The 57,531-nt window shown below is 37.4% G+C and carries 60 protein-coding genes, 1 tRNA gene and 1 pseudogene (1 of these 62 running past the window's edge); 45 read left to right on the top strand and 17 right to left on the bottom strand.

Going from position 1 to position 57,531, the window contains the following annotated elements; all coding sequences use genetic code 11:
- Window positions 1–53: 53 nt before the first annotated feature.
- Window positions 54–668, bottom strand: a complete 615-nt coding sequence (gene lexA, locus UN64_RS15990; RefSeq protein WP_066289770.1) for a transcriptional repressor LexA — start codon at window positions 666–668, stop codon at window positions 54–56.
- 160 nt (window positions 669–828) lie between these two features.
- On the opposite strand from lexA, the gene yneA reads away from it, so the two are divergent.
- The 14 genes from yneA (at window position 829) to UN64_RS15920 (ending at window position 13,423) form a co-directional block, all read left to right on the top strand.
- A complete protein-coding gene (yneA, locus tag UN64_RS15985) occupies window positions 829–1,095 on the top strand; it encodes a cell division suppressor protein YneA (protein WP_171978941.1) in 267 nt (88 codons plus the stop codon).
- Window positions 1,096–1,112: 17 nt separating this feature from the next.
- A complete protein-coding gene (locus tag UN64_RS15980; RefSeq protein ID WP_077364555.1) occupies window positions 1,113–1,757 on the top strand; it encodes a YneB family resolvase-like protein in 645 nt (214 codons plus the stop codon).
- Window positions 1,758–1,817: 60 nt separating this feature from the next.
- Window positions 1,818–2,057, top strand: coding sequence for a DUF896 domain-containing protein (locus UN64_RS15975; protein WP_077364553.1), 240 nt, complete (start codon window positions 1,818–1,820; stop codon window positions 2,055–2,057).
- 105 nt (window positions 2,058–2,162) lie between these two features.
- Window positions 2,163–2,447 (top strand): HesB/YadR/YfhF family protein, encoded by a 285-nt coding sequence (locus UN64_RS15970; RefSeq protein WP_171978940.1) that lies wholly within the window; start codon window positions 2,163–2,165, stop codon window positions 2,445–2,447.
- A 174-nt stretch (window positions 2,448–2,621) separates the two neighbouring features.
- Window positions 2,622–4,625 carry a transketolase gene (tkt, locus tag UN64_RS15965; protein ID WP_077364549.1) on the top strand — a complete coding sequence of 668 codons (2,004 nt, stop codon included), beginning with the start codon at window positions 2,622–2,624 and terminating at the stop codon, window positions 4,623–4,625.
- A gap of 153 nt (window positions 4,626–4,778) precedes the next feature.
- Window positions 4,779–5,219, top strand: coding sequence for a sporulation inhibitor of replication protein SirA (sirA, locus tag UN64_RS15960; protein ID WP_077364547.1), 441 nt, complete (start codon window positions 4,779–4,781; stop codon window positions 5,217–5,219).
- 78 nt (window positions 5,220–5,297) lie between these two features.
- Window positions 5,298–5,516: a YneF family protein gene (locus UN64_RS15955; protein ID WP_077364545.1), complete on the top strand. Its 219-nt coding sequence runs from the start codon at window positions 5,298–5,300 to the stop codon at window positions 5,514–5,516.
- Between the two features lie 78 nt (window positions 5,517–5,594).
- Entirely contained in the window at window positions 5,595–6,638 is a 1,044-nt protein-coding gene (gene mnmH / locus UN64_RS15950) for a tRNA 2-selenouridine(34) synthase MnmH (protein WP_171978939.1), read from the top strand.
- Between the two features lie 115 nt (window positions 6,639–6,753).
- A complete protein-coding gene (locus UN64_RS15945) occupies window positions 6,754–8,505 on the top strand; it encodes an ABC transporter transmembrane domain-containing protein (protein ID WP_077364541.1) in 1,752 nt (583 codons plus the stop codon).
- Window positions 8,502–10,313 (top strand): ABC transporter ATP-binding protein, encoded by a 1,812-nt coding sequence (locus UN64_RS15940; RefSeq protein ID WP_425590121.1) that lies wholly within the window; start codon window positions 8,502–8,504, stop codon window positions 10,311–10,313. Before UN64_RS15945 ends, UN64_RS15940 begins: the two co-directional genes overlap by 4 nt.
- 484 nt (window positions 10,314–10,797) lie before the next feature.
- Window positions 10,798–11,658: a M15 family metallopeptidase gene (locus tag UN64_RS15935; protein ID WP_245802053.1), complete on the top strand. Its 861-nt coding sequence runs from the start codon at window positions 10,798–10,800 to the stop codon at window positions 11,656–11,658.
- A gap of 104 nt (window positions 11,659–11,762) precedes the next feature.
- On the top strand, window positions 11,763–12,473 hold the full coding sequence (locus UN64_RS15930) for a cytochrome c biogenesis CcdA family protein (RefSeq protein ID WP_077364537.1): 711 nt from the start codon (window positions 11,763–11,765) through the stop codon (window positions 12,471–12,473).
- 27 nt (window positions 12,474–12,500) lie between these two features.
- Window positions 12,501–12,956 (top strand): Na(+)/H(+) antiporter subunit B, encoded by a 456-nt coding sequence (locus UN64_RS15925; protein ID WP_077364535.1) that lies wholly within the window; start codon window positions 12,501–12,503, stop codon window positions 12,954–12,956.
- A gap of 2 nt (window positions 12,957–12,958) precedes the next feature.
- Complete coding sequence (locus UN64_RS15920; protein ID WP_077364533.1) at window positions 12,959–13,423, top strand: CcdC family protein; 465 nt, start codon at window positions 12,959–12,961, stop codon at window positions 13,421–13,423.
- 35 nt (window positions 13,424–13,458) lie between these two features.
- On the opposite strand, the gene UN64_RS15915 is transcribed toward UN64_RS15920, so the two are convergent.
- A complete protein-coding gene (locus UN64_RS15915; RefSeq protein WP_077364531.1) occupies window positions 13,459–13,884 on the bottom strand; it encodes a DUF2621 domain-containing protein in 426 nt (141 codons plus the stop codon).
- A gap of 557 nt (window positions 13,885–14,441) precedes the next feature.
- Between UN64_RS15915 and UN64_RS15905 the strand changes: the two genes are divergently transcribed.
- Window positions 14,442–14,684, top strand: a complete 243-nt coding sequence (locus UN64_RS15905) for a hypothetical protein (RefSeq protein ID WP_077364527.1) — start codon at window positions 14,442–14,444, stop codon at window positions 14,682–14,684.
- A gap of 1,006 nt (window positions 14,685–15,690) precedes the next feature.
- On the opposite strand, the gene UN64_RS15900 is transcribed toward UN64_RS15905, so the two are convergent.
- Entirely contained in the window at window positions 15,691–16,341 is a 651-nt protein-coding gene (locus UN64_RS15900; protein WP_077364525.1) for a hypothetical protein, read from the bottom strand.
- 83 nt (window positions 16,342–16,424) lie between these two features.
- Here UN64_RS15900 and UN64_RS15895 point away from each other — a divergent pair, with 83 nt between their 5' ends.
- The 4 genes from UN64_RS15895 to UN64_RS15880 all read left to right on the top strand — a co-directional run bounded on the left by UN64_RS15895 (window position 16,425) and on the right by UN64_RS15880 (window position 18,799).
- On the top strand, window positions 16,425–16,952 hold the full coding sequence (locus tag UN64_RS15895; protein ID WP_077364523.1) for a hypothetical protein: 528 nt from the start codon (window positions 16,425–16,427) through the stop codon (window positions 16,950–16,952).
- A 378-nt stretch (window positions 16,953–17,330) separates the two neighbouring features.
- Window positions 17,331–17,609 carry a helix-turn-helix domain-containing protein gene (locus UN64_RS15890; RefSeq protein WP_077364521.1) on the top strand — a complete coding sequence of 93 codons (279 nt, stop codon included), beginning with the start codon at window positions 17,331–17,333 and terminating at the stop codon, window positions 17,607–17,609.
- Window positions 17,602–18,000 (top strand): hypothetical protein, encoded by a 399-nt coding sequence (locus UN64_RS15885; protein WP_077364519.1) that lies wholly within the window; start codon window positions 17,602–17,604, stop codon window positions 17,998–18,000. The genes UN64_RS15890 and UN64_RS15885 overlap by 8 nt, the downstream gene beginning before the upstream one ends.
- Before the next feature lie 22 nt (window positions 18,001–18,022).
- Window positions 18,023–18,799 carry a hypothetical protein gene (locus UN64_RS15880; RefSeq protein ID WP_077364517.1) on the top strand — a complete coding sequence of 259 codons (777 nt, stop codon included), beginning with the start codon at window positions 18,023–18,025 and terminating at the stop codon, window positions 18,797–18,799.
- A gap of 186 nt (window positions 18,800–18,985) precedes the next feature.
- Here UN64_RS15880 and UN64_RS15875 read toward each other — a convergent pair whose 3' ends face one another.
- The 3 genes from UN64_RS15875 to UN64_RS20980 all read right to left on the bottom strand — a co-directional run bounded on the left by UN64_RS15875 (window position 18,986) and on the right by UN64_RS20980 (window position 20,577).
- Window positions 18,986–19,225 (bottom strand): hypothetical protein, encoded by a 240-nt coding sequence (locus tag UN64_RS15875; protein WP_077364515.1) that lies wholly within the window; start codon window positions 19,223–19,225, stop codon window positions 18,986–18,988.
- Between the two features lie 100 nt (window positions 19,226–19,325).
- A complete protein-coding gene (locus UN64_RS15870; protein ID WP_077364513.1) occupies window positions 19,326–20,294 on the bottom strand; it encodes a tyrosine-type recombinase/integrase in 969 nt (322 codons plus the stop codon).
- A 186-nt stretch (window positions 20,295–20,480) separates the two neighbouring features.
- Window positions 20,481–20,577 (bottom strand) — tRNA-Sec (locus UN64_RS20980).
- An 872-nt stretch (window positions 20,578–21,449) separates the two neighbouring features.
- Here UN64_RS20980 and selB point away from each other — a divergent pair.
- Genes selB through phnC form a run of 5 tightly spaced genes read left to right on the top strand, consistent with a single transcriptional unit; the run spans window position 21,450 to window position 26,775 of the window.
- Window positions 21,450–23,339 carry a selenocysteine-specific translation elongation factor gene (gene selB, locus UN64_RS15865; RefSeq protein WP_077364511.1) on the top strand — a complete coding sequence of 630 codons (1,890 nt, stop codon included), beginning with the start codon at window positions 21,450–21,452 and terminating at the stop codon, window positions 23,337–23,339.
- Between the two features lie 3 nt (window positions 23,340–23,342).
- The gene (locus UN64_RS15860; protein WP_077364509.1) at window positions 23,343–24,371 is read left to right on the top strand and encodes a glycosyltransferase family 4 protein; all 1,029 of its coding nucleotides are present in this window, start codon (window positions 23,343–23,345) and stop codon (window positions 24,369–24,371) included.
- Window positions 24,368–25,261, top strand: a complete 894-nt coding sequence (gene phnD, locus UN64_RS15855; RefSeq protein WP_077364507.1) for a phosphate/phosphite/phosphonate ABC transporter substrate-binding protein — start codon at window positions 24,368–24,370, stop codon at window positions 25,259–25,261. The genes UN64_RS15860 and phnD overlap by 4 nt, the downstream gene beginning before the upstream one ends.
- Before the next feature lie 9 nt (window positions 25,262–25,270).
- On the top strand, window positions 25,271–26,029 hold the full coding sequence (gene phnE, locus UN64_RS15850) for a phosphonate ABC transporter, permease protein PhnE (protein ID WP_077364505.1): 759 nt from the start codon (window positions 25,271–25,273) through the stop codon (window positions 26,027–26,029).
- Between the two features lie 8 nt (window positions 26,030–26,037).
- Entirely contained in the window at window positions 26,038–26,775 is a 738-nt protein-coding gene (gene phnC, locus UN64_RS15845) for a phosphonate ABC transporter ATP-binding protein (RefSeq protein WP_077364503.1), read from the top strand.
- Between the two features lie 26 nt (window positions 26,776–26,801).
- Here phnC and selD read toward each other — a convergent pair whose 3' ends face one another.
- Window positions 26,802–27,857 (bottom strand): selenide, water dikinase SelD, encoded by a 1,056-nt coding sequence (gene selD, locus UN64_RS15840; RefSeq protein WP_077364501.1) that lies wholly within the window; start codon window positions 27,855–27,857, stop codon window positions 26,802–26,804.
- A gap of 139 nt (window positions 27,858–27,996) precedes the next feature.
- Here selD and UN64_RS21420 point away from each other — a divergent pair.
- Window positions 27,997–28,185, top strand: a pseudogene (locus UN64_RS21420) (Rdx family protein); the annotation flags it as partial.
- Between the two features lie 56 nt (window positions 28,186–28,241).
- The gene (gene selA, locus UN64_RS15830; protein WP_245802052.1) at window positions 28,242–29,624 is read left to right on the top strand and encodes an L-seryl-tRNA(Sec) selenium transferase; all 1,383 of its coding nucleotides are present in this window, start codon (window positions 28,242–28,244) and stop codon (window positions 29,622–29,624) included.
- A gap of 128 nt (window positions 29,625–29,752) precedes the next feature.
- Here the strand turns inward: selA and UN64_RS15825 are convergent, their stop codons facing one another.
- Window positions 29,753–29,893: a small acid-soluble spore protein P gene (locus tag UN64_RS15825; RefSeq protein ID WP_066289807.1), complete on the bottom strand. Its 141-nt coding sequence runs from the start codon at window positions 29,891–29,893 to the stop codon at window positions 29,753–29,755.
- A 78-nt stretch (window positions 29,894–29,971) separates the two neighbouring features.
- Between UN64_RS15825 and UN64_RS15820 the strand changes: the two genes are divergently transcribed.
- Window positions 29,972–30,229 carry a hypothetical protein gene (locus UN64_RS15820; RefSeq protein ID WP_077364497.1) on the top strand — a complete coding sequence of 86 codons (258 nt, stop codon included), beginning with the start codon at window positions 29,972–29,974 and terminating at the stop codon, window positions 30,227–30,229.
- On the opposite strand, the gene sspO is transcribed toward UN64_RS15820, so the two are convergent.
- Together sspO and UN64_RS15810 are read right to left on the bottom strand one after the other, a co-directional pair.
- Complete coding sequence (gene sspO / locus UN64_RS15815; RefSeq protein WP_077364495.1) at window positions 30,226–30,396, bottom strand: small acid-soluble spore protein SspO; 171 nt, start codon at window positions 30,394–30,396, stop codon at window positions 30,226–30,228. The two genes, UN64_RS15820 and sspO, sit on opposite strands and share 4 nt — an antisense overlap.
- 81 nt (window positions 30,397–30,477) lie before the next feature.
- The gene (locus UN64_RS15810) at window positions 30,478–30,666 is read right to left on the bottom strand and encodes a DUF378 domain-containing protein (RefSeq protein WP_139343149.1); all 189 of its coding nucleotides are present in this window, start codon (window positions 30,664–30,666) and stop codon (window positions 30,478–30,480) included.
- A gap of 285 nt (window positions 30,667–30,951) precedes the next feature.
- On the opposite strand from UN64_RS15810, the gene acnA reads away from it, so the two are divergent.
- Entirely contained in the window at window positions 30,952–33,678 is a 2,727-nt protein-coding gene (acnA, locus tag UN64_RS15805) for an aconitate hydratase AcnA (RefSeq protein ID WP_077364493.1), read from the top strand.
- Between the two features lie 41 nt (window positions 33,679–33,719).
- On the opposite strand, the gene UN64_RS15800 is transcribed toward acnA, so the two are convergent.
- Window positions 33,720–33,848, bottom strand: coding sequence for an FbpB family small basic protein (locus UN64_RS15800; RefSeq protein WP_077364491.1), 129 nt, complete (start codon window positions 33,846–33,848; stop codon window positions 33,720–33,722).
- A gap of 288 nt (window positions 33,849–34,136) precedes the next feature.
- Between UN64_RS15800 and UN64_RS15795 the strand changes: the two genes are divergently transcribed.
- The 5 genes from UN64_RS15795 to UN64_RS15775 all read left to right on the top strand — a co-directional run bounded on the left by UN64_RS15795 (window position 34,137) and on the right by UN64_RS15775 (window position 36,002).
- Window positions 34,137–34,280, top strand: a complete 144-nt coding sequence (locus tag UN64_RS15795) for an acid-soluble spore protein N (RefSeq protein WP_066241162.1) — start codon at window positions 34,137–34,139, stop codon at window positions 34,278–34,280.
- 105 nt (window positions 34,281–34,385) lie between these two features.
- Window positions 34,386–34,895, top strand: coding sequence for a hypothetical protein (locus tag UN64_RS15790; RefSeq protein WP_077364489.1), 510 nt, complete (start codon window positions 34,386–34,388; stop codon window positions 34,893–34,895).
- Window positions 34,896–34,963: 68 nt separating this feature from the next.
- Entirely contained in the window at window positions 34,964–35,200 is a 237-nt protein-coding gene (tlp, locus tag UN64_RS15785) for a small acid-soluble spore protein Tlp (RefSeq protein ID WP_077364487.1), read from the top strand.
- A gap of 83 nt (window positions 35,201–35,283) precedes the next feature.
- The gene (locus UN64_RS15780) at window positions 35,284–35,706 is read left to right on the top strand and encodes an acyl-CoA thioesterase (RefSeq protein ID WP_077364485.1); all 423 of its coding nucleotides are present in this window, start codon (window positions 35,284–35,286) and stop codon (window positions 35,704–35,706) included.
- Window positions 35,706–36,002: a hypothetical protein gene (locus UN64_RS15775; RefSeq protein WP_077364483.1), complete on the top strand. Its 297-nt coding sequence runs from the start codon at window positions 35,706–35,708 to the stop codon at window positions 36,000–36,002. The genes UN64_RS15780 and UN64_RS15775 overlap by 1 nt, the downstream gene beginning before the upstream one ends.
- A gap of 3 nt (window positions 36,003–36,005) precedes the next feature.
- On the opposite strand, the gene UN64_RS15770 is transcribed toward UN64_RS15775, so the two are convergent.
- Window positions 36,006–36,290 (bottom strand): HesB/YadR/YfhF family protein, encoded by a 285-nt coding sequence (locus UN64_RS15770; protein WP_077364481.1) that lies wholly within the window; start codon window positions 36,288–36,290, stop codon window positions 36,006–36,008.
- Between the two features lie 156 nt (window positions 36,291–36,446).
- Between UN64_RS15770 and asd the strand changes: the two genes are divergently transcribed.
- Both asd and UN64_RS15760 read left to right on the top strand, forming a co-directional pair.
- Window positions 36,447–37,304 carry an archaetidylserine decarboxylase gene (asd, locus tag UN64_RS15765; RefSeq protein WP_077364479.1) on the top strand — a complete coding sequence of 286 codons (858 nt, stop codon included), beginning with the start codon at window positions 36,447–36,449 and terminating at the stop codon, window positions 37,302–37,304.
- Between the two features lie 85 nt (window positions 37,305–37,389).
- Window positions 37,390–38,016, top strand: coding sequence for a uracil-DNA glycosylase family protein (locus tag UN64_RS15760; RefSeq protein ID WP_077364477.1), 627 nt, complete (start codon window positions 37,390–37,392; stop codon window positions 38,014–38,016).
- Window positions 38,017–38,026: 10 nt separating this feature from the next.
- Here UN64_RS15760 and UN64_RS15755 read toward each other — a convergent pair whose 3' ends face one another.
- A complete protein-coding gene (locus tag UN64_RS15755) occupies window positions 38,027–39,436 on the bottom strand; it encodes a Na+/H+ antiporter NhaC family protein (RefSeq protein WP_077364475.1) in 1,410 nt (469 codons plus the stop codon).
- Between the two features lie 477 nt (window positions 39,437–39,913).
- Between UN64_RS15755 and cshA the strand changes: the two genes are divergently transcribed.
- The 4 genes from cshA (at window position 39,914) to UN64_RS15735 (ending at window position 46,269) form a co-directional block, all read left to right on the top strand.
- Window positions 39,914–41,446 (top strand): degradosome RNA helicase CshA, encoded by a 1,533-nt coding sequence (cshA, locus tag UN64_RS15750; RefSeq protein ID WP_077364473.1) that lies wholly within the window; start codon window positions 39,914–39,916, stop codon window positions 41,444–41,446.
- Window positions 41,447–41,513: 67 nt separating this feature from the next.
- Window positions 41,514–42,014, top strand: a complete 501-nt coding sequence (locus UN64_RS15745; RefSeq protein ID WP_077364471.1) for a metallophosphoesterase family protein — start codon at window positions 41,514–41,516, stop codon at window positions 42,012–42,014.
- Window positions 42,015–42,074: 60 nt separating this feature from the next.
- Window positions 42,075–42,617 (top strand): GNAT family N-acetyltransferase, encoded by a 543-nt coding sequence (locus UN64_RS15740; RefSeq protein WP_077364469.1) that lies wholly within the window; start codon window positions 42,075–42,077, stop codon window positions 42,615–42,617.
- A gap of 115 nt (window positions 42,618–42,732) precedes the next feature.
- Window positions 42,733–46,269 carry a dynamin family protein gene (locus tag UN64_RS15735; RefSeq protein ID WP_171978938.1) on the top strand — a complete coding sequence of 1,179 codons (3,537 nt, stop codon included), beginning with the start codon at window positions 42,733–42,735 and terminating at the stop codon, window positions 46,267–46,269.
- Between the two features lie 366 nt (window positions 46,270–46,635).
- Here the strand turns inward: UN64_RS15735 and UN64_RS15730 are convergent, their stop codons facing one another.
- Together UN64_RS15730 and UN64_RS15725 are read right to left on the bottom strand one after the other, a co-directional pair.
- Window positions 46,636–48,087 carry a UDP-N-acetylmuramoyl-L-alanyl-D-glutamate--2,6-diaminopimelate ligase gene (locus UN64_RS15730; RefSeq protein ID WP_077364465.1) on the bottom strand — a complete coding sequence of 484 codons (1,452 nt, stop codon included), beginning with the start codon at window positions 48,085–48,087 and terminating at the stop codon, window positions 46,636–46,638.
- A gap of 127 nt (window positions 48,088–48,214) precedes the next feature.
- Window positions 48,215–49,372, bottom strand: a complete 1,158-nt coding sequence (locus UN64_RS15725) for an aminotransferase A (protein WP_077364463.1) — start codon at window positions 49,370–49,372, stop codon at window positions 48,215–48,217.
- Window positions 49,373–49,545: 173 nt separating this feature from the next.
- Between UN64_RS15725 and bcbE the strand changes: the two genes are divergently transcribed.
- Window positions 49,546–50,805 carry a bacillibactin exporter BcbE gene (gene bcbE, locus UN64_RS15720; RefSeq protein ID WP_077364461.1) on the top strand — a complete coding sequence of 420 codons (1,260 nt, stop codon included), beginning with the start codon at window positions 49,546–49,548 and terminating at the stop codon, window positions 50,803–50,805.
- A gap of 181 nt (window positions 50,806–50,986) precedes the next feature.
- On the opposite strand, the gene UN64_RS15715 is transcribed toward bcbE, so the two are convergent.
- Window positions 50,987–51,598 (bottom strand): cyclase family protein, encoded by a 612-nt coding sequence (locus UN64_RS15715; protein ID WP_077364459.1) that lies wholly within the window; start codon window positions 51,596–51,598, stop codon window positions 50,987–50,989.
- Between the two features lie 4 nt (window positions 51,599–51,602).
- A complete protein-coding gene (gene zwf / locus UN64_RS15710; RefSeq protein WP_077364457.1) occupies window positions 51,603–53,102 on the bottom strand; it encodes a glucose-6-phosphate dehydrogenase in 1,500 nt (499 codons plus the stop codon).
- A 95-nt stretch (window positions 53,103–53,197) separates the two neighbouring features.
- On the opposite strand from zwf, the gene UN64_RS15705 reads away from it, so the two are divergent.
- The 5 genes from UN64_RS15705 to UN64_RS15685 all read left to right on the top strand — a co-directional run.
- On the top strand, window positions 53,198–54,031 hold the full coding sequence (locus tag UN64_RS15705) for a sulfurtransferase (RefSeq protein ID WP_077364455.1): 834 nt from the start codon (window positions 53,198–53,200) through the stop codon (window positions 54,029–54,031).
- A 50-nt stretch (window positions 54,032–54,081) separates the two neighbouring features.
- Window positions 54,082–54,912 (top strand): PHP domain-containing protein, encoded by an 831-nt coding sequence (locus UN64_RS15700; RefSeq protein ID WP_077364453.1) that lies wholly within the window; start codon window positions 54,082–54,084, stop codon window positions 54,910–54,912.
- 73 nt (window positions 54,913–54,985) lie between these two features.
- Window positions 54,986–55,582 (top strand): trimeric intracellular cation channel family protein, encoded by a 597-nt coding sequence (locus UN64_RS15695; RefSeq protein WP_077364451.1) that lies wholly within the window; start codon window positions 54,986–54,988, stop codon window positions 55,580–55,582.
- A gap of 98 nt (window positions 55,583–55,680) precedes the next feature.
- A complete protein-coding gene (gene ablB / locus UN64_RS15690; protein ID WP_077364449.1) occupies window positions 55,681–56,541 on the top strand; it encodes a putative beta-lysine N-acetyltransferase in 861 nt (286 codons plus the stop codon).
- Window positions 56,542–56,599: 58 nt separating this feature from the next.
- Window positions 56,600–57,531, top strand: partial view of a sigma-54 interaction domain-containing protein gene (locus UN64_RS15685; RefSeq protein WP_077364447.1) — the 5' portion only. 469 nt of this gene lie beyond the right edge of the window; only the first 932 of its 1,401 coding nucleotides appear in the window; its start codon is at window positions 56,600–56,602; its stop codon lies off the right edge, out of view.

Here is a 57,531-nt window from a genome sequence, read left to right as displayed (position 1 = left end):
ACAAAAAAAACAAGCCATTTATTAGAAATAGCTTGCTTAAATACTTATATGGATTAATGGATACTCCTGTAAACCCCTATTACTTTACCTAAGATTGTACAGCTCTGCAGAATAATAGGTTCCATAGAAGAGTTCTCTGGCTGAAGTCTGATATGATTCTTTTCTTTAAAGAATCGTTTTACAGTTGCTTCATCTTCGTCAGTCATTGCAACGATAATATCTCCATTATTAGCAGTTGGCTGCTGCTTTACGACAACTAAGTCTTTATTAAAAATGCCTGCTTCGATCATACTGTCTCCAACAACAGAAAGCATAAAAACATTTTCATCTCCAACTACATGCTCGGGAAGAGGAAAATATTCTTCTACATTTTCAACAGCACTGATAGGAAGCCCTGCAGTTACTTTACCGATTACCGGAATCGAAACAGATCTGACAGAAGGAATATTATCTTCTAAACCTAATACCTCGATTGCTCTTGGTTTGGTTGGATCCCTGCGTATTAGCCCCTTTTTCTCAAGTCTTGCCAAATGTCCATGAACTGTAGAACTAGATGCAAGTCCAACTGCTTCACCAATTTCTCTAACAGAAGGCGGATAGCCTTTTTGCGATACTTCTTCTTTTATAAAAGCCAGAATATCCAATTGCCGTCTGGATAACTTAGTCATTTTTAAGCACCTCACCAGATTTTTTATCTATAAAAAGTATAGCATGGCATTCTGGGAGATACAAACATAAGTTCGAAAAATGTGTTGACACCGAACAAACGTTCCAGTTATTATGGAAATAAGAAATACGAACAAACGTTTGTTGAAAGGGGAAAAAATAATGAAACAAGGGACGTTGCATGTGATTGTATTTTTAGGTTTAGTTGGGGGAATCTTTTTTACATTATCAAATCTTGCATCACAAGATAAACAATATATAGAAGTTACAATTGAAGAAGGGGATTCACTGTGGAGTCTTTCTGAAGAATACAATGCAAAACATCATTATTCAAACTGGGAGTTTATAAAATGGGTAGAGAAAGAGAACAGTGTAAACGCCGCTGCTGTATTTCCAGGCCAGAAAGTAATCATCCCGGTTAATAAATAAAAAGCAGGTCTTAATCTATGAAAGCAATCATTTATTGCAGAGTTAGTACAGAAAAAGATGAACAAACAACATCGATCGAAAGACAAAAAGCAGAACTGTTAAAACTGGCAGATCAATTTAATCTAGAAGTTATTAATTGTATTTCAGAAAAGGCTAGCGGCTACTCACTGGAACGTGACGAACTCTTGAGTGTTTTGGATATGGCAAGGGATGCAGAGTTTCAATATCTGCTTGTTCAAGATGATACTCGTTTAGGAAGAGGCAAGGCTAAGATGGCAATTCTCCATCAATTAATTAAATACGATATTAAAGTATTTACCTTATCACATAACGGAGAATACACTTTAACTGAAGCAGATGAAATGGTACTTGATATTGTCTCAACAGTTGAGGAATACCAGCGTAAGCTCCATAATATGAAGATCAGAAGAGGTATGAAAAAAGCGGTGAAAGATGGCTATAAACCTCAGAAAAATCTGAAAAACAAAACTTATGGCGGCCGTGAAAAGAAAGAGGTACCTATAAACGAAATCGTCCGGCTAAAAGATATGAAGCTGACATTTCATGATATTGCTGCAACACTAAAAGGATTGGGCTACAACATTTCAAAAGCTACTGTTCATCGAAGATACAGAGAATATATGGAAAATACGGATAACTAGAAATTCCTTTTCTACTCATGTAAGATTGAGAGAAAGAGAAAGTAAAAGGAGTTTTTATAGATGTTATCTAAAGATAAAATGCAAAGAATAAATGAATTATCTAGAAAATCCAAGCAAACAGAGTTATCAAAAGATGAAAAAATCGAGCAAAAGAAACTGAGAGAAGAATATCTCCAAGTATTTAGAAAATCCTTTGTTCAAGATTTGCATGGAGTTACATTTGTAGATCCAAACGGAAACGATGTTACACCTGAAAAACTAAAGAGAAGTAAAGATAATAAAAATAATCTTAAACATTAATACTTAATGCCTATTTGCAAGAATGCAAATAGGCATTTTTTTCTGTTGCATTAAATATTTAATAGTATATACTGTTATATAACAACTTTGAAAGGGGAGAATATTTTGACTTTTTCAATCACGAGTGCTGCTGCTAATCTTTATAAGGATATCGAATTAGGAGCTAAAGAAGGTTTGCGTTTATTTGTGAAGTACGCTGGAAGCGGTGACTCGGGTGGGTTTTCACTTGGGGTAACTCCTGCTGTGCCGGAAGAAAATGACTACATCCAGGAAGTTGAAGGATTAAAATTTTTTGTTAAAGCAGAAGAGAGTTGGTTTGTTGAAAATATGAAGCTTGATTATGATGAAAAAACGGATTACTTTTCTTGTCAGATTCCCGGTTTAGCTTAATATAGATATACCGCCTGTACTATAACAACGAATTCGTTGCAATAGTTTCAGGCGGTTTTTGTATGAACTGCAGAGGGTAATGGTAAAATAACAATAGTTTATAAAGTGTTTACCTTGTCTAAATGGACATGAAGGTTTATTATGTAATTCAAACTGTTTAGTACATACGAAGGGATGATTTATTTGTCACGTAATATTGATGATTTAGCAATTAATACGATCAGAACACTATCAATTGACAGCATAGAAAAGGCGAATTCCGGCCATCCCGGAATGCCGATGGGGTCAGCACCAATGGCATATAGCCTTTGGGCGAAATACATGAACCATAATCCATCTAATCCAGAATGGTTTAACCGTGACCGCTTTGTTTTATCAGCCGGCCATGGTTCAATGCTACTTTATAGCTTGCTGCATTTAAGCGGTTATGGGTTGACGATTGAAGACTTGCAACAATTCAGACAATGGGGAAGCAAGACTCCTGGACATCCTGAATACGGTCATACAGTTGGGGTAGAAGCAACTACAGGTCCACTTGGGCAAGGAATTGCGATGGCTGTCGGAATGGCGATGGCAGAACGTCACCTCGCTGCAAAATATAACCGTGATGGACACGAAGTAATCGATCATTATACGTATTCCATTTGTGGTGACGGAGACTTAATGGAAGGTGTATCTGCAGAAGCCGCTTCTTTAGCTGGGCATCTTGGTTTAGGAAGAATGATTGTGCTTTATGATTCAAATGACATTTCTTTAGATGGCGATCTACATCATTCATTCTCAGAGAATGTACAGCAAAGATTTGAAGCATACGGCTGGCAAGTTCTATTTGTAGAAGATGGAACTAACTTGGATGAAATCGAAAAAGCTATAGCAGAAGCACGTAAAGAGTTAAACAAACCTACACTAATTGAAGTTAAAACAGTTATTGGACATGGCTCACCAAATAAGTCTGGTAAATCAGCGTCTCATGGTGCACCACTTGGGAAAGACGAAATTCTTTTAACTAAAGAAGCATACAAGTGGACATTTGAAAATGATTTCCACGTTCCTGAAGAAGTTAAATCACATTTTGAACAATTAAAGGCTGAAGGCCAATCAAAAGAAGAAGAATGGAATAAACAATTCCAAGCATATGAAGAAGCTTATCCAGAATTAGCTCAAGAACTTCAAGAAGCTATAAAAGGCGATCTTCCAGAAAACTGGGATCAAAATATGCCTGAATTTGATAAGGCGGTAGCTACGCGTTCTTCTGCTGGAAAAGCGTTAAATGTGCTTGCTAAAAATGTTCCATCAATTTTTGGAGGATCTGCGGATTTAGCAGGTTCAAATAAAACACTTCTAGATGGCGAAGTAAACTTTAGCCGAAACGATTATAGCGGCCGCAACATCTGGTTTGGTGTTCGTGAATTCGCAATGGGAGCGGCATTAAACGGAATGGCACTCCATGGCGGTCTTAAAGTATACGGTGGGACATTCTTTGTTTTCTCTGATTACGTACGTCCAGCAATTCGCTTGTCTGCATTAATGGGGCTGCCTGTGACTTATGTATTAACACATGACAGTGTAATGGTAGGAGAGGATGGTCCTACGCATGAGCCAGTTGAACAGCTTGCTTCATTGCGTGCACTTCCTAACCTTAACTTGATTCGTCCAGCAGACGGATACGAATCGAATGCAGCATGGAAGATTGCAGTTGAAAGTAAAGATCAGCCAACTGCACTTGTTTTAAGCCGTCAAGACTTGCCAATATTGAAAAATACAAAAGAAAAAGCATACGAAGGTGTTAAACGCGGTGCTTATATAGTGTCGCCATCTGAATCAGAGGCTGAAGTACTTCTTCTTTCTGCTGGTTCAGAGGTAAGTTTGGCAGTAGAAGCTCAAGAGCTTCTGAAAAATGAAGGGATCTCAGCATCTGTTGTTTCCATGCCTTCTTGGGAAAGTTTTGATAAGCAGGATTCAGCTTATAAAGAATCAGTGCTTCCGAAGCATATTACTAAACGCTTAGCTATTGAAATGGGCGCTTCATTAGGATGGCATAAATATGTTGGACTTGAAGGAGACACTTTAGCGATTGATACTTTTGGAGCTTCTGCACCTGGTGAAGTTATCCAAAAGGAGTTTGGCTTTACACCAGAAAATGTAGTGAAGCGTGTTAAAGAAATGCTAAATAAATAAAAATGATTTTTTTAGAAAGAAGGTTTTCAAACGAAAACCTTCTTTTCTTTGTTTTTCGACAAAAGAAGTTGTTTTTCTCTCTGTTTTTTAGACAAGCTTTTCTCCATTTTTTGTATATACTTTTCAGCAAAGAAGTTGGAGAGGAGCTTTTCCATGAGAGAATTTTATATATATTTAATAACAAAAGAAGTTGCTCATTCCTACTATGGAAAAGAAAATAAGCTTTTTCAATTATTTTATGAAGAACAGCGTTCATCAGGAATATTTAAACAAATATTAAATAAACAGATCGGGTACATAACATCCTCTATTTCAGTTTCACAGCTTGAGGAACATTTTTGGCTGCAATTAAGAGATAAATATGAGTGGCGTTCTGAAGGTCAAACATATACACTTTCATGTAAGAATAGTAAGGTAAGGATTGAATTGAACAATCGTTATCTTCATCTGTACAGCATTGGAAATTTCGAGGCAGAAACCATAATTTTTGAAGCTTTAAGACAATTTGAGTCATACTTCTTAGCGATGGACTATGGAGAAAGAAAATATGGATGGCTGTCACCCTTTAAACTGAACATGGTGTATGCTACTTAATTAACTTTCAAATGTTGTATGTAACCTATAACTTGTAGTAAACTAGTTCTAGACAACATGAAGGAGGAAGTTTTAACAATGAGTACTGGTATGGTAATCCTTGTGGCGGCACTATCACTGATTGCAGGCGTTGCGATCGGATTTTTTATTGCCCGCAAGTATATGATGAGTTATTTACAAAAAAATCCACCGATTAATGAAAATATGTTGCGTGTGATGATGATGCAGATGGGTCAAAAGCCTTCTCAAAAGAAAATTAACCAAATGATGCAGGCTATGAACAAGCAGATGAAGTAAGTGTACAAGCACCCTGAGTAAAATCGGGTGCTTGTTTTTCGTTATAATTGCTTACAGCATCAAAAGAGGATGATGATTATGGACGATATAAAAACAATCCGAATAAACGAAATAGATTTTGATTCACATCTGCTTTTTGATGTCAGGTCTCCTAAGGAATATGAGGAATACCATATTCCAGGTGCAAAATGCTTAAGTATTTTTTCAAACGATGAAAGAGCGGAAATTGGGACGATATACAAGCAGAATAGCAAGGAACAAGCGATGGAACGCGGACTGGAGATTGTAGCTCCCAAATTGCCGGACTTTTTTAAGACAATAAAGACCGAGATGGCAGTAAATCCAGAAAAGCAAGTTGTGATTTATTGTGCGAGAGGCGGAATGCGTTCAAAAAGTATAGCTCAAACAATGTCGATGATGGGGATAAATTGTTTACAGTTAGATGGCGGGATCCGTTCTTATCGAAAGCAGATTGAAAAAATACTGGATGAATATTCACAAAACCCGCACAAAATTATAGTTATTGAAGGCTATACAGGGACAATGAAAACTAAATTTTTGGAGAAGCTGCAGGATGAAGGTTATCCGGTTATAAATTTAGAGAGAATGGCTAGTCATAAAGGTTCAATTTTTGGAAGAATTGGAGAAGAACCAGCTTCTCAGAAAAAGTTTGAATCACGATTATATGAGCGGTTAAATGAACTTAAAGACTCTCCTGTTTTAATAATTGAATCTGAAAGCAAAAGAATCGGCAGGGTTGTTGTTCCTGACTTTTTGTTAGAAGGAAAGTACTCGGGCACCCGCATCCATATCGATATGCCTTTTAGAATGAGAGTGAAATATATTTGTGAAGTATATGATCCTCTGTTTCATAAGGAAGAAATTGAAGAAGCAGTATTGAAACTTTCTAAAAGGATTCCGTTTCCTATCATGACGGAGATCAAAGAAGCACTCACGCAACAAGATTATGAAAAAGTCGTTTCTTTCTTGCTTGAAAATTATTATGATCCAAAGTATGAGTTTGCGGAACAAAAGTATGAAAGTCAATGTATCAAGGTATGTGGTGATTCTTTTGATTACCTTTACAACGAAATTAAGAATGAAATTAACAAAATTTTTTAACTCATATTAAAGACCGCCTTAAAGGTGGTCTTATTTTTATGAATATTTTTCTTTTCGGAATTTTCATATATTGGTAAACTATACTTGTTTTAGTTGCATATATGGGGGGACAAATATGAAGGTTTTTATGCAATTGATGTGGTATTTCAAACAAGAGAAGCTACGATATCTCGGTGGTATCATTATGCTCGCGTTTGTTTCTCTAGGGCTATTAGTGCCGCCTAAAATTGTCGGTCTGACTGTCGATCACATTAAGGAAGGTACTTTAACAGAAGAGTTGTTATGGCGATATGGAGGATTGCTTATTGCAATTGCTGTAGGGATCTATGTTCTAAGGTATATTTGGAGAATTTTAATATTTGGTGCTGCTGTAAAACTTGCTATGCTGCTTAGAAACAGACTTTATGAGCACTTTACAAAGAAATCTCAGGAATTTTATCAAAAGCGCCGGGTTGGAGATCTTATGGCTCACTCAACAAATGACCTTCAAGCGATTCAGCAAACGGCAGGAGATGGTGTACTGACCTTGGTAGATTCATTGATGATGGGTGGATTTACTCTGATTGCGATGGCCTCAACGATTAGCTGGAAGCTTACACTAGTAAGTCTGCTTCCATTGCCTGTAATGGCATGGGCGACGAATAAATATGGAACCCTGCTTCATAAACGATTTCACAGCGCACAGGAAGCATTCTCATCACTTAACGATAAAGTGCAGGAAAGTATATCGGGAACTCGTGTAATTAAAGCTTTTGGACAGGAAAAAGATGATATTAATAGCTTTAGAGAGTTATCAAAGGATGCTGTTAGAAAGAATATGGCGGTCGCTAAAATTGATTCATTGTTTGATCCTACAATTTCATTGATTATAGGCTTTTCATTCTTTCTGGCAGTTAGCTATGGGTCATCTTTAGTCATTTCAGGTGAATTGTCAATAGGAGAACTTGTATCATTCACCAGTTACTTAGGATTATTAATATGGCCAATGCTTGCGTTCGGCTGGCTGTTTAATATCGTGGAAAGAGGAAGAGCATCATATGATCGGATAGAAACGTTGCTGGCAGTTAAAGAGGATATTAATGATGAAGGAACAATATCTACATTGCCAAAAGGCAATATTGAATTTCACATTAAGGAATTTAGTTATCCAGATAAAGCGCCTGTCTTAAAAGCCGTCAGATTTACTTTAGAAAGCGGGCAGTCAATGGGTATCGTCGGCAAAACAGGAAGCGGTAAAACCACACTGTGCAGGATACTGCTTCGTGAGTATGACATTTTAAGAGGTGAGGTTTCACTTGATGGAGAGGATATCTGTGATTACAGGCTGCATACTTTACGATCTGCAATTGGTTATGTCCCTCAAGACCATTTTTTATTTTCTGCTACCATTGCAGAAAACATTGCTTTCGGAAATATAAATGCTCCTTTCACGAAAATAAAAGAAGCTTCAAATACCGCTTCCATCCACAAAGATATTGCACAATTTAAATATGGGTACGAAACAGTTGTTGGTGAAAGAGGTGTAACGTTATCAGGAGGGCAAAAGCAACGGATATCGATAGCAAGGTCTCTTGTAACTAACCCTGAAATTTTAATTCTGGATGATTCTTTATCTGCTGTTGATGCAAAAACCGAGGAAGAAATCCTTCAGAACTTAAAGGAGAAAAGAAAAAACAAAACAACCATAATAACTGCTCACAGATTGTCTTCTATTGCTCATTGTGACTTGATCATCGTTATGGATAACGGCACTATTATTCAAAGGGGGACACATCAGTCCTTATTATGTGAAGAGGGTTGGTATAAGGAAACTTACGAAAGGCAAGCTCTTGAAACGCTTATCGCACAAGGAGGTGGAAACAGATGAGTGGAAACGGCAATATACAGCTAAATGAAGAACTGACCCATATGAATCAATGGACCGTTTTTAAACGTCTAATGTCATATACAAAAATGCATAAGAAACGCCTTTCCATTGCTTTTCTTCTCCTATTGGCTGCAACCGCATCTGAACTTACAGCACCGATATTAGTTAAAACGTTTATTGATGATTATTTAACACCTCGAATTTTCGATCAAAAAGCACTCATTATTCTTGCCTGCACCTATATTGCTTTAATTGTGCTGTCTGCAATCGTAAATTACATTCAATTTGTCTTGTTCCAATCAGTAGCTTTAGATATTATTCAAACTTTAAGGATTCAAGTATTTTCAAAAGTACATTCATTAGGTTTGAAATTCTTTGACCGCACTCCTGTTGGAAGTCTCGTTTCCAGAATTACGAATGATACTGAGGCAGTTAAAGATCTATATGTTAGTGTGCTGTCCACCTTTGTTCAAAATATCGTTTTTCTATTTGGTATTTTTGGGTTTATGTTTTATTTAAACGTGAAACTAGCGGTTTTTTGTTTAGGCATTTTGCCTTTTATTATTTGTATCATGTGGATGTACAGAAAGTATAGTTCGAAATCTTTTTATGAAATGAGAGAAAAGCTCAGCCAGTTAAATGCTAAATTGAATGAGTCACTGCAGGGGATGTCCATTGTCCAAGTCTTTAATCAGCAAAAAAGACTGAGAGAAGAATTTGCAAAAGTTAACAATGAACATAATGACGCTCAGATGAAAAATATAAAATATAATGGCTTGCTTTTAAGACCTGCTGTAGACCTTATCTATATGTTGGCTCTATTGATGATCTTATCTTTTTTTGGAATAAATTCGTTTAATTCACCAGTTGAAATCGGTGTGATCTATGCTTTCATAAATTATTTAGATCGTTTTTTTGAACCTGTCAACATGATGATGATGCGCCTTTCGATTTTTCAGCAAGCGGTTGTTTCCGCAGGAAGAGTGTTTACAGTGATGGACGAAACTGAACTGGCTCCGGTAAAAAAAGCAAAAGGACAATTAGACCCGATTATAAGCAATGGAAAAATTGAATTTAAAAATGTTACGTTTTCATATGATGGCGAACAAGAAGTGCTAAAAAACATTTCATTCACTGCCAACCCAGGAGAAACTGTTGCACTAGTAGGTCATACTGGCAGCGGTAAAAGTTCTATAATTAACTTGCTTATGCGTTTTTATGATGTGGAAAAAGGTGAGATATTGATCGATAATATTCCTTTATCCCATTTCGAAAATAATGAACTCCGGGACAAAGTAGGTCTTGTCCTTCAGGATCCATTTTTGTTTGTTGGAGATATCGCTCAAAATATTCGATTATACAACAAAGAAATTACAGATTCGGATATTAGGGAAGCGGCAAAGTTTGTTCAAGCATCAAACTTTATTGAAAAACTGCCAGAAAAGTATAATACGATGCTGGGTGAAAGAGGGGCTGCATTTTCGAGCGGACAAAGACAGCTTATTTCATTTGCAAGAACGATGGCTTTTTCTCCGAGAATCCTGATTTTAGATGAAGCAACAGCTAACATCGATACTGAAACAGAAGAAGAGATACAGCTCGCTCTGCATAAAATGAGAAGCGGAAGAACAACGATTGCAATCGCGCACCGATTATCCACGATTCAGGATGCAGAATTAATCTTAGTGCTTCATAAAGGAGAAATAGTTGAAAGAGGAACACATCAAGAGCTTTTGAAGCAGCGAGGATTATATCATAAGATGTTTTTGCTGCAGCATGGTACAGATACAATAGACGAAGTCAGTTAATGGGCTGTTCCAAAAGTAAGTTATACTTACTTTTGGCAGCCCTAAATTTTTTATTTTATAAAATAAAAGTTTACGTAGACTCTTGTTTTTGGAAGTTGTTGCTTTCCGTTCCAGGTGCTCGCTTTCCGCGGGGCAGGCGGTGAGCCACATTTCAACGTTTCACTTATAAGTGTCTCAGCTGTCCGCCAGTCCCGCAGAGTCTCACACCTTGCACTCCAATCAACTTTCATTGAGGAACTTCAAAACCTCTCTGTAGAAACGCTCTTCTAGAAAAGAGCGAAAAATAAATAGCGGATGTCCTGGAGCGGAATCAACATCTTCTAATAGCAACATGGGTGACTTAAAATTTTTTATTTTGTCCCATCCTTTTTTTGACTGAAATTTTTCGAATATATGAATATATTTATTATGTCATTGACTTATTTGCAAATTATCCTATGATAAGATAGCATACATACAAACTGAACTAAAGGATGAGAGTGCTTTGAAGAATTATGTAATAACATCAGTGCTTATCGGAAGCGTGTTAGTCCTCTCTGCGTGTAAACCTGTAGATTGGGCTGAACAACAATGGAACTCGGCATTTAACGATTCAAAAGACGAAACGAAAGATGAAAAAGATGAAAAACAAAACGATAATGAACAACAAAGAGACAAACCTAAAGATGAAACACCATCAGAAACAGATGAAAATAATGGACAGGATCAGCAAGCAGATCTTCCTTGGCTAAATGAAACCGTAACGGTTTCAGGTGATGGTAAAGCGATTGTTCAAAACTTAGATGACATTCTTATAGTTGCGAATAAGGAAAGAAATCTTCCAGAAGACTATGAACCAGCTGATCTGGTAATTCCTAATGTTCCTTTTCCATTTAAAGAGGATCTGCCTAAAAAGAAGTTAAGAAAAGAAGCTGCATCCTCGGTAGAAGAGTTATTTAAAGCTGCTGAAGGACAAGGATTAGAACTCCTTGCTCAGTCGGGATACCGCTCATACGATACTCAGGTTTCGATTTTTGCTTACAATGCAGATCAGTTTGGCGAGGAGAAAGCCAATCAAACCAGTGCCCAGCCGGGACAAAGTGAACACCAGACTGGCCTTTCACTTGATGTGACTTCACCACAAGTTAACTATGAATTAGTTGAGAAATTCGGTGAAACGAAAGAAGGAAAGTGGCTTGCGGAAAATGCTTATAAATACGGATTCATTATTAGATACCTTAAAGGCAAAGAAGATATAACGGGATATCAGTATGAACCTTGGCACCTAAGATATGTCGGCAAAGAACATGCAAAAGAAATTCATGAACGGGGAATAACATTAGAAGAATATTTAGAAAAACAATAAGTATATTATAAGACAGCCCGTTAAAAGGCTGTCTTTCTTTATGATTGAACAAAACGTCTATTTTCTTTAAGATAGAGAGAGAATGTATAAAGGAGCTTCTGCTTATGACCGATCTAAATATTTGGCTTGCTTTCGGAGCCGGGCTGCTATCTTTTATTTCACCATGCTGCTTACCGCTATATCCAGCGTTTTTATCTTATATCACCGGAATATCGGTTCAGGAACTAAAAGAAGAACAAGCAATGCTCAGAAAGAGAGCGCTATTACATACAACATTTTTTTTATTAGGGTTTTCGATAATATTTATCGTGCTTGGTTTGTCTACAACGGTAATAGGAGAAATCTTTGTTGAGTATCAATCTTTATTAAGACAGATCGGGGCTATCCTTATTGTCTTTTTCGGTTTGGTAGTCATGGGTTTCATCTCACCTGAATTCTTGATGAAGGATAAAAAGATGAAGTTCCAGTCGAGACCAACGGGTTATTTAGGTTCGGTTTTGATAGGAATCGGTTTTGCTGCAGGCTGGACACCATGCATGGGGCCGATTCTTGCAGGCGTTATAGCACTGGGAGTATCAAATCCTGCTGCTTCTTTAACGTATATGATTGCTTATGTTTTAGGATTCGCTGTTCCATTTTTTGTTTTAAGTTTCTTTTTGGACAAACTAAAATCAATTAAAAAATTTAATCGCCAATTTATGAAAATCGGCGGAAGCCTTATGGTAATAATGGGAGTCCTGCTTTATTTTAACTGGATGACCCAATTGACTTCATTTTTAATTAACCGTATTTTTGGAGGTTTTCAAGGGTTTTAAGAGCAACAAAGGAAGGGGAATTTCAACATGTCATCACGCTCAAATGATCTTATCTTAAAAACAACAACAAATATCATTGTTTTCGTTATTTTAGCCTTCTCAGTCAATATGTTATTTTCAGGCCACAATGCTCCTGGAGGTGGTTTTATCGGAGGACTGATGGGAGCGGGAGCGTTTTTGCTTCTTTACATCTCTTATGGACTTCAGCCAGTACATAGAATCTTACCGATCAATTTTACCTATATGATCGCAGCGGGGTTACTGACCGCTATTTTAACAGGTGCCGGATCTTTTGTTTTAGGAGTACCGTTTTTGAGTCATTCCTTTGGGTACTTTTATTTTCCGTTGTTAGGGAAAACAGAACTTGCAACTGCAATGTTGTTTGATCTTGGCGTTTATTTAACGGTAATCGGAGTAACCATGACGATCATCCTTTCCATTGCTGAAGACAAAATTGAAAAAGTGGAAGAGGAAGGTAACTGACAGTGTTTTTTATAGCTAGTACTTGTTTTGCGATCATTATGGCAGTTATTATTTTTAATTTCAGAATGAGGGAAACAAGAGAACCTGTAACATCTAAAAAGATCATAATCCCTCCTTTAGCTATGAGCACAGGCTTTCTTCAATTTGTATTTCCTGCTTTTCATATCACTTGGATCGAAGCAGGGGAGGCCTTTTTAGTAGGAATTATGTTTTCTATCTTTCTGATTATGACAAGTAAGTTTGAAATAAAAGGAGATCACGTATATCTCGTTAGGTCTAAAGCTTTTATCTTTATAATTATCGGGCTGTTTGCCATTAGGTTAGGACTAAAATGGTATATCGGTTCTTCCGTATCGATATTTGAAACGAGCTCTTTATTTTTTATTGTAGCATTCGGTATGATCTTACCTTGGCGGTTAGCGATGCTATTTTTATTTAAGAAAAAGAAGAGCGAGATCGCTCTATAGAAAAACCCCTGAATCTTTATTTGATTCAGGGGTTTTTATGCGAGAAGTGATTGATACGGTTTAATATCAATATTTTTTTTCTTTAGTGTTTGTACAAGCCACTTATGATCACGTTTTGGTGTAGCAATGATATAGCCTCGTATGATTAAATCCTGTGTCATTGAAGTAGCATTCTCTGCTAATGCGAGCTCGCCGATCTTGCCTGCGATCTTTTCTTTTGCGACATCACGGAAAAGTTCAGGTACTGGAGCTACTAATTCATTTAACAGTTTTTTTTGATCATCGTTCCATAAGTGGATTGTTTCGTTAATATAATGTTCCTGCCAATCTAATATGGATTTGCCATCTTCTTTCGGAAGGCGCTTTAAAAACTTTCGAAACATGAAATAACCGCCAATGGCAAACATCGTAAATAAAAAAACGGACCATAAAACGATAAAGGTGATGAACCATCCAGACAATGCGTCCACCTCATATGTATTTTATTTGGCGGGACCATGTGGGAATCGAACCCACCGGAGACGGCACGCGCCTCCCAAAAGGTTTTGAAGTTCTAGTGCGTAAATCACTCGAAAATCAAAACGCTAAATCCCTCGTTAAACCAACGTTTTTGGATAGCAACCCACGGGGTTTTATTACGAATTCCCACGCAGACTCTTACATAGCCAACAAGGTCTATTTTATCGAAGGATTGTACGAAAAGCAACGAAAAATAAGAAATATCATTCCCATAAGCATTTCTTTGTGTGAAATTGCACATAGTTTAATCTTTAGTACAGTAAATCGTATTAAACCCATTATATTAAGAAATGTTGTTTTACTACGACATAATCACTATATTACGAAATTATACTTATTTAAAAAATGCGGGATCGCTGCTATTGCTTAAAAGGTCAATAAACCGTTGGAGGTCGGGATGGAGAGAGGGTCTTGGAACTCGACCCCCTGTAACAAAATATATTAAAATTAGAAGAATATGGTATAATTTTTATGAGGTTAATAGAAAGGAGGAATAGGGATGGCAGATGTAAACGTAATTTCTTCAACTGATCGCTCACAACGTAATGCTTTTGACGTTGCCGTCGATCTAGTAATGTTAAACCGTGACAGAAGTTCTGGAAGTTTCGACGTAAAGAACATCGAGCATTTATTCGCTACATACTATGCGGTAGCAAAAGTGTGTGAATTGAAAAGTGTCGAAGAACTTCAAAACTTAGTACCCGAGGAGATTTTAGAACGCATCGGGAGATACAGCTATTAAGATTGTATGCCGTCGTTATTACTACGACGGTTTTTTTGTGTACCAAAAACTATTGATTACGGTACAGTCTCGGACAGGATATGTTTAACGTATCTAGGACGACTCTTTACCGTTATATTGAGGAGTACGAAAAGAATACGTTAATTACAGGGCGATAGGGGCTATATATCTTATCGTCTTCTTACCCGTTTACCCTTTGCGAGATACCCCGACATATTAGCAGGATATACCGCAGTAGATTGTACGACGATAGATCGAGTGTGATTGGATCATTGTGCGATAATGAGCTTGCTAATACGATTTCCCTTATCGATGCGAGTCGCAATCCTTTCTTTATTCCAGATCGAAAGAGGTTCGTTTTTATTCGTTGTTAAACATTTTAGAAACTAATTAACGAATTGATGTTGAAGGATGAAAGGTAATAGACATGGGAAAGTATCGAGGAATAGATAGCAAAGGAGGGTATTATTTAGTTGGAGATTACGTTTACCCCCACCGCATATATGCGAGAGCGTGCTACAGCGGGGTTTATGAAATATATAATATTTTCCAAAGCGAGGGGTTAATATGTTAAAATTAAAAAGCAAGCGATGAACGATCTCGTCCCGCTAGCGTCAATTCTCGTAATGTATTGCGTCTCGTCAACGTAATACAAAAAATACCGAGGCTCGATAAGGCTAAAAAGTCTTACGGAGCGTCGGTTTTTCTATGTATGTCGTAAAAATACGTTATGTAATTTCTTATCGCTGCTATTAACGACCTAGCTCGGTTGTTTGCGTAACAGGCTCCGATCTTTGTTTCTCTAGAAATCGCATTTGTAAGCGAGCTCCTAAGTGACGGCTTTTATCGATGTCGACCGCTAACTCATTCCGATCCTCTCGATCCTTCCTTTTCAACTACGATCATCCTTAGTTTTGCGATAACGCATCGCCTCATTCCTTCCTGTATCTATTTGGAAAAATATTTCCACAATACAGGTTTCGATATATTTCATAAATAACCTTTTTTAGTTTTTCAATGTAGCCTCTAGTCCTTTATAAGCTCCTATAAGTCTTCTATAGTCGTCCATATCGGCGAGATCATCGAATTTAGGGTGTTCATAATAGCCAATTTGAGTCGGTTTATTAATAAAAGTTCTCTCGGAAGAAACCAGCTTTTCGACTTTTAATGTAGCATATGGAAAATCTCCCAACAAAGATAAAAAATCTTTTTTAACAGAGGAGTTTGGCGGGATATAGTCAAAATTAAAAACCTCATAATAAACCTTATAATCTACAAAACGGTGGTTTTCTATATCCCCCAAAAACTCACCATCATCGAATTCGGATTTATGAATCGTTATAGAAAGTTTAATTTCAATATTAGTAGCTGGTAGTTCGCCATTGTTGTGCACTTCAATACCCCATAATAACGAATTATGTCCTATTTCAGGAAACCCTTTTTGGTCGAAGTTTATTGAATCTACATTTGGGTTCGAATAACGTGCATAACTTCTACCGTCTTCAACAATCGTAGGCTTAACAAAGAGTTTTGGGTTAACATCTCGATGTGTCAGCTTATAAACTAGCACGACTAAATAAACATTTATAATTGCGATCAAAACGGTAATTACGTCTAAAACATTCTTAAACGTTACATTATCTAAAAACTCCTTCATTTTCATCTCCTCCTTTACTAAATAATACCAAAAAATCTACAACTATATCCCTTTTTCTCACTACTCGTTGCTTATACGGAGTAATGCGGTCTAACCGTACTAACAACGAGAGGAGTAATGAGTATGAAGAAAGAGGAGACAACGAAACAACCGCTACCCAACGACAAGGAGGCGTTAATGGATCGAGGAGGATACGAAACATTCAATCTGCGAACGATCTCTATCGATCAGAAGGAATCAAACGAAAACCGCAGATACGGGACATCACGACCTTTTATTTTTTAATGCTATCGTATGTGAACGGAAACGAGACGCTCGAGAACGGAAAAAAGAACGACCGCTATGGGGCTTGCTACCTTACATACGAGCAAATAATCGATCACTTAAATATAGATCGACCTCGTGTGGTATGGATTGCAAGGATACTCGAAGAAAACGGGCTCATACGAACTAAGAAAGGCTATCACGGGACGAAAAGATACGTGCTCTATTTTCCGAGTTTTGCGTCGAGAGTTTCGGAGGACGGGTATCTGATCGATAAGAACGGGGAGCGGATCATGCCGAAATCTACTAGTATCTATAAGTCCGAAAAACAGCGTAAGAACAAGTAGTATGGTTAGACAATGTGCCGTTAGTGTGGTTAGACATCGTCCCGTTAGTATGGTCAGACCGCACTATAAAGATAGCAATATAAAGACAGCAATATAATGATAATAATACCAGTAGATCATTTTCGAGTATAAACACTCGAATATTAAGACCTTCCATATGCGAAAAAACACGCATAAGGATATTAGGTAAAGTAAGTATAGATAGATATAAGAGAGCGGACGCATAAGAAGTAAAATGTGATCCCGCTCCTTTTTGGTATGCGAAGAAAAGTGAAATTAATATTACTTGGATATGTAATAAAGCCCGTGGTAGTCGTACTTAGTAGTAGAGGGAGTAATAGCAGCGATACTCCTTACTAACTAAAAGGAGACGATACCATGCCACGAGAACCATTCGATCTACGCAACTCTAAGAACGACTATCGTTTAACTGGAGATATACTGCTACTTTATCGTTACCATACAGGGCAACAACAAAACGAATTAGCCGAGGAAATCGGACTTTCAAGTCACATGGTATGTGCGGTAGAAAACGGTCTACGAAAGTTTAGCCCCGCTACTGAAAAGAAAGTGATCGAAAAACTAGGTCTTACACGATCAAAACTAAACCTCCTTTATGCGATCCGATCAACTTTCGAGGCAATCGACTATGTGTGAGAGTCATGCGTCTAAGCTCGCTATATTCATTCTTACCAAAAGATCGGAAAGGAACGACAGTAGATACGGTACGGGACTTCTTGCGTATGAGGAAACGAAATTCGGAAAGTTACGATATTCGACGTCTACATATAACGGAAAGCTAGAGCGGGGATCAGACGCATTAAACGATACCATACGAAAGTTTATTAAACTTATTCCTCCAGTAGATGCGATCGACGTTTATGTGAAGGAATGGTTTTTCGAGCCTCCGTTTCTTTTCGAGATCGGCGGGACAAAGATACGGTTATTTAAGATACGTAAAGACCTCAAGTTTCGCAACAGACTTTTAACTCGACTAGCAGAAAATGCGTGTGAGCTAGAGCAGAGCGACTTTATCGAGATAAGATAACTAACTTAAAGGAGAGGGTAACATGAGTAGATTAACAGAACTACACGAATTAGTAGGAGAGGCAAGAGTGATCAGATCGGAAAGTTCGGGACTTATCCGTGGTCTTATCGAAGAATACCGATCAGAACGCAATAAGGTCTCGAATGACATCGATCTTTCTAACGAGGGAAAGGCTCGAAAGCTATCTCGTATATCTGATAAGTACGAGGTTAAGTCCTTGCGATTAGTCGAAGGGTTGAACAAAGAGTATCGAAAGTCTCTAGAGACCGCTCGTACAAAAGCGGAGGAGCTAATGATCGGAGACCTTCCGCAAGTAGACGGAAACAAGAAACTTCTTTTCGACATTCGTTTTAAGGAGCTATGGGGCAGATTAGCTTTTGCGAATAACTACGAGGATGCTAAGAACATGATCCGAGAGGTCGTTAAATTAGCGGACGAGCCAGCACTAGCGAAAGAGGTTGCGGATCAATTCGTTAACTTATCTAGTAATGCGATCTGTCTACTTGATCCTAGCGATCAAATGAGAGCAAGAAAAGAAATCGGACAGTTATTCGAGGATGTCTCTCGCAACTCTAAAACAGAGGATATGCGACAAGCTACCGAGCTACACGAAACGGCTAGCGGGCTACTGGGATCGAAAGTAGTCGGTGAGATCGTTAAGGGAGCGGTAGTGGAAATCTCGCAGAATACTAGCCGTTATATCGATAACACAGACGAGTATTTCTCTAGTAATGCGGAAAGAGTACAAGCGATCGAGCTAGCGGAAGGGTTACATGATCCAACGAAAATAACAGGTTAACATCGGGAGGGCTACGGCTCTCTCTCGAATTGTGAGGGGGCTTAAACGAGTCCTCTTACTATAGCGGAGGTTTTACGCACAGTAGGGTTTTCTTCTTTACTCCTCTAACTGAATAAACCCTACTCATGTGCGGAGCCGATTTCTCCGTCCCTCTAATCTCTACTTAAAAAAGTAAAATAAAACCGCTTACTTATATACTTTAATTAAATCAGTTATTTTTTTAACTGGAGGATCACAAATTACATCAGAGGGAGAAACCCAACAGTGGTTATTTTCGGGACTTTCTAGCCAATTATAGGATAAGGTTTTTTCTCCTGTTGTTATTCTAAGTCTCTCTTTATTGAATCTAAAATTTTGGCAATCTGTATCTCCGCAGATTTCTGCCTTGCAACTCATTTCTCTACAAGTTTTCATAGTATATCCCATTAATACTCCTCCTCCAATTTACATAAATTACCTATTGGTATTATAACTCTTAATATATGATCGAGTAAACAAAAAAACCGCCTATAGCGGTTAAGTTAGTCTATTTATTGAGGGAGAGTAGGGGAGAGAATGAGTTATGTTGTCTTTTGATATGAACATTGCTCATCTTAATGTATCTACGTACCATCGACATATCCGTATGTCCGAGTATATCTTGTAAGCTAAACGGATCGCCACCGTTAAGGATATAAAAAAGAGCCCCAGTATGTCGGAAAGTATGCGGAGAAACTCGTTTATTTTTGATACCTGCTAAATCTTTGTATTGTATTAACTGTTTGCGGAAAGTGTTATCGCTTATAGGACGTCCATCATACGTAACAAATAATGTATCCTCCTCAAAATCTTGCGTTTCCTCTAAGTATTCCGCCAGTAGCTTTACAGACTTAGTCGAAAGCGGGACGATCCTTGCACGTTTCATTTTCGTTTCGTGAGGTTCTAATTGAATACTTCCGTTTTTTAAATCTACGTTTGCTCGACGTATCTTTAGTAATTCGGATACACGAACCATAGTATCTAACATTATTAGAATCATAACCTTGTCTCGAAAACCTACGTATCTTGTATCGTCGATTTGATGGAGTAAAAGATTAACCTCGTCGGGTGTAAATGCGTCTATTTTTATTTCACCAGTTTTTACAGGCTTAAAACTTTCGTGAATAGGCTCGTAAATCCAATCTCTTTCATAACAATAGCGTAAGAAAGCTCGCATAGTTCTTATACGGACATTTGCGGTAACAGGCGATAAATTCTTCTCGTGCAACATATATCCGATGTAATCAGTAAACACGTCGGTCGTTATTTCTTCGTTTGCTAAATCTCCCAGTAGAAAATCCTCTAAATAGCCGTATGTTATTTCGTATCCTTCAATAGTAGTCCGTGAGAGTCCCTCGGCACGCTTATCAATCATAAACCTCTGAAACATTTCGTAAAGAGTCATATTCTTAATAATATTTCGTGATTTACGATTAACAGTCGTCTTTCGTATTCCTTTTCGAGTAGTTTTAACCATAAAAAAATAACCTCCTTAAGTTATAGGAAGGTTACGTAAGAGTCGGTTTATCCAACAAGGTCTTATACGATGAGTCCCACAAAGACTTACGAAAAAATAGGTCGTAACCTAGTGGGGATAATGCGAAAATATCATCGCATAAATCATCGAGTAAATCACGATAAACCTCGTCATATCAACGTTATTTGGCGGGACCATGTGGGAATCGAACCCACCGGAGACGGCACGCGCCTCCCAAAAGGTTTTGAAGACCCAGGTAAGCACCAGCTACACATCTGGCCCCAAGATATGCGTTGAATAAAAGAGAGATTTCATTTATTCACAAAGTCTAGTATAGACTATTGAAAATTAAAATCCAAGTACATTGTTCTTACATTCCAAAAGAATCGAAGGTGGGGGAGGGGAGTTTCGATTTGTTGAGCGGCTATCCTAGGAAATTAGATAGAAGGTAAAGATGATTTTCTTATAATTTTTCTTTATACTGATAACTTTTTTTAAGACTGTATTCTAAGAGCTTGTTGCTAAAAGAATGTTTTTAAGAATTCTTCATATGAATAGTTATTTGAAGTGGAAGGACGAGACTCCAGCAGGATGAGTGGGACTTTTGAAAAGCGGAAGCGGCTCGTACAGCCCCGACATGCAAAAGGTGAATGGGCTAAGAAGGCGCTCTTTGCTTTCATGACCATTTAACTTTTGACCTCGAGGGCCTAGCCACTGCTGCTAGACAGGTGAGACCAATCAATGACGCAAAGCGGCGAATGGGCTCACCGCACACCCTGCGGAAAGGAAGTTCTGAAACGGAAAGTAACCTCGATCAATAGCATCAATGAATACGAAAACAGCCTACTATAATTACCCCACTTGCCACTGATACAGTTCTTCTATCTCGACTATAACAGTTTTTCCTGTGTAACAGGTGCTGATTCACACTATAACAGATTCGCCTGTGGACAACTGTGAATAACTTTAATTGTGGATAACCTGTGTGTATCCATGGATGAATATTTATACATGCATGCATAAAAACTACGGGAAATAATTTTGTTTGACCAATACGAAATGATACTATGAATATAAATTAAGCTATAAATCTTGTGTTTTTACATCTGTTTTCATAAAGTGTAAAAGAGTATGTACTTATAGGTGGTTTAAACAATGACAATAAACTATTTTACAATCGGCATGGCTGGACATATCGACCATGGAAAAACAACCCTTACAAAAGCATTGAGCGGTGTTGATACAGATACTTTGAAAGAAGAGAAAGCACGTAAAATCACTATAGAACCAGGTTTTGCTCCTTTTCCATTAACAGACAGAATTCATACATCAATCGTAGATGTGCCAGGTCATGAAAAATTAATTCGCCAGATGATAGCGGGAGTTGCTGGGATCGATTTAGTATTGTTGGTCATAGCAGCTGATGAGGGTGTCATGCCTCAAACAAGAGAACATTTTGAGATTCTTTCCTTTCTTGATATTCAAAAGGGAATGATTGTTGTTACAAAGTCCGATTTGGTTGATGATGAAATGAAACTCCTTATTGAAGATGAGATCTCTGAGCTTACTAATGATTCTGTTTTTCAATCGTTTCCCGTTCATTTCGTTGATAGTCTGTCTATGAGCGGTATTGATAATTTGAAAAACTCAATTGCTAGTCTTTTGGAGGATACAGAAACGAGATCTGCGTCTGGACCATTCCGCTTGCCTATCGATCATATTTTTACGGTGAAAGGACAAGGGACTGTAGTAAGAGGGACAGTGTACGAAGGTGAAGTTCATGAAGGTGATGAATTGGAAATTCAGCCAGGAGGCGAAAAAGTTAAAGTTAGAAAGCTCCAGGTTCACAAAGAGAATGTGCAGAATGCTATAGCAGGTCAAAGAGCTGCTATCAACCTTTCTGGAGGCTCAAAACTTGAATGGAAAAGAGGCAATGTTTTACTGACACCAGGAGTTTTTTCAGTGACAGATACAGTGGATCTTGTATTAACAACAGGTAAAGAATGGGCAGGGAAGTTAAAGCAGCGAACGCAGATTAAGTTTTACACAGGAACTGCTGAAGTAATGGGGAAGCTCATATTCTTTGATAGAAACGAACTTGAAAACGCTGCAGATCATGTTTTTTGCCAAGTGCGCTTAGAAGAACCAATCGTAACAAAGCGGGGTGACCGTTTTATTATCCGCCGGCCGTCTCCTGAAGAAACAATAGGAGGCGGAGCAGTAATTGATCCAAACGGAGCTGCTTATAAATTTGGGATTGGTACCATTCGAATGCTTCAGCAAAAATATGAAGGAACACCTGATGAAAGAGTTATACAAACTCTTCAGAAAAAAGGATCTTTGACAACAGAAGAATTAGTGAAACTTACGGATATTGAAGAGCCTGAATTAGTTAAGGTCTTACATGAACTTGTAGAGCTGAAGTCAGTTGTTTGTATTAATGGCTATTATAATGATGAAGCAACAATTAAGCTCGCAGAAAATAATCTTATTCAAAAATTAAATGAGTTTCACGTTGAATATCCTTTACGGCAAGGTATTCCGAAGGCAGAGGTCGTACAATCGTTAAAAGGCAAGCTTCATCAGAAAGTAAGCAGCGGTTTTATTGAAAAGTTGATAAATTTATCTACTATTAAAATTACAGACCAATCTGTTCATTTACCGGCATTTAAACCGCACTACCCGAATAAATGGGAAAAACGCATGTCCCAAGTTGTAAATATCCTAGAAGAAAAGGAACTTGAACCTGATGATCTTCTTTCAACCTATAAGGCACATCAATTACCAGAAAACCTTTACTCAGATTTTAAGTATTTTTTGGTTAATCATGATATAGCACTTGTTTTGTTTGACGATGTTTTAATTGGGAAGAACACATTCGATTCGGCAGTTAAACTGTTAAAAAGCCAGACAGAGCAAAGTTTTACTGTTCAAGAAGCAAAAAATGTTCTCAATATTTCTAGAAAGTTTTTGATTCCCATTTTGGAATGTATGGATTCAAAAGGGTATACTGTTAGAGATGCTAACTTAAGGAAATGGGTGTAAGGATTGAAAGATAGTGCATTAAAAGTAATGTTTTTTACCCCGTATTTTCATCAAGATCGCGGGAATTCAACGACAGCGAGAAGAATTCAGCACGGCTTAAAAAAAGAGGATGTTTCTGTTTACGTGTATGCGTATGAAGAAGAAGATCTCACACAAGAGGTTCTTGAGCAGATGGAAAATGCAGATGTTTTTCATATATTGCAATTTGCCCGTTTTTTAAAATGGTCAGAAAAACATAAAATTGAATTAAAAAAACCATATATGGTTACTTCAGGAGGAACAGATATTAATCATTCTTTAAAAGAGGATGAAAAAATTTATGCGCCTCTTTTACAAAAAGCAAAAGCAGTTACAGTATTTACTGAGAAGGCAAAAGAATCACTCGTAAATGATCATGGATTTTCAAATGAGGTCATACATGTGATACCGCAAAGTGTTTATTTACCTGAAAAAGCAGATGATACAAAGCTGATGCTGCCTGAAGGCAATCCAAGAATTTTACTGCCTGCCGGATTGCGGAGTATAAAAGATGTGCTCTATGCAATTCCTGCTTTAGAAAAATTAAAAGCTGAATATCCGCAAATTGTGTTTTTGATATTAGGAGCAAACCTGGATGACGCTGTATTCGAAGAAGTCAAATATGCTTGTGGAAAATATGAATGGTTTTATTATCTGCCTGAAATAGATTTGTCTAAGATGAAAGAAGTTTATCAGTGGGCTGACATTGTCATAAATACATCTATTTCCGAAGGACAGCCAACTTCTTTGCTGGAGGCAATGATTGAACATAAACCTGTAATCGCTAGAGATAACACTGGAAATACAAGTATTATTCAGCACAAAAAAAACGGCATGATATTTCGTGACGTAAACGAATTGTATGATTCTTTGAAACAACTAGTATCAGATAAAGCTTTTGCACAAAAAGTGATCCAAAACGGGTATCAGACAGTAACAGAGAACCACACTATGGATAAGGAAATCAATTCATACGTCACTTTGTATGAAACAATAAAGGAGAGAAATAAATGAAAAAATTAGGTTTGTTGTTTGTAATTCTAGCATTGTTAGTATCTGCATGCGGTACAAAGGATGAAAATAAAGATAAAGGTGCAGGCAATAAAGATGAAGTATTTACAATAGGAGTTATTCCTGCTCAAACAGAAGGTGAAATGAAGGGAGCGCTTGATAAGCTTCAGAATATTTTGAGCGAAAAAATGGATCGTGAAGTAAAGATCACTTCTTACCCTGACTACAATGGAGTAGTAGAAGCAATGAATTATGAGAAGATTGATATGGCATATTTCGGGCCTCTTACATATGTAGTTGCTCAAGAAGAAAGCGGAGCAAAAGCGATCGTAACACAGCTGATAAAAGGGGAACCATTTTATTATTCTTACTTAATTACTCATAAAGACAGTAAGTATGAGAATATTGACGATATGATCAAAGATGTTAAAAATGTAAAATTTGCTTTTGGTGACCCTTCTTCAACATCTGGTTCATTAATTCCGGGTATCAAGCTTAAAGATGAAGGTGTTTATAAGAGTGAAGCTGAGAATGATTTTAAAAATGTAAGATTCACTGGATCACATGATGCTACTGCACTTGCCGTCCAAAACAAACAAGTTGATGTCGGGGCGATCGATAGTGCCATCTATGACAAGCTTGTGGAAGAAGGAACAGTTGATGGCAAACAGTTTAAGGTGATTTGGAAGTCTGAAAAACTGTTTCAATATCCTTGGGCAGTTGCAAAAAATACAGACAAGGAAACAATGAAACAGCTGCAAGATATTTTCTTAAGTATTAAAGACAAAGAGATCCTTGATGCATTCGGAGCCACCGGTTTTACGAAAGCGGAGAACAAAGATTATGAAAGTATACGTAAGGCGGCTATAAAAGAAGGTATGATCAAAGAATAGAGGGGAACAATGGTTTGGTTTAAAAAGAGACAATTCTTTGTCTTTCTCATAATTGCGGTTCTCGCAGCTTATAGTATGAGATTGACAGAGTTCGACCTTTCTAAGTTTCAGGATTTTGAAAATATGGGAGATTTTCTATCAAAATGGTTTCCGATGAACACAGAAAGTCTTCCTTTCTTATTTACAGAAAGCGTTTTGACGATTTCCATCGCATTTTTGGGGAGTTTGTTCGGATTGATCATTGCACTTCCATTGAGCTTTCTGGCAGCACGAAATACCAGCGGTCATCGCTTGATTTTTGCAGCAACTAGGTTTTATCTTAGCTTTTTAAGATCAGTTCCAGAGTTTGTATTTGGTTTAATTTTATTAACCACATTAGGACTCGGTCCATTTCCAGCAGTAATCGCAATTGTATTGCATAACATAGGAGTGCTAGGGAAGCTCATCTCAGAACTTATTGAAGCAGCAGATAAAGGTCCGATGGAAGCGATGTCTGCTGTAGGAGCTAAACGCTGGATAGGGAATTTATTTGCCATTCTTCCTCAAATCTGGCCAAATGTTCTGTCTCAGTTTTTTTACCGATTCGAAGTAGCAATCAGGACTTCCCTCATATTAGGGCTGATTGGCGGAGGCGGAATCGGGCAGCAGCTTTTTATTCATTTTAAAACATTTCAATATCAGCTAGTGTCTGTAGATGTTCTGTTAATCATGATCATGGTGATTTTAGTAGATTACATTGGCGGGAAAATACGGGAAAAGGTTATTTAGGTGGTAAGATGATCAAATTCGAAAATGTGTCAGTTTTATATCCTGGTACAGCTGAACCAGCTTTGAAAGATTTGAGCATCCATTTTAATCAAGGAGAGTTCGTTTGTGTATTAGGCAAGAGCGGTGCAGGGAAATCTACATTTATCCGCTGCATCAACGGACTTCAGCCGGTATCAGAAGGAACAGTAAAATGGAATGATAAATCTCTCTCTGAAATGAGTCCTAAAGAAAACTTAGAGGTTCGCCGCAAAACGGGAATGATTTTTCAGCATTTTAACTTGATTCCTAGAATGAGTGTCGTTCAAAACATTTTAACAGGGTTGTTTGGCTATAAAAAATCGTATGAAAATCTGCTCGGATTATTTAATTCAAATGAAAGAATGTCTGCATTAGAGGCAATAGATCAAGTTGAATTAACAGTGGAGCCAACAAGAAGAGTAGAGAATCTGAGCGGGGGACAAAAGCAAAGGGTAGCAATTGCAAGAGCGCTTATTCAAAATCCTAAAGTTTTTTTAGGGGACGAACCTGTTGCTAGTTTAGATCCTGGTACGGCTGAAAGAATTTTTCATCTTTTAAAAGAAACGCATTTAAAGCGAAACTTAGTATCCATCATCAATGTTCATGATGTCGGACTTGCAAAAAAATTCGCGACAAGAATTATTGCTTTGAAAAAAGGAAAACTCATTTTTGATGGCGCACCAGAAAAATTCGACGAAAAAGTTTATGCTGAAACATATAACCAGTAAAAAAACTCCGGAAATCCGGAGTTTTTTTAGTTAGCAATAATCGGTTTTTCAGTTAGATCTGTAACTTTTCCTACAATACTTGCATTTTGTTTTCCTTTTGCATGAAGACGTTTAATATATTCATCTGCTTCATCTTTTGGCATGCTTACTAATAGTCCTCCTGAGGTTACAGCATCGCATAATATATGCTGCTGCCATACCTTGAGGTGATCACCATACATCACGTCTTCTTGGATCCAGCGATGGTTTGCTTTTGATCCGCCAGGGACGACCCCTTCTTGAGCTAGTTCTAACGTGCCAGGAAGTAAAGGTACGTCTTCAAAATTGATGTGTATTGAAATACCTCCTGTGCCTTTAGCCATTTCTGTGGCATGACCGAGCAGTCCGAATCCGGTAACATCTGTTACCGCATGAGGTGAAAGGCCTTCTAAACATTCGGCAGCAGTTTTATTTAATTCTGCCATCGTTTCAGTCACAAGCTGAAGCTGCTCGGATGTTAGTTTGTCTTTTTTAATAGCGGTCGTCTGTATACCTACCCCAATGGGTTTTGTTAAAACGAGTGCATCTCCTGGTTTTGCACCAACATTTTTGAAAACCTTAGAAGGGTGTACGAGGCCGGTTACAGAAAGGCCAAATTTAGGCTCAGCATCGTCAATAGAATGTCCGCCTACAAGAACTGCACCAGACTCCTTTACTTTGTCTGCAGCACCTTTAAGTATTTCTGCTAATACATCGTGACCTAATACTCCAATCGGGAAACCAACGATATTCATAACGGTAGTGGGACGTCCACCCATTGCGTAAACATCGCTTAAAGAATTTGCAGCAGCAATCTGACCAAACATATACGGGTCGTCAACGATCGGGGTGAAGAAATCAACAGTCTGTATCATTGCAAGTTCATCTGTTAATTTATAAACTCCTGCATCATCAGATGTATCAAGACCTACTAAAAGGTTAGGGTCATATTCTCTTTCTGGTAAATGACGCAAAACTTGCGCCAGGTCTTCAGGACCAATCTTGCATCCTCAGCCGCCTTTCGATGACAGATGGGTAAGCTTCACTTTGTCTTTGCTTGTCATATGTAACGCACCTCCTATAGGTAGTATAAACAATTTTTTTGTTTATTGGCTAAGGATATACTAAAATAGTCTTAAAAAAGGAGGATGAATGATGAAAGTAAGTATCGAATTCTGCATGATGTGAAACTTTGCACCAAAAGCCGCGAGTCTCGCGGAGGACCTTTTTAGCCATTTCCGTTCACGAATTCCATCACTTGAGCTTATACCTAGTTCAGGCGGGGTATTTGAAGTCTCTGTTAATGGCAGTAAAATCTATTCGAAAAAAGAAACTGGAGAATTTCCGGATCACGAATGGATTATTCAAGAACTTGAGAAATTGAATGCTTAAATGGAAAAATCCTCCTTTAAGGATATCTATTTAAGCCTTTTAGGAGGAGTTTCATTTTGATAAAATCAAACCTTTTAAGGCAGCTGCCTGCGGTTCATGAAGTCACAAAAGAAATCAGTCTTGAAGTGAATGGTAAAAATGAAAAGGAAATAACACGTGCTGTTCAGGAAGCGATAGCATTCTGGCGGAATCGTATACAAACTGATTGGAATTCCATTGACTTGAACGCTGATATTTATGGACTCATTAAACAAACCGTTATAAAAAAATTAAGTAGTCCTAAAAATCAGATTCGAACAGTTATAAACGCTAGCGGTGTAGTAATCCACACTAATCTAGGAAGATCAAGACTAAGTGAAAAGGCTGTTAAAAGGATGACAGAAACAGCTTTAATGTATTCGAATCTGGAGTATAACTTAGAACAAGGAAAAAGAGGTTCAAGACACGACCTGACTGAGGATTTAATAAAAAAATCGACAGGTGCAGAAGCAGCGCTTGTTGTAAACAATAATGCAGCTGCAGTTTATCTTATTTTAAAGGCTCTTGCGAAAAACAAGGAAGTTATTGTTTCTAGAGGTGAGCTTGTTGAGATAGGCGGGTCGTTCCGTGTGTCATCGATCATGGAAGAAAGCGGTGCATTTTTAAAAGAAGTGGGTACCACGAACAAAACTCATTACTCTGACTATGAAACAGCCATAAATGAAAATACAGGCATGGTGATGAAAGTTCATACAAGCAATTTTAAAGTTATAGGATTCACAAAAAGTGTTTCTTCAGCTGAATTAATGGAACTTAAAAAAAGTTCACAAGAGGTTATCATATATGAAGATTTAGGAAGCGGGGCACTTTATCCATTCCAATCGCATGGAATCGGTGAAGAACCTCTAGTTTCTTCTATAATCAATCAAGGACTCGATTTAGTTTCGTTTAGTGGTGATAAGCTTTTAGGCGGACCGCAGGCAGGGATCATTGCGGGTAAAAAGAAATATATTGATATCTTAAAGAAACATCAGCTCGCACGAGTCCTTCGTGTAGATAAATTTACTATCGCAGCTTTGAATGAAACATTAAATGCATATCTTATTAAAGATTTTGTATCCATTCCGACAGTACGGGATATCTTAAAAACCCCTGATGAGATTAAAATAAGAACACTTAAATTAATGGACCAGATTGATAATCAGGACAATTTACAGATGAATATCATTCAAGACTTTTCAAAAGTTGGCGGAGGCACAATGCCTGAAGTAAAACTTCCAACATATTGCCTCGTTTTAAAACATGATAAAGGTGCATCTTATTTGGCCAACCTGTTACGCGAAAATTCAGCGTCGATAATTGTTAGGATTAAAGATGAAGAAGTGCTTTTGGATCTAAGAACAGTAACAGAGGAAGAAGAAGCGATATTAATTGAAGCAATAAATTCTATTATTGCTTAAGTAGAACCTTTTGGATAAAAATGTAAAAATATGTGAAGATGAGCGGTTTTTATGTGATTACACCTTTAAGCATCTAAAAAATTGGATGGGCTATCCCAAAAGGACTAGCCCATCTTTTTTATATATTCTTAACTACCTTGACCATGATTTTGTCTCGTATGGTTTCGTTGTTTTACTTTTTTTGACCCGCTCATTGGTGCTGGCTGTCCAGGATTTTCGCCTTTAGGTGCATTTTTTCTAATATCTTTAAATGTATTGTGTTCTCCCATAAAAATGCCCTCCTTTTGAATAATAATTATTTAAAATGGAAGCTTAAAGGTATATCAAACCAAAAAAGGAAGGTTAATATGCCATATCACAAAGATAAGCAACAAGCATACCAAGCAGCAGAACAAGGATATCATCACGCAATGGAAATATCAAAACAGTTAAATGCTTCTAATAGTGAATACGGTGTTTTTTATTCTCATTTTATGACAGAGAATGAAAAGGCACGCCAGCAGATTGAAAATGCTCTGGAAACAGCTTCAGAACATCAGCATTCACAGCTTAAAAATTATTTGAATGAATTAGAACAGCTCCAGAATCAATTTCCGAAACCTTAATGACGTTTTTTCGTTTTTTTGTTGTTTTGGCGTTCAGCTTCACTTAGTTTTTCGTTAGGCAATGTTAGAGCTTCGTTTCCGAATTCTGTTTCGTACCCTGCACCTTTGCCTTGTGCTTTAGCAGCGTTCATACCAGGACGTACATGATTTGCTTTATTTCTTCCCATGAATTTTTCACCTCCGTTTTCTTAGTGTGTACCAAATAAAAAAAGAAGAAGCACTCCAAAAAAAGGAGTGCTTCAACTGCTTCACGATTTATATTTTGTTAAAAGCATCCATAATCCTGAAAGCCCGATTAGGCTATAGATAACTTTTGTAACTGTGGCAGCGCTTCCAAAAATCTCTGTAACAACATTAAAGCCAAAAAGACCGACTAATCCCCAGTTTAATGCTCCGATTAAAACGAGCAATGCTGCTAATTTTTTTAACCAATCCATCCTATTCCCTCCGATCTTATTGCGGCATTTTGAAGAAGGAAAAAATAAAACAAATTGTATTGCATACTCCATTATATGTTCATTAAAATTAAACGGTGCTCAAACACTCATAAGTAAAACTTATGTCGTTTGATAACGATTAACTATTTTACTTATGAAAGGGTTTTACATATGATTATAAAGGGAAAAAAAGTTTTTATGTGATTTACTAGGGAATTGAGCACATTTTTTCGACAATTTTTCTCATAATCGTGTATGATTGTTATTGAAGGGAGAGAGTGGAGCATGAAAAAGAATGATGTATTTAATGCCCGTTCTACTTTTGATGTCAACGGTAAGCAATATAGCTACTACCGTCTAGGAGCGTTAGAAGAAGCGGGAATTGGTAACGTATCTAAGTTGCCTTACTCTGTAAAAGTTTTATTGGAATCTGTACTTAGACAGTATGATGGAAAAGTAATTAACAAAGAGCATGTTGAAAACCTGGCTAAATGGGGTACAAGTGAACTTAAAGATATAGATGTTCCTTTTAAGCCATCCCGTGTTATCCTTCAAGACTTTACAGGAGTTCCGGCTGTAGTTGATTTGGCTTCACTTCGTAAAGCAATGAAAGATATGGGTGGAGATCCTTCACAGATCAATCCTGATATTCCGGTTGACCTTGTTGTTGACCATTCTGTTCAGGTTGATAAAGCAGGTACTGAAGATTCACTGGCATATAACATGAATCTTGAATTTGCTCGTAACGAAGAGCGTTATAAGTTATTAAGCTGGGCTCAATCCGCATTTGATAACTACCGTGCAGTTCCTCCAGCAACAGGTATCGTTCACCAAGTAAACTTAGAGTACTTGGCACCAGTTGTTCTTACTAGTGAATCTGAAGGCGAAACGATTGCATTCCCTGATTCATTGGTAGGTACCGATTCACATACTACAATGATCAACGGTTTAGGTGTACTTGGATGGGGTGTAGGCGGAATTGAAGCAGAAGCTGGTATGTTAGGACAGCCATCATATTTCCCTGTACCTGAAGTTATCGGTGTTAAACTTACAGGTTCACTTCCAAACGGAACAACTGCAACTGACCTTGCATTAAAAGTAACGCAAGTTCTCCGTGAGAAAAAGGTTGTAGGAAAGTTCGTAGAATTCTTCGGACCTGGTCTAGCGGAAATGCCGCTTGCTGACCGCGCAACAGTATCAAACATGGCCCCTGAATATGGAGCTACTTGCGGCTTCTTCCCTGTAGATGAAGAAGCCCTAAACTACTTGAGATTGACTGGAAGAACAGAAGAACAAATTCAGCTAGTTGAAGCATACTGCAAAGAAAACGGATTATTCTACACTGCAGGCGATGCTGATCCTGATTTTACAGATGTTGTTGAGATCAATCTTTCTCAGATCGAGCCAAACCTTTCTGGACCAAAACGTCCTCAAGACCTAATTCCTTTATCTCAAATGAAAGACAGCTTTAATAAAGCTTTAGTAGCTCCACAAGGTAATGCTGGCTTCGGATTAACTGCTGATGAGATCAATAAGGAAGTTACAGTTAAGCATCCAGGTAATGAAAAGTCTACTATGAGAACTGGTGCTGTAGCGATTGCTGCAATTACAAGCTGTACGAACACATCTAACCCTTATGTAATGCTTGGAGCGGGTCTAGTTGCTAAAAAAGCAGTTGAAAAAGGCTTGAAGGTACCTGGCTATGTAAAAACATCATTAGCTCCAGGTTCTAAGGTTGTTACTCGCTACTTAGAAGAAGCTGGCTTGATGAGCTACATGGATCAATTAGGGTTTAACCTTGTAGGCTACGGCTGTACAACATGTATCGGTAACTCTGGTCCATTAGCACTTGAAGTAGAAAATGCAATTTCTAAGAATGACTTAACAGTTGCATCAGTTCTTTCTGGTAACAGAAACTTTGAAGGACGTATCCACCCTCTCGTAAAAGCAAACTATTTGGCATCTCCGCCATTAGTTGTGGCTTATGCACTAGCAGGTACAGTTAACTTCAACCTTCAATCTGATTCTTTTGGAACAGATAAAGACGGCAATGAAGTTTACTTCAAAGATATTTGGCCAACTACAGAAGAAATTAATGAAGCAATGAATAAAGCAGTTACACCTGAACTGTTCAAAAAAGAATATGAGCGAGTATTTGATGAGAACGAACGCTGGAATGAGCTGAAGACTTCAGCTGATCAATTATATGCTTTCGATACTTCTTCAACGTACATTCAAAACCCGCCGTTCTTCGAAGAACTTTCAGCAGAGCTTAAAGAAATTCAGCCTCTTAAAGATCTAAAACTGATTGCTAAGTTTGGCGATTCAGTAACAACTGACCATATTTCTCCAGCTGGAGCAATTGGTAAAGATACACCAGCAGGAAGATATTTAATTAAAAACGGGGTAGAGCCTCGCGACTTTAACTCATATGGTTCTCGCCGAGGAAACCATGAAGTAATGATGCGCGGTACGTTTGCAAACATCCGTATCCGCAATGCTGTTGCTCCTGGAACTGAAGGAGGCTGGACAACTTTCTGGCCTACAAATGAAGTTATGAGCATTTATGATGCAGCGATGAAATATAAAGAAAACGGTACCGGCCTAATGGTTATTGCAGGAAAAGATTACGGTATGGGATCATCCCGTGACTGGGCTGCAAAAGGTACAACACTTCTAGGTATTCAAACTGTTCTTGCTGAAAGCTTTGAGCGTATCCACCGCAGTAACTTAGTGCTTATGGGTGTTCTTCCTCTTCAATTTAAAGATGGAGAAAACGCTGAAACATTTGGCTTAACAGGTAAAGAGACATTCACTGTTCAAGTTGATGAGACAGTTAAGCCTCGTGATCTTGTAAAAGTTACAGCTGTTTTTGAAGACGGAACAGAAAAATCGTTCGAAGTTGTTGCACGTTTTGATAGTGAAGTTGAGATTGAATACTACCGTCATGGCGGTATCCTTCCAATGGTACTTCGTAATAAGCTTGCACATTCTTCACAAAAACAAAATTAACATAAAAAAATCCTTTGCCATGATTGGCAAGGGATTTTTTTTCAGCCATTTCTTGTATGTTTTTCATCCAGCTTTTTTTCAAGCTGTTCCAAATAAGATTCATCTTTTAACAGCTGTCGTTTATTCTCATTTACAAGTTCACGAAAACTCATCTTTCTGTTCTTTCTCATAATGACACCTCTACATATAAGATATTACCAATATTGCCTAATTAAATTCGAAATAATCAAAATGTGCAAAATTAATCTTATATTTTACTTAAAAAGTTAATAAAGCAAATCAATCAGGAAAAAATGTTAAAATCTTACGATAAATTGAATAAAACCCCGAATCGACACTTCAAGACAAAAATACATGTTCCTGCTTATCATTAAATCCATTAATAGGAGTTGTCTTAAAATGCATAGAGCTATTTAATTAAAGGAAAAGTAAAAAGAATACGAAAGGGGGTAAGACCTTTGAGTAATCCAAAACGTTTTCCAGAAGATTTTGTTCCAAATCATATCGGCACACAGCCAAGAGAAAGCAACAGTAACAATGGAAAAAAGATGGCAAATAAGTCACATGATCATGCTGACTATGTTCCTCCAAAAGGTAAATAAAATAAAAATGTAAATATTCCCTCCTCCTAATTTTCACATGGACTCCCATATATTAAAGATTTTGTCGAAAAAATGTATGTAGTGAAAGAATTAGGAGGGGTACGTTTGATTACGGCATCTGTCAAACCATTACCTGTATCACATAATAAAGATGATCAGGATTATTTATACCGTCAGCTTGAAATTGAAATGCAAAGGTTAGGGCATCTTGTTCCGTTTCGTGAAGAATTAAACTGGGAAAAAGAAGTTACTACGATGGAACTTGGAAATGTTGAAACGTTAGAAAAGCTAAAAAAAGCTGCTGCAAAAAATGATGGGGTATTCTTATTTTATGCGAAGCTAACAAAGGGAACCGTGTATCAGCACATCATCCTTCATCCAAATACTGAAGGATTTTATTTGCCATTCCGATTTGAAGAACCTTTTCAAATCACGGTAAAAAACAAAAAATATTGGATTGGATCTTCTATAAGACTTGCCGAAGAACTGGCTTGGCTTGAAATTACAATGAAAAATTCAGATGATGAAAGTGTTGTTGAGTATTGGAAGTATCTTACGGATTTATGTAAAAGCAGTATTGAGAACATGAGTCCAATATTGCTTCAAAAAAATTAGAGAATAAATTATTTGGTTTTTTGCAAACACTATGGTGAATTAACTTCAAACACAAAGGAGAATCCATCATGCAAAAACCTAATAAAGATGACCGCAGCAATAACGTTGAACGCTTAGAGCAAATGGTCGAAAATACACAACAAAACATTCAAGAAGCTAATGAAACAGCTGATAACATGAATTTAACTGCTAGCCAAAAAGAGCAGATTAAAGAAAAGAATCAGCATAGAGAAGAATCGATCGAACAGTTTCAAAATGAAATTCAGGAAGAAAAAGCCTATAGAGAAGGCAATGAACTCCAATAAATAGGAGACCGGCAAATTGCTGGTCTTTTTTTGCTTTTTCTACTAAAGTGAAATAAAAAGGCAAAAGGGTGGATTTATTACAAATGAAGTTTATTGATACAGCCGTTGATGTAAGATATGCAGAAACCGATCAAATGGGTGTCGTATACCATGCGAATTATTTAGTCTGGTTTGAAATCGGAAGAACAAAACTTATTGAATCTCTAGGATTTAAGTATGCTGATATGGAAGCTCAGGGTATCCTTTCACCTGTTACTGACATTCAAGCATCTTATAAAAAACCGTTAACCTATGGACAGCAGGCGATTATCAAAACTGCAGTAAAAGAATATTCAGGTATTAAAGTGGTATACGCTTATGAAATTTATAACGAAAATCAGGAATTGTGTGTAACGGGAATCTCTACACATGTTTGTGTGAAAAAAGAAAACTTTCGTCCGATCTCGATTAAAAAATACTTTCCTGAATGGCATGACGCATATGTAAGAGCGAGCAGTGAATCATAATGGCGTTTGGAATAAAAAGATCTCAGCTAAATAAATGGAAATCCGAAGTGGAAGCAGGTCAGATTGCTTTTATTACACATTTTTGGCTTGATCCGCGTTTTCCGTATGAAAAGAGTGTAACAAAGGTTGGCTGCAAGGATTTGCATAAATTAATAGCATGGGGAAGTAAATATGGCTTAAAAGCAGAATGGATTCATGAAAGAGATGCTTATCCCCATTTTGATCTTATCGGGGATAAGCAAAGAACTATAATGGAACAGGAAGGCCGAATGAAAGATCTCCAAAAGTTCTTATGATTTTTAGTTGTGAAATTTAAATCTAATTTCATCGTCTTCAACTGAAACCGTTAAATCATTTTGGTCAAAGAACCATTCATCTTCTTCTTCAATAAAAAACTCATGATTTTGACGGTCTAAAACAACTGCTGGGTGCTTTGGTGTATCTTTATTAATTCCGAGAGAAAATCCCTCTTGAGCCGTACTGCAGCCTCCTAAGCGGACAAAAAAACGAATTTTATTACCTTCTACTGCTTGAAGGTCTTTAATGATATACTCTGCTGTTTCTTCGCTCATGTGAATTTTCAATGAGAACACTCCTTATGTCTGAACAAATTTAATTGGTGCTATTGTGACATATGCCTAATTAATAAACAATAAAAATGCCTTTTCATCTATGTTAAAATGTATATAATAAATAATAGCTATCTTTTGACAGGATCTAACATATAAAGGGGAAATTAAATGAAACAACGAGTTGCAAGGTTAGCCTTAACCTTATTGCCGCAAAATAAAATTTCATCAATCGTCGGCAGGGCCGGACGTTCAAAACTCAGTAAACGATATGTGAAACGTTATGCTGAACATTATAAAATTAACTTATCTGAAATTGAGAAGCCCATTCATGAGTATGCCCATCTGACTGAGTTCTTCACAAGGAAACTTAAGCAAGATGCTCGGCCAATTTGCGGTGAAGCTACAGAAGCCATTTCACCAGTAGATGGACTTGTTACACAAATGGGACGCGTTGAAAAGGGGACGATCATACAGGCGAAAGGAATATCATACCCTGTTCAAAAACTCCTTGCAGATGAAAGCAACGCAGATTTCGAAAGCGGTCACTTTATAACCATTTATTTAAGTCCGAAAGATTATCATCGAATTCACATGCCAGTAAAAGGGGAAGTTTATAGTTCTACGTACATTCCAGGACGGCTTTTCCCGGTTAATGATATTGGTGTTAATCATGTTAAAGGACTATTCACTAAAAACGAACGTGTTGTTACATTTGCTGAAACAGATTATGGCAAGCTCGCAATTGTAAAAGTCGGGGCATTTATCGTAGGAAGTGTAAAGGTTAAATATGATGATAAAGTCCGTAAATGGAAGAAAATCACGAAAACAAACGTTGCTCCTGTAACGTATGAAAAAGGAGATGAAGTAGGTCTATTTGAGTTTGGGTCCACAGTTATCCTATTATTTGAAGATAAGGATTTTTCATTTGATAAATCGCTTGCAGTCGGAAAATCTGTGCGTATGGGTGAAATTATCGGAAAACATCCAGATACATCAAAGCAAAAAGATTATTCAACTTCTATTTGATTTCCGTTCCAATTAACTAGTCAAAAATATATCCGGCAGACATTTGTTTGCTGGATTTTTAATTTAAGTAAGAAAGGAGTATACCATGCTCAGAATAGTAGAGTTTTTTGAAAAAGCAAAAGCAAGTTACAGTGTGCCCGATATTGCTCATGATCCCAAAATGATCTTTATTTTAGAATCGCCTCATAAAGAAGAATTGAGAGCAGGAGTACCTCTTGCAGGACTCTCAGGAAGATCAATGGCTAAGGAACTTTTTTTACAGGAAGATATACTTCCTATGGGGAAATATTTAAAACAGCTTGCCGAAGATAAAAGACAAAGTTTCTACGGAATTGTCAACGTTTGTCCTTTTCCACTTCAAGAATCGGCTTATTCTGAAAAGGAATTTGTTCAAAGATTTAAAAAAGAATTGCAAATTGCAGAAGCTATTCGTAAAAGTACAGCGAATCATTTTAGAGATGAAAATAAGGGACTGTTTAATCAATTGCTTATCCATGATTTTCAGGATCGATTGATAAGAACGATGGCAGAAGATTCGATTATTGTGCCCTGCGGAAAATTCGCCGAAAAGTATGTGAATCAATTAGCAATGAAGGACGAACTGAATATAATTAAAGGAGTGCCGCATCCTTCTTATAATTCGTGGTCAAGAGAACGGTATAGAGACGTTATTCAAACTGTAAGGGATCAAGAAATAAAACGAACCTCCTAAATCAGGAGGTTCAAAAGAAAAAGACCGTAACACCATATAGTACTGCTGTAATACCAGCAGCAATAAGTGCGGGTTTCAGTTTGTAACGTGCATATTTAATTACTGATAAATTTAATATCCGCGCGATCGTGTTCGTATCGTCGCTTAGCGGGGAAGCAAAAGCTCCAAAGGTACCACTCGCAAAAACTGCTCCAATCACGAGTGGCAGTGATACGCCAGCAACTCCTGCCATTGAAACCCCAAGAGGCATTAATATTCCCCAAGTGCCCCAGGCTGAACCAATAAAATAAGACACCGCACAGCCGAATAAGAACAATAAAGGTACTATTACTGAAGCAGGTATCCATCCTGCATATTTGGTTACAAAGGCAGAAAAACCGAGCTCTTCCGTTACAGAGGAAAGCCCCCAGACTACCGCCAGCAAAACAATGACGCTCATAAGCTCATTGCCTCCGAATATAAACCCATTTAATAGTTCTCCTGTTTTCATTCGCTGTATTCTTAAAAAGAGAAATGTAAAGATCGAAGTGAACAGAAGAGCGATCAGCATAGCATCCATTACATCTGCAGAAATGAATGCTTTTATGAATCCTCCAGATTTTTTATAACCATCCCACCAAGTTAGGAGAAGAGTCAGAGAAACGATCAAGATTAAAGGAATTATTAAATTCCAAGGTTTGTTAGGCAGCTCTTTTCCGACGGCAGGATCACAATTATGCCAATCATCATCTTCTTTATCTCCTACGTGATCTGGATCGCTTTCTTCTGTCGATTTTGAATGGTGAAAAAAACTTAAATAAACACCAACAATAATCATTACAAAAGAGAAGAAGTTATATGGTATGCTTTGAATAAATAATGAATATGGATCTCCGCTTAGTTTCTCATTCTTAAGTGAGATATCTACGATAGATGTCATATAGCCGACGAAAGCTGTAGCGATTGGTATTAAAACAATGATTGGTGTGGCTGTAGTTTCAATAACAAAGCCGAGTTCTTGTGTTGACATTTTCACCTTTTTTAACAACGCTCTCATAATAGGAGCGATCGTTACAAATCGGAAACTCGGTGCTGCAAAAGTTCCGATGGTAGAAGCATAAGTCAGAAAAAGGGCACCTTTTTTAGTTTGAATTCTGCTGGATGCTTCTTCAACAAACCCCCTGATGCCCCCGGAAAGCTTGATCATTGAGATCAACCCTGAAAAAGCATATAAAAAAACTAAAATTTTAATGTTCTTAGGGTCAATAAGTCCTTTTACAAGAAACTGGACCATTTTCTCGAGTCCTCCTACAAAGGTAGGTTTGAGGAGATAAGAACCTGTTAAAAGTCCTGCAATCAAGCCTGGCAGCACTTGTTTTGTTTTTATCGCGATTGGTATTACAACTAAAAATGGGATGATTGAAACCCAGCTGCTGCTCATAAAAGCCCTTCTTTCGCACGAAGTCATAAGATTAGCGTGTGATGGTTTCAGAAAAATATTCTGCTTATATAATAAACAATTATTATGAGGGGCTTTTTTATGTTTTAACTAGTACTGGATTGGTTAAAATAACTTAAACTAAAGCAATTTAAATACTGTTAACTAAAATAATTAAGTGCTTCTTAGGATGGAAAGAGTTGCATTTATTATGGTTACGTGATAAGTTTAACAACGGAATATATATGGACGGAACAAGTTTGAATTACGGATAGCCTTGTAACTATTAACTTTTAATTTTTACGCATATTCACATGGCTAAGCATTTCCAGTCATTTACACTCGCGGAAATGCTATTTTATGTGCAAATCATGATGTATTTTGAAAACAATTTGGCTGACACCTAAAAAAGATTAATCATATGTCAGGTCCACGAGGTTATCGTATAAACCTTTTTCGTCAAGAAAAGGAGATAGAACATTGACAACATTTCAAGAATTGGGACTTAGTCCCGAGTTGCTTCAATCCATCAACAATATGGGATTTGAGGAAGCAACACCAATTCAGCGTGATACAATTCCTACAGCATTTAAAGGTACTGACTTAATTGGTCAGGCTCAAACAGGTACTGGGAAAACAGCTGCCTTTGGAATTCCGCTAATTGAAAAAATGGATACGAAATCACGACTCGTGCAAGGTATCGTTTTAGCACCAACGAGAGAATTAGCTGTTCAAGTTGCTGAAGAACTTAATAAAATCGGACAATTTAAAGGAATTAAAACTCTTCCGATTTATGGTGGACAATCGATTGTTCGACAAATAAAAGCATTGAAAAACGGACCGCATATCATTGTAGGAACACCAGGTCGAGTTCAGGATCATATCAACAGAAAGACATTAAAGCTTGATAGCGTTCATACAGTGGTATTGGACGAAGCTGATGAAATGTTAAACATGGGGTTTGTTGAAGATATCGAAAAGATCTTGGAAAACGTTCCAACAGAACGCCATACAATGCTTTTCTCTGCAACAATGCCTAAACAGATTCAAAATCTTGCAGCGAAGTTCATGAAGGATGTATTACTGATTAAAGTAAAAGCTTCTGAAATGACAGTTAAAAACATTGAACAAGAATATGTTGAAGTAAAAGAACGTCAAAAATTCGATGCTCTTTGCCGCTTTATGGATATCCACTCACCAGAACTTGCCATCGTTTTTGGACGAACAAAGCGCCGTGTTGATGAGTTATCTGAAGCTCTCAGCAAACGTGGATATTCTGCAGAAGGAATTCATGGTGATCTTCCTCAGGCTAAACGGGATAAAGTATTGCGTGCATTTAAAAACAATACAATCGAAGTGCTTGTTGCTACAGACGTAGCAGCACGCGGTCTTGATATCTCTGGTGTATCTCATGTATATAACTTTGATATCCCTCAAGATCCTGAAAGCTACGTTCACCGTATTGGACGTACTGGACGTGCAGGAAAAACAGGTTATGCATTAACGTTTATTACTCCTCGTGAGATCGATCATTTATATACGATTGAAAAAATCACTAAGCGTAAAATGGTTAAACGAGTGATTCCTTCAGTTTCTGAAGCAATGGAAGGACAACAGCAGATTACACTTGAAAAGTTGATGGAAGTTGTTGAAGAAGATAACTTTAACGGTTATAAGCAAACAGCAGTTGAATTATTGGAAGAAAATGATTCTGTGACGCTTTTAGCAGCTGCTTTAAAACTTCTTACAAAAGAGCCTGATACTACTCCGATCAACTTAACAGACGAGCCGCCTTTATCAGTTAAAAAGCGCCGTCCAAACAATCGTTTCTCTGACCGCAGACGTTCTGGTTCTGGAGGCAAAAGAGAAGGTGGAGGCGGAAGAGACCGTCGTTCTGGCTTCTCAAAAGGTGAAAGAAGCGGATCTCGTGAAGGCGGAAGCCGAAGCGGAGGACGTGATCAGTCATACCGTTCACAAAAACGCGTGCGTGAAGATTTTAAAAACAGAGGATAAATAAATCGACAAAAGCAAGGGGACTTTCAAGTGTCCCTTTGCTTTTTTTATTAGGAGGATAGCTGCAATGAAGAAGATATTGATTATAGCTGATACTCATATGCCAAAAAAAGGTATCTCACTTCCTGAACAACTCATAAGCGTATTAAAGAAAGGTGTAGATTTAATCATTCATGCAGGAGACTGGTCGGAAAAATCTGTGTATGAGGAGTTAAGTCTGTATGCTCCCGTTTATGGCGTAAGAGGGAACGTAGAAAAAGATGAATGGGCTAAACAGCTTCCTGATAAAGAGGTGCTTCAGGCAGAACAAATAAAGATCGCAATCGTACATGGCCATCTGGGGAAAGGGAGAACTACACCAGATAGAGCTTATCAATCATGTATGAAAGATAAACCAGACGTGATCATTTTTGGTCATTCCCATATCCCTTTTATGGAGAAACGGGATGAAATCACCATATTTAATCCGGGTTCTCCCACCGATAAACGAAGACAAAAAAAGTTTTCCTATGGCATATTAACAACAACGTCTAATGATTTTGAATTAAAGCACTACTATTTTACATAATGAATGACATGATATGAAAAAGACATAATAAGGAAATATTGACAAGGGAGGAATTGGTGTATGAGGAGCGGGGAAACTTTTTCTTTTGAAGCTAAAAACGGTGAAACCATTATATTGCGTCCAGTAGATGAAAATGATGCCCAAGATATAATCAAGCATGTTGAAACGATTGTTAAAGCAGGAAGGTATCTTCAAAAAGAAGAACCACGAACTTTAGAAGAAGAAAAAAATTTTATTAATGAAACAAGGTTAAAAGGCAACATGTACACAGCAGTTGAACGAAAGGGGAAAGTCGTGGGAATAGCCAGAGTTTTAAAAGGCGAACTTGAGATGAAAAAACATACCGGTATATTCAGGACGTGGATTCATCCAGATTCCCAAGGTCTAGGGATTGGCAAACAAGTCATGAATTATACTTTAAGATGGGGACGTGCAATCAACTTACATAAGTTATGGCTTACTGTTTTTTCAGGAAATGAGAAAGCGGTTTTGGTATATGAAAAATCTGGTTTTATTATAGAAGGCAGACAAAAGAATCAGGCAATCATTGACGGGGAATTTGAAGACGAGATTTTTATGGCCTATTTTTTTGAATCGAAGTAAGAGAATCAATGGAAAAATTTATTTTCGCGTATTCATGTGATAAACAATGGTGAAATCGTTATCATATATATGGTAAAGTGGAAAGTGATACATGAACCGAAGACAGGTGGATACGATGAAATCAACTAAAAAAGAATTGCTATATACAGAAAAACAGCGTTTGATTGCATTATATGAAAAGTTTGATGAAATAAAGGAATTTGAAAAAGCAGGACAGATTAGTGAATTGTTTCTTAAAGTTGCGGAAGAAGAGTATGCTATTGCATTCTGCGGTCACTTCTCGGCCGGAAAATCAAGTTTAATAAATGCCCTATCAAATACAGGGATTTTACCGGCGAGTCCAATTCCAACAAGTGCAAATATCGTAAAAATGAAACAAGGTGAACCTAAGGCAGTTGTTCATCTAAAAAATAAAGAAGTCGTTACGTTCAAACATCCTTATAACGTAGAAGAAATCAAAACTTTATGTAAGGACGCAGAACTCGTAGATGCTATAGAGCTTTTTTACGAATCAGAGGAAAATACAGCTGCAAACATTGCATTTTATGATACCCCTGGAATTGATTCTACAGATCCAGCTCATAAAAAAGCGACTGAAAACGTCATACATTTAGCGGATGTTATTTTTTATGTTATGGATTATAATCACATCCTTTCTGAAACAAATATTGAATTTATTAAATCGTTGAATGAAAAGGACAAATCTATTCGATTAATCATAAATCAAATCGACAAACATCAGGAAGAAGAGCTTTCTTTTATTTCATTTAAAGAGAACGTGTTTGACGCTTTTAAAGCTTTTGGAATCTGTAAGGAGCAAATCTTTTTTACAAGTGTCAGGTCTCCGGAAATTCCTTTTAACGATTTATCGGCTTTAGTAGCTTATATTAAAAAAATTGAGTTAAATAAAGACCAATTGCTTCTAGAGGAAACCAACCGCCAACTTCGTTATTTTGTAACGGAGTTTGTTGATCAAAATGAAAAAAACAAACTTAATTTAGAGGCTATCGAAGAAAAGCTGGTACTTTTGTATAACGAAAAGAAAAAGCAGCAATCTTTAATAAATGACATTGAGCAAAATAAAAAGAAGAAAGAAGAAACCATTCGTGATCAGTTTGTGAAAATAATAGAGTCTGCTCAATTAATGCCATATGAAACTAGGGAAAAAGCAGGACTGTTTATTGAAGCTGCAAAAAAAGATTTTAAGGTAGGTTTGCTTTTTTCAAAACAAAAAACAGAGCAAGAACGAACTCGAAGAAAAAATACTTTTCAAGAAAAACTGCAAGAATCGGTAGATGCTCATATAAACTGGCATGCGCAAAATTATTTAAATAGCTTGCAGAAAGAGTTTCAAACTGATTTTCCTCAATGGGAAACTGTAAAACTTACAGATGAAACATTATATTCCTATGTCCAATCAGGATTATCTTCACAGGGACAAGGTCTGATAAATTATTGTGATAGCATTGCTGGGGAAGTAAAAAAGAAAGCCCGGCAGCAGATGAGTGATTTTATTTCTTTTGCTGTATCTCTCATAAAAGATGAGAATGATAAGGTTTTTGCGGAATATCAAGAACAATCAGAAAAGATTAATAAAGAAATTGCAGCTCTTGAAAAGGAAAAAGAAGAAGTTGTTATTTGGGCTGAAATAAAGAAAGAATTATTAAATGCGGTTACGGCTGAAGAACCATTTATTTTTGCAGTAAAAGAATATGAACTAAAATTCAAATCACAATACAATGAGATATCCGTTGTAGAGTTTAAGAGCAAATTTGGTGAAAAAGCTGAAAACAAATCGCTGAACGCTGAACAAGATTCTTCTGAAGTACAAAAGAAAGAAAAAGAAAAGTCAAGCACACTGCAAGATGAAACAGAAAATCTATATAGTACAGCTGCCGTGCTTAAGCCGTTATCCGGGTTTTCAAACATAGCAGATGAGATGAATCAGCTTGCTGACAGGCTAAAGAAGCGTTCCTTTTCAACTGTATTATTCGGTGCATTTTCGGCGGGGAAATCTTCTTTCGCCAATGCCTTATTTGGAGAAGCGATCCTTCCTTCATCACCAAATCCGACAACAGCTGCCATTAATGAAATCCGAAAACCAGATGAAGAGAATGACCATGGTACTGTAACGATTGAAATGAAATCGGAGCAGGAAGTTCTAAATGAAATCAACATGCTTCTAAAAACGAATTACAGTGATTTAAATATTTTACTAGATACTTCTAAAGAAGAATTTAAAGATAATAAGCATGTAGGAGCCTTTTTGGAAGGGTATCCAGGTTCTAAGGGACAGTTAGGAACACACATTAAAGCTGGTATGTCCGAAATCAGAAACTTTGCCGCTGTTGAATCGAATGCTTGTTTTGTTAAAAAAATAACCATTTATTACAGCTGTCCGCTAACTGAAAAAGGTCTTGTTCTCGTTGATACACCTGGAGCAAACTCCATTCATTCACGTCATACAGAAGTCGCGTTTGAATATATGAAACAAGCAGATATTATAATCTATCTGACTTACTTTAATCATGCGTTCTCATATGCAGACAGGGAGTTTTTAATACAGTTAGGAAGGATTAAAGATACATTTGCTTCCGATAAAATGTTTTTCGCTATAAACGCTTCTGATTTGGCAAACAGCGATGAAGATAAATTGGATGTCGTTAACCATGTAAAAGGAAACCTCCAGACGTTCGGGATCCGTAATCCAAGATTGTTTTCGGTTTCCAGTAAAAATGAACTGTCCCAGCCAGGGCATCCTGAGAGCGGTTTTGACTTATTTAACGAAAGATTGTTCCATTATGTAGAGAATGATCTAGAACAGGCGATGATTAATAGTGCTCTAGCTTCTCAGAATCATGCCAGAAATGTCATTCGCAATTTGCTGTCTGAAACAGAGCTAAGACTGCAGCAAGAAGATGAATATTTAAACGCTGTTCACCAAAGAGAAAACTCGTTGGTGGAATATTGCACGAATAATAATTTCTTAGCTAAGAAGCAATTTGAACAGGAGCAGAAAGAGCTCTTATTCTACGTTAAACAAAGGGTTTTAATTCGTTATCATGATTTTTATAAAGAGACCATTCATCCAGCTGCTGTCAGATCTTCTAAAGCGGAACTTGATGCATGCATCTCAGAATTATATACAAAGTTAGCACACGATCTTCACCAGGAATTCAGAGCCAGTTCACTGCGCTTAGATAAATGGATACAAAAAAATCTTAATGATAAAGAAAAGAAAACGATAGAAAAAGGTGAGGAATATCAGGTTAGCTTAAAAGCTCCTGCAGAGAATCCAGATTTGTATTTTACACCTTCAATTTCTTCTAAATTCAATGAAAGCGCAGGAAGAGATAATAAAGAATGGATATCTTATTTTAAAAATGCAAAACAATTCTTCGAACAAGGCGGTTCTAACGATCTAAAGAATGATTTGGCAAAACGTATAGAGAAAGAGGTGGAACAATGGCTTGCAAATGCTGAAAAAGCACTTGAACACCATTACACATCTGTTATCGAGAAAGCAGAAATTCATTCAAAAGAAGATTTGTTGGATCAAATCACTAGTTATTTTAAAGAATTAAAAAAACCAGGAGATTTAGAAGCAAGGATCATTGAATTAAAAAATTATCTAAATAAAATAACACATTAAAAAAGGGCAAATTTTTAAAAGCTTGTTGCTTTTGATAAATTTTTTTAGAGTATGCGTCTGTGACTAGTTGATTGTAGCGCAAGGTGGCGAGACTCCTGCGGGAATAGCGTGCCACCTACCTGAGGCACTTCTCGCAAGGCATGCGACGAGGAAGCCAACGTCGTCAGGATTTACTGGCAGACGCAGGAGCACAGATACTTCCTTATGAGACCCCGGCATGCTTGAATAGCCTAGTGGGCTCAACGTACGCCTCGTGGAAAGCGAGCCTCCTGGAGCGGAAATCAATAGCTTCTAATCGCAACAATGAATACGAAAATATCCATAAAAAAACAGCACTGCCGCCTGAGCATGTGCTGTTTTTTCGTTTTATAATGCTGCTTTATTCAATGATTGAAAAAGTTTAACTGTAGATAAATCGGAATCTGAAGGGTATTGATATTTTTCTTTGTAGCTCTCAGGTCCTTTTCCCGTTATAATGACGACACTTTTTGGAGGGGCTTCACTTAATGCATAAAATATAGCTTCTGTTCTGTCAGAAATAACTGCGGGAGTGTGGGGGCCAGCAGGTATAGCTTCTTGTGTTTCTTGAATAAGCTGGTCACTTGTTACTCCATCTAAATCATCAACAGTTAAGACGGTTTGATCGCTATATTCTAAAGAGATGCTTATCATTTCCGATCTTTTCGTCACATCTCGATTTCCTCTAAATCCAAAAACATGATAGAACGGGCGACTGCCCGCTTTTTTTCTGGCTGCTTCTAATACTTGTGAGACCCCGTCAGGAGTATGTGCGTAATCGATGATCACTTCAGTTCCATTAAAAAGAGTAAATTCCTCAAACCTGCCAGGGATGCCTTGGAAGTTCTTAAGATAGTTGATGGAATCCTTTATAGGTACACCGTAATCAAGTGCAGCAGCGATAGCGGCAGTAGTATTTAGCGCGTTATAATCGCCAGGCAAAGGAAGAGGGACTGTGACATGCAGTGTTTCATGAATAAGATTAAAATAATTTTTCCCTACATCTTCAATATAAAAGTTGTCAGTTTTTCTTTTTCCATACGTCCAAACCTGTAATGTATTCTTTGAAGACAATTCCTGAATTAAACGTTTTCCATAGCTTCCTTCACTGCAAATAATAGCTGTACCTTTTGGTTTTATATATGAAAAAAGTTTTGCTTTGCACAGATAATAAGATTCCATCGTACCGTGATAGTCCAGGTGATCATGAGTTAGGTTCAAGAAGATGGCCTGATCATATGTGATTCCTTCGATCCTATTTTGTTCAAGGCCATGGGAACTTACTTCCATTACAACTGCCTCGTCATTACTTTCACTCAACATTTTCTGCAACGTAACTGGGTCAGGGGTTGTGTGAGAACTTTTGAAAATTTTAGAATTAATAAAGTGATGAACAGTGCCGAACAATGCAGTTGAAATATTATGTGATATGAGGATGTGCTGCAATAGAAAAGAAGTCGTGGTTTTCCCATTCGTTCCAGTAATGCCTGTCATCTTATGCTTTTTGTATGGTTCATCATAAAAATAAGAAGCAGCAATACTTAACAGACGCTTCGTATCTTTTGCGTAAAAGTAGAGTCCAGAGGCTGATGTTTCACGATATTCACCAACTACAGCTGCAGCACCATTCTCAAATGCTTCTTGTATGTAATGATGTCCGTCCGCCTGCACACCTGAAATAGCAAAGAACAAATAACCCGGCTTCACTTTTTTTGAATGAGAAGTAATACCGGTGATTATCGGATCTTGATCTGTTTGGGCCGTAATGTGCAAGTGGCTTAATAATGCTTTTAAATTCACGGAAACGTCATCCTTTTATTAAAGTATTTGTAGTGTTTTTCTAATTTGAGTTCTTATACACGAACCTAAATTTAACCGTAATATGGTTATGTAAACTATTCGAAAAAACTGCCCAATTTAGGGCAGTTTAAGAAATAGTTTTTATAAAATTTTCTAGACCGTTCATACCTTTTTCCAGTTGCTCTAAAGATGCTGCGTAAGAGATTCTGATATAACCCTCTCCAAGGGAAGAAAAGGCATCGCCCGGTACGACAGCTATACGTTCTTTTTTTAGGAGATTTAAAGCAAATTGATATGAACTTAAACCAAATTGCTTAACAGGAATGAAAAGGTAAAAGGCGCCATTAGGTTTTTCAAAAGCAAGTCCCATCTGCTCCAAACGACCAGAACAGTATTCCAATCGTTTTTTATATTCATTTCTCATTGGAGCTGCATCATCTTTGCCGTTAGTCAGCGCTTCTATAGCAGCAGCCTGGGAAATCGTTGATGCACATGTAACATTGTACTGATGAACCTTTAAAACATGCTGAAGAATTTCAGAAGGGGCAAATAAAAGACCGATTCTCCAGCCAGTCATGCTATGCGATTTTGAAAGACCATTAATAACAAAGGTCTTATCTCGCATCCCATTATAAGATGCTATAGACCGATGTTTACCGTTATATCTAAGTTCACTGTATATTTCATCAGAAATGACAAAGAGATTTTGGTTACATAAGTAAGCAGCCAGTTCGTCAAGTTCATTATCTTCAAGAGTTACCCCAGTTGGATTGGATGGAAACGGAAGAATAATGGCTTTAGTTTTAGGGGTAATAGCTTCTTTAATAAGATCTGGTGTTACTTTAAAACCTGTTTCTGTAGTATCGATATATATAGCTTTCGCTCCGCAAAGTGTAATTACGGGCTCATATCCTGGATAAACTGGTGCAGGCAATAACACTTCATCACCTTCAGACAAAATGGCTCTCAAAGAAATGTCGATTGCTTCACTTGCTCCCGCAGTAACAATAACTTCATTTTGATGGTTATAGTTTAGATCATATTTTTCATAAACAAATGAAACGGCAGCTTTTCTTACTTCTTCATAACCAGCGTTATGTGAATATACGGTTTGATTATTATGTATAGCTTTTATCGCTGCCTCCTTTACATGCAGTGGAGTAGGAAAATCAGGCTGACCAAGAGTGAGGGATATTGCATCTGGGTATTTCGCCACCTCATTAAAAAACTTGCGTATACCTGATATTTGAATGGATCTGGCGCGGCTGTTTAACAAATGTTCCATTAATCATAACTTCCTTTCGTCTTCCACATGCGGTTTCTGTGTATTTTTTCAAAATTTACTTTGCAATAAGTGTAGCTTTAATTTGTTTCTGCAGTCAATGGGTGGATTTTCTTGTATGGTTTCAGCACTTTTTACAATACTAAAGAGGTAATAGTACGGTTGTGGAGGATATTATGGAAGCAAAGAAAAAATGGGATCTGCTTGCACTCGCATCAATTCCACTCGTAATGACGCTGGGAAATTCGATGCTTATACCTGTTTTGCCTGAGATCGGAAAGGAATTAAAGATTTCATCATTTCAGGTCTCGATGATCATCACAGTTTATTCAATTGTTGCCATTCTTTTAATACCTATCGCGGGTTACCTTTCAGATCGATATGGACGTAAAAAAGTAATTATCCCGAGTCTTTTTATCGCGGGGATTGGTGGATTAATCTCCGGATGGGCGGCCTGGCAAGCTGATAATGCATTTATGCTTATCCTTGTAGGAAGGTTCCTTCAGGGGGTAGGTTCTTCTGGTGCTGCACCAGTTGTTATGCCTCTAGTTGGAGATATGTTTAAAGACGAGGAAGAAGTAAGCTCTGGTTTAGGCTTGATTGAAACGTCTAATACGATAGGAAAAGTTTTAAGCCCGATTCTGGGGGCTTTTTTAGCCACAATTATTTGGTTTTTGCCTTTTTGGCTCATTCCCGTATTCTGTGTTCTCTCTATTTTATTGGTGTTATTTTTAGTTAAAGTTCCAAAGAAAGACCAAGAAAAGCAGCCATTTAAAGAGTTTTTAAAAAATGTTAAACAAATTTTTCATAATGAAGGCAAATGGCTTATGGCTATTTTTTTTATCGGCGGAGTTATTATGTTTGTACTTTTTGGAATTTTATTTTACCTGTCGACAATCTTGGAAGAAAAATACGGAATCAAAGGTGTTATGAAAGGCTTAGTATTAGCTGTACCTTTATTGGCGCTATCAATATGCTCCTATATAGCAGGAAAAAAGATAAAACAAAACAAAATAGTTATGAAATGGTGTACGTTCATATCCATGGTTCTCCTCGGAGGATCTGCCTTCTTGATTACTTTTTTTGAAAACGTGTATTTTTTATTAGGGGCATTATTCATTGCCGGAATTGGTATTGGAGCAGCATTGCCCTGTTTAGACGCTTTGATTACAGAGGGAATCGAGAAGGAAGCGAGAGGAACAATAACCTCTATTTATAGCTCTATGCGATTTGTGGGAGTGGCTTTAGGTCCTCCAATCTATGCAGTATTAATGAAATCATCACACGAAATCGTTTTCTATACATCTGCAGGCGTAAGTATTCTTGCTGCAATAGCCGCCTTTTTTGCTATAAAACCTGAAAAGGAAAAAGGCGGGGGAGATGAAGGCAGTAAAGAAGTAAAGCCTGCAAAGAAATTAGAGCCGGCAGTAGAGTAAGATTCAAGAGCAACAATGTATGCGAAAACAGCTTTTTGTTTCTTTGATAAGTTGATTCCGAGCAGCTACATGAGTATTCTTCTCGTAAGGCATGCGTAAACGCAGGAGCAGAAACCAACCAGATGTAATACGCGAAAAAGGCAATTAAAAAACAGCGGACTCTCAGCCGCTGTTTTTTTGCTTATTCTTCTATCAATACAATACGTGCAGGGGAGGCATCTAGACCCCTGATTTTTAATGGAGCAGCAACCATCAGATATTCTCCCTCTGGAACATCTTTTAACTGCAGACCTTCAATAATGATGACATCATTTTGAAACAATTGTTTGTGAGTAGGATGATTTTCTTGAGCACGCTCGACTCCGAGAGCATCGATGCCTACACCTGATACTCCGATTTCAGCAAGATTTTTTGCTGCTTCTTGATTTACATAAATAAACTCAAAGTTAAATTCTGTATCCCAAGAGTTCTTCGTTTTAAAAAGTACAAAATCACCTTTTTGTATATCTTTGCCGGTGAGATCATCCGCTTTAATTGAATCTTCAGCATGTGTAAGATCAATTACTTTTGCTTTTCGGACTAATTTTTCTAACGGCAAAGTTTCAATCGTATCACCGCCAGGCACCATGTGAAGAGGAGCATCAACATGTGTTCCTGTATGAACATCCATTGCGATTCTAGTTTCGGTAACATGACCGTTTTGTGAAGTGTCAAAAGAAGGCTGTTTTTCAGGTTTGTTCTTATATACAGGCATACCTTCAAAAATTGGTAACGAAACGTCGTAAATTTTCATTTGATTAACATTCCTCTCTAACTTTAGTCGGTTCCCACCATGAATGACCATCTGCGGTTAATAATTGTTCTGCTTCTATAGGCCCCATGCTGCCCGAATTGTAATACGTTAGTGGAGCACCGGCGCCATTCCAAGTTTTTGTTATGCGGTCAATAAACTCCCAGCTTAACGCAACTTCATCCCAGCGTGTAAAGTATGTGGAATTCCCTAATAAACAATCGTGAAGAAGCTTTTCATACGCTTCAGGAGAGTTCATGTCAGTAGCTGATTTATTGTTATAAGTCATATCGATCGGCAATAGATCTGATGTGTCTCCTTTTGGTTTAGCATTCAGTGTGAGACTGACACCTTCATCAGGCTGAATATGAATTCTTAACAAGTTTGGCTGATATTTTTCTGTATTAGCATGATAGAGAGCCATAGGACCTTGTTTAAACTGAATTACAATCTCAGTTGATTTAACAGACATACGTTTTCCTGTACGAATATAAAACGGAACGCCTGTCCATCTGAAATTGTCTATGAACAGTTTTGCAGCAACAAAAGTTTCAGTTTTTGATTCCGGATCTACATTTTCTTCCTTTAAGTAGGCGGGAACTGATTCACCTTTAATTTTGCCATCTGTATATTGGCCGCGAATAACATTCTTTCTTACTTCTTCTTCGTTAAAGAAACGCAAAGAGCGAAGAACTTTTACTTTTTCATCACGGATATGTTCTGGTTTTAGTTCACCAGGCGGTTCCATGGCTACCATCATAACCATCTGGAGCATATGGTTCTGTACCATATCCAATAGAGCACCTGATTTTTCATAATAAGCTGCTCTGTCTTCAACCCCTAAAGTCTCACTCGAAGTAATCTGTACAGAATCAATATATTTATTGTTCCAGATCGATTCAAAGATCGCATTTCCAAATCGGATCACTTGTATGTTTTGTACCATCTCTTTTCCGAGGTAGTGATCAATACGATAAATATCATCTTCATTAAAACTTTGCTGAATTTCTTCATTCAGTTTTGTAGCAGAAGGGAGGTCATGACCGAATGGTTTTTCAATGACAATTCTCTGCCAGCCATCGGTATTTGTGATGCCTTCTGATTTTAGGAATGTAGGTATGGTACCAAAGAAACTAGGCGCCATCGCTAAATAATATAAACGGTTGCCATTTGTCTGATAATCTCTATCTAAAACGTTCAGCAGTTCTTCAAGCTCATGATAGCTAGGTTCACTTGTAACATCCATTTTTAAATAATAAAAGTGAGAAGCGAATTTCTTTACCCTATCACTCTCGGTGCCTGGCGTGTGTTCGTTAACAGCTTCGTACACTTCTTGCTGAAATTGCTCGTGTGAATATTCTTTTCTGGATACACCTACAACAGAAAAGTTCTCTTTCATATGACCCTTTTGGTACAATTGATAAAGAGCAGGAAAGAGTTTTCGGTGAGCGAGGTCACCTGTCGCTCCGAAGATTACAATAGAAGCATTTGGAATACTATGTATCATTTTGCAAGTCACTTCTTTCTATCTGTTCTAATAGTTACAGTTTTCCCTAGATGAAGATAAATTAACGAAAATACTTCATAAAAGGAGGTTATCTTATGTCCAACTTAGTAAGTCCCGAATGGGTGGACAGTAAAATAGAGGATGAAAATACTGTTATTTTCGATTGCCGTTTTTCACTGGCTGACCCGGAAATGGGTTATAAGGTGTACGAAAAAGATCATATCGAAGGAGCATTTTATGCTGACTTAGATAAACATTTATCTGGAACCATTACAACTCATGGCGGCCGTCATCCGTTACCTTCCGTAAACATACTATCACAATTTTTAAGCAGTTGTGGAGTAGACACTGAAAAAATAATAGTAGCTTACGACGACCAGTCTGGTACAATGGCAGCCAGATTCTGGTGGCTTATGAAATATGCCGGACTGAAACAAGTTTATGTTATGCAGGGCGGTTACACACACTATAAAGAAAAAGGGTACGCTGTCTCAAGTAAAGTGCCTGATAAAAAGTCATCAGAAATTAAACTTGATATTAATGACAACATGTTAATTACACGCGATGAAGTGGTTAAAGCTGTTCAGCAAAAAGATAAGTTGCTTATAGACGCAAGAGAACCTAACCGTTATAAAGGGATTTCCGAGCCGATCGATCCGGTCGCAGGACATATACCAACAGCGATAAATGTCCCGTGGGAGATTCATTTTAGAAAACCTGGCTGGTGGAAAGATAAAGATGAAATGAAGAACTTATACAAAGATCTAATCCTGGATAACAAAAAGCCAGTTGTTTATTGCGGCTCTGGTGTAACTGCTTGTGTAAATGTACTTGCAATGAGTGAAGCAGGATTAAAGCTGCCAATATTATATGCAGGCAGCTGGAGTGATTGGATCAGTTATAAGGGGCATGAAATAGAAACAGACTAAAAAATATAATTTCACGTACCGTATTTAAAATAGAAATGGATGTGAAAACCATGAAACAAGGAGATCTTCATACCCATACTACTGCTTCTGATGGAACTTTTTCACCAGCACAAAACATTCAGCGGGCAGTTGAGAAAGGCCTGAAAGCTATTGCAATCACTGATCACGATACAATACACGGAGTTGAAGCTGCACTTGAAGAAGCAGATAAGTATGATGATTTTGAATGCATACCGGGTATTGAGATCAGTACACTTTATAAAGGACAAGATATTCATGTACTAGGATATTATATTGATTATAAAGATAAGAATTTTCTTATGACATTGAAAAAGCTGACTTCAATAAGAGACCAGCGAAATAAGATGATTTTACAAAAGTTAAATGAACTGGGTATTCAAATAGATGAGTCAGAACTAGAAGCAAAAAGATGTGGTGAAGGAAACGTAGGCAGGGGGCATATAGCTGAGATTTTAATGGAGAAGGGGTTCGTGAATTCACTTCCTGAAGCATTTGAAAAATACTTGGGAAAAGGGAAAGCCGCATACGCAATACCTGATCGTATTTCACCTTTAGAAGCGGTAAAAATTATTCAGGATGCAAGTGGTGTCCCAGTGTTAGCTCATCCTGGAATCTATGATGCTGACGAGCTGATTCCTTTATTAAGTAAAAACGGACTGGCAGGTATCGAATGCTGTCACCCTGATCATATGATAGAACAGGTTCAACATTATGAGAAACTAGCAGATAAATATTCCTTAATAAAGACTGCGGGCAGTGATTTTCACGGCTTTAGGAACGGTGAGGTTTTTCACGGAGATATAGGAAGCTGTACGGTTCCATTAAGTACATTGCAATCTTTAAAGAATTTTTGTAAATAATCCTTGCCAGCAGGCTCGTAACCTTATAAGATTCAATACGGAGAGTTATTGAATACAGAGAGGAAGTACGAGTTTGACTTGGGATTTATTAAATATCATTGGCACGATCGCATTTGCAATCTCAGGCGCGCTCGTTGCTATGGAAGAAGATTATGACATATTGGGTGTATTTATATTAGGATTGGTTACTGCTTTCGGTGGAGGAATCATTCGAAATGTATTAATAGGACTACCTGTAGATACGATTTGGGAACAGGGTCTTTTACTTAAATCAGCCCTAGTTGCTATGGGTATTGTCTTTTTTATGCCGGAAAACTTAATTCGATTCTCAAAAAGGAGTTTGCATTTCTTTGATGCAATCGGTCTTTCAGCTTTCGCTATTCAAGGGGCGATAGCGGCTTCAAGTATGGGTCATCCTATGAGCGCAATTATCGTTGCTGCAATTTTAACCGGAATAGGCGGGGGAATCATTCGTGATATTCTAGCTGGCAGAAAGCCCGTAGTGCTGCGAGAAGAAATTTATGCGGTTTGGGCTCTTTTAGGCGGATTAATTGTAGGTTTAAATATCGTGAACGGAACAATTGAATATATGATTTTATTTATTTGCCTCGTTATCTTTAGAATGCTGTCACTTAAATATAAATGGAAGCTGCCACATAGAGCATTGTAATGACAAGCTTATTAGCCACCTTATACGGGTGGTTTTTTTGTGCAGGAATTTATCCGTAATTTATGGAATTTATGTAAAAGAGACAGGAGGGCTGACAAGTGTATACCACTTTTTATAAAAACGAAAAAATTCAACAGCCGAATTTTACAGCCGAAGTTTGTTTTGATTATTATAACGAGCGGATCCGAATTGATGACTACCGCGGAAATGTAAGTTTATTATCCAAATGGCTCGATGAGATCGTTTTCCAAAATAAATTTCAAAAAATAATAATTAAATCCCGCCACGATGATCTTCCCGAATGGCTTGAGTTAGGTTTTATTTATGAAGGGGAGTTTACGGGTTACTTTAACGGTGCGTCTGCAGTTTCTATGTCCAAGTATTTTAATAACGAAAGAAGAAACAGCAGCTATTGGATAGAAGAAGACAAAATTATAAGAGACGTATTAAAGCTTTCCCCAACTTCAATATCTAATCCTATGCCAAAAGAATATACATTGCGGATGGCAGATGAACAAGACGCAAAAGATCTGGCAGATTTATATAGTCAAGTATTTGAGGTATATCCAACACCAATGGACGACCCGGAATATGTCCTCAAAATGATCAAATCCGGAACATTGTTCTGTGTGGTAACTCATCAAAAAAGAATCGTAAGTGCTGCATCAGCTGATGTTAATACTTTTTATCATAATGCTGAAATCACTGATTGTGCAACGCTCACGGAACATAGAAAATTTGGCCTTATGAAACATTTGATCGATCACTTGGAACAAGAACTCTTCAAAAGAAAAATATATTGTTCCTATTCAATAGCGAGAGCCCTTTCTTTTGGCATGAATGCAGTATTCCATCAAAAAGGGTACGTTTATAAAGGTCGACTGGCTAACAACTGCAAAATTTTCGATAAATATGAAGATATGAATATTTGGGTTAAGAATTTATCCGAAAGTATATGAGTGCCTAAAATTCGGCACACGCTGACAAATAATCGGCATAAAAGGGCGGTGTTGTTTCATGATTTCTGGATCAATGGAAACAGCTGAAACATTAAATGCGATTTTAAAAACAATTGATGAAGGCATTCATGTAGTAGATGCAAATGGAATGACTATTTTCTACAATTCGGTAGCTGCCTCTTTAGACGGTTTAACTTTAGAAGAAGTGCATAATTACCATGTTTTAGATGCCTTTCCTTCTCTTACAAAAGAAACGAGTACTTTATTGAAAGTTATACAGACAGGTACTCCAATATATAATCAGCATCAAGCTTATACGAATCGAAAAGGAAAACAAATCGATACGGTAAATTCAACTCTTCCTCTTTGGCTAGATGGTGAATTAATTGGTGCCGTAGAGGTTGCAAAAGATATTTCCAAAGTAAAACAGCTTTCAGATCAGCTCCTCGATTTGCAAGCAAAAATGAAAACATCAACAAATAAAACCAATAAACAAACCTTTGCTACCTATCATTTTGATAACATTTTAAGCTTAGACCCTTTACTTAACGATATTAAGGAACAATGCCGAAAAGCATCTCGAACAAGTTCTCCCATAATGATTTATGGTGAAACCGGGACAGGAAAAGAAATGTTTGTACAAGCTATTCATAATGAATCACCAAGGGCAAATAAACCATTTGTCGTGCAAAACTGTGCGGCGATTCCAGGGCCTTTACTTGAGGGGATATTGTTTGGCACGAAAAAGGGAAGTTTTACAGGTGCAGTTGACAGGCCCGGGGTTTTTGAACTGGCTGACGGAGGAACATTATTTTTAGATGAAATTAATTCAATGCCTGTAGAACTGCAAGCAAAGCTTCTTCGCGTTATCCAAGAGGGTGTGGTTCAGCGTATAGGAAGTACAAGTTTAAGAAAAGTAAATGTAAGAATAATATCCGCTCTGAATGAAACTCCTGAACAATGTTTATCAAAAGGTCTTTTAAGACAGGA

The sequence above is a fragment of the Fictibacillus arsenicus genome (assembly GCF_001999465.1).
Lineage (GTDB): Bacteria > Bacillota > Bacilli > Bacillales > Fictibacillaceae > Fictibacillus > Fictibacillus arsenicus.
Note: the sequence above shows the minus strand (reverse complement) of the source record. Positions and strands in the feature narration are given on the sequence as shown.

What these genes read in the sequence shown, in the direction of transcription:
- lexA (WP_066289770.1), bottom strand. Translation starts at nt 668, where the DNA reads ATGACTAAGTTATCCAGACGGCAATTGGATATTCTGGCTTTTATAAAA.
- yneA (WP_171978941.1), top strand. Translation starts at nt 829, where the DNA reads ATGAAACAAGGGACGTTGCATGTGATTGTATTTTTAGGTTTAGTTGGG.
- UN64_RS15980 (WP_077364555.1), top strand. Translation starts at nt 1,113, where the DNA reads ATGAAAGCAATCATTTATTGCAGAGTTAGTACAGAAAAAGATGAACAA.
- UN64_RS15975 (WP_077364553.1), top strand. Translation starts at nt 1,818, where the DNA reads ATGTTATCTAAAGATAAAATGCAAAGAATAAATGAATTATCTAGAAAA.
- tkt (WP_077364549.1), top strand. Translation starts at nt 2,622, where the DNA reads ATGATTTATTTGTCACGTAATATTGATGATTTAGCAATTAATACGATC.
- sirA (WP_077364547.1), top strand. Translation starts at nt 4,779, where the DNA reads ATGAGAGAATTTTATATATATTTAATAACAAAAGAAGTTGCTCATTCC.
- UN64_RS15955 (WP_077364545.1), top strand. Translation starts at nt 5,298, where the DNA reads ATGAGTACTGGTATGGTAATCCTTGTGGCGGCACTATCACTGATTGCA.
- mnmH (WP_171978939.1), top strand. Translation starts at nt 5,595, where the DNA reads ATGGACGATATAAAAACAATCCGAATAAACGAAATAGATTTTGATTCA.
- UN64_RS15945 (WP_077364541.1), top strand. Translation starts at nt 6,754, where the DNA reads ATGAAGGTTTTTATGCAATTGATGTGGTATTTCAAACAAGAGAAGCTA.
- UN64_RS15940 (WP_425590121.1), top strand. Translation starts at nt 8,502, where the DNA reads ATGAGTGGAAACGGCAATATACAGCTAAATGAAGAACTGACCCATATG.
- UN64_RS15930 (WP_077364537.1), top strand. Translation starts at nt 11,763, where the DNA reads ATGACCGATCTAAATATTTGGCTTGCTTTCGGAGCCGGGCTGCTATCT.
- UN64_RS15925 (WP_077364535.1), top strand. Translation starts at nt 12,501, where the DNA reads ATGTCATCACGCTCAAATGATCTTATCTTAAAAACAACAACAAATATC.
- UN64_RS15905 (WP_077364527.1), top strand. Translation starts at nt 14,442, where the DNA reads ATGGCAGATGTAAACGTAATTTCTTCAACTGATCGCTCACAACGTAAT.
- UN64_RS15900 (WP_077364525.1), bottom strand. Translation starts at nt 16,341, where the DNA reads ATGAAGGAGTTTTTAGATAATGTAACGTTTAAGAATGTTTTAGACGTA.
- UN64_RS15895 (WP_077364523.1), top strand. Translation starts at nt 16,425, where the DNA reads ATGCGGTCTAACCGTACTAACAACGAGAGGAGTAATGAGTATGAAGAA.
- UN64_RS15890 (WP_077364521.1), top strand. Translation starts at nt 17,331, where the DNA reads ATGCCACGAGAACCATTCGATCTACGCAACTCTAAGAACGACTATCGT.
- UN64_RS15885 (WP_077364519.1), top strand. Translation starts at nt 17,602, where the DNA reads ATGTGTGAGAGTCATGCGTCTAAGCTCGCTATATTCATTCTTACCAAA.
- UN64_RS15880 (WP_077364517.1), top strand. Translation starts at nt 18,023, where the DNA reads ATGAGTAGATTAACAGAACTACACGAATTAGTAGGAGAGGCAAGAGTG.
- UN64_RS15875 (WP_077364515.1), bottom strand. Translation starts at nt 19,225, where the DNA reads ATGGGATATACTATGAAAACTTGTAGAGAAATGAGTTGCAAGGCAGAA.
- UN64_RS15870 (WP_077364513.1), bottom strand. Translation starts at nt 20,294, where the DNA reads ATGGTTAAAACTACTCGAAAAGGAATACGAAAGACGACTGTTAATCGT.
- selB (WP_077364511.1), top strand. Translation starts at nt 21,450, where the DNA reads ATGACAATAAACTATTTTACAATCGGCATGGCTGGACATATCGACCAT.
- phnD (WP_077364507.1), top strand. Translation starts at nt 24,368, where the DNA reads ATGAAAAAATTAGGTTTGTTGTTTGTAATTCTAGCATTGTTAGTATCT.
- phnE (WP_077364505.1), top strand. Translation starts at nt 25,271, where the DNA reads ATGGTTTGGTTTAAAAAGAGACAATTCTTTGTCTTTCTCATAATTGCG.
- phnC (WP_077364503.1), top strand. Translation starts at nt 26,038, where the DNA reads ATGATCAAATTCGAAAATGTGTCAGTTTTATATCCTGGTACAGCTGAA.
- UN64_RS15825 (WP_066289807.1), bottom strand. Translation starts at nt 29,893, where the DNA reads ATGGGAGAACACAATACATTTAAAGATATTAGAAAAAATGCACCTAAA.
- UN64_RS15820 (WP_077364497.1), top strand. Translation starts at nt 29,972, where the DNA reads ATGCCATATCACAAAGATAAGCAACAAGCATACCAAGCAGCAGAACAA.
- sspO (WP_077364495.1), bottom strand. Translation starts at nt 30,396, where the DNA reads ATGGGAAGAAATAAAGCAAATCATGTACGTCCTGGTATGAACGCTGCT.
- UN64_RS15810 (WP_139343149.1), bottom strand. Translation starts at nt 30,666, where the DNA reads ATGGATTGGTTAAAAAAATTAGCAGCATTGCTCGTTTTAATCGGAGCA.
- acnA (WP_077364493.1), top strand. Translation starts at nt 30,952, where the DNA reads ATGAAAAAGAATGATGTATTTAATGCCCGTTCTACTTTTGATGTCAAC.
- UN64_RS15800 (WP_077364491.1), bottom strand. Translation starts at nt 33,848, where the DNA reads ATGAGAAAGAACAGAAAGATGAGTTTTCGTGAACTTGTAAATGAGAAT.
- tlp (WP_077364487.1), top strand. Translation starts at nt 34,964, where the DNA reads ATGCAAAAACCTAATAAAGATGACCGCAGCAATAACGTTGAACGCTTA.
- UN64_RS15780 (WP_077364485.1), top strand. Translation starts at nt 35,284, where the DNA reads ATGAAGTTTATTGATACAGCCGTTGATGTAAGATATGCAGAAACCGAT.
- UN64_RS15775 (WP_077364483.1), top strand. Translation starts at nt 35,706, where the DNA reads ATGGCGTTTGGAATAAAAAGATCTCAGCTAAATAAATGGAAATCCGAA.
- asd (WP_077364479.1), top strand. Translation starts at nt 36,447, where the DNA reads ATGAAACAACGAGTTGCAAGGTTAGCCTTAACCTTATTGCCGCAAAAT.
- UN64_RS15760 (WP_077364477.1), top strand. Translation starts at nt 37,390, where the DNA reads ATGCTCAGAATAGTAGAGTTTTTTGAAAAAGCAAAAGCAAGTTACAGT.
- UN64_RS15755 (WP_077364475.1), bottom strand. Translation starts at nt 39,436, where the DNA reads ATGAGCAGCAGCTGGGTTTCAATCATCCCATTTTTAGTTGTAATACCA.
- UN64_RS15745 (WP_077364471.1), top strand. Translation starts at nt 41,514, where the DNA reads ATGAAGAAGATATTGATTATAGCTGATACTCATATGCCAAAAAAAGGT.
- UN64_RS15740 (WP_077364469.1), top strand. Translation starts at nt 42,075, where the DNA reads ATGAGGAGCGGGGAAACTTTTTCTTTTGAAGCTAAAAACGGTGAAACC.
- UN64_RS15735 (WP_171978938.1), top strand. Translation starts at nt 42,733, where the DNA reads ATGAAATCAACTAAAAAAGAATTGCTATATACAGAAAAACAGCGTTTG.
- UN64_RS15725 (WP_077364463.1), bottom strand. Translation starts at nt 49,372, where the DNA reads ATGGAACATTTGTTAAACAGCCGCGCCAGATCCATTCAAATATCAGGT.
- bcbE (WP_077364461.1), top strand. Translation starts at nt 49,546, where the DNA reads ATGGAAGCAAAGAAAAAATGGGATCTGCTTGCACTCGCATCAATTCCA.
- UN64_RS15715 (WP_077364459.1), bottom strand. Translation starts at nt 51,598, where the DNA reads ATGAAAATTTACGACGTTTCGTTACCAATTTTTGAAGGTATGCCTGTA.
- zwf (WP_077364457.1), bottom strand. Translation starts at nt 53,102, where the DNA reads ATGATACATAGTATTCCAAATGCTTCTATTGTAATCTTCGGAGCGACA.
- UN64_RS15705 (WP_077364455.1), top strand. Translation starts at nt 53,198, where the DNA reads ATGTCCAACTTAGTAAGTCCCGAATGGGTGGACAGTAAAATAGAGGAT.
- UN64_RS15700 (WP_077364453.1), top strand. Translation starts at nt 54,082, where the DNA reads ATGAAACAAGGAGATCTTCATACCCATACTACTGCTTCTGATGGAACT.